The organism is Actinocorallia longicatena (assembly GCF_039534125.1).
In the GTDB taxonomy this organism is placed as follows: domain Bacteria; phylum Actinomycetota; class Actinomycetes; order Streptosporangiales; family Streptosporangiaceae; genus Actinocorallia; species Actinocorallia longicatena.
This window is the reverse complement of record NZ_BAAAUV010000037.1, coordinates 1-57,671: the sequence shown is the minus strand read 5'-3', so window position 1 is coordinate 57,671 and position 57,671 is coordinate 1. Positions and strand designations below refer to the sequence as shown.

The window sequence follows — 57,671 nt, the reverse complement described above, 5'->3', positions numbered from 1 at the left end:
CGCAGGAGGCGAGGACTTTCTCCAGGCCCGTACCGTCTCCGAGCATCCGCTCCCCGCATCTGCGCTCGGTCACCCCGTCGGTGACCGCGAGCAGGACCTGGCCCGGCAGGAGCTTGCGGTGGGACGCGGTGAAAGTGACCTCGTCCAGGACGCCGAGGAGCGGCTGCGGATGGGTGCCCTCCTCGATCGTCGCGTCGGTGGAGAGGATCAGCGGGAGCGGGTGGCCCGCGCAGATCATCGAGAGGTCTCCGGTCTCGGCGATCTCGCCGTGCAGGAGGGTCAGCAGCCGGCCGCGGTCCCCCTCGTCGATGATCAGCCTGTTCAGGCGCTCCATCACGTCCGCCAGGGCCATGCCCTCGCCGCCCAGGATGCGGAGGGCGTGCCGGGCCAGGCCGGTCACAGCGGCCGCCTCAGGGCCGGTGCCGCACACGTCCCCGATCGCGAAGCGCCAGCGCGCCACCCCGTCCGGGCCGGGCGGGACCTCGAACACGTCGTAGAAGTCGCCGCCGACCTCCGCGCCCTCCCCCGCCGGGTGGTAGGAGACGGCGAACTCGACCCACGGCGGCTGGGGAAGCGGGTCACGGGGCAGGAGGCTACGCTGGAGGGCCAGGCTGGTGGCCTTCTGCAACCCGTACAGGCGGGCGTTGTCGAGGGCCAGAGCTGATCGGCGGGCCAGTTCCTCTGCCAGCTCGTAGTAGTCGATGGGGAACCGGTCAGGGCGGCCGACCGCGATCGCGCCGAGCCTGCGTCCCCTGGCGATCAGCGGGACGGTGCAGGCGATCTCCTCGATCCACGGCTGCGGCGGGCCCTCGGGCGGCGCCCCCTCCTGGACGAGCCGCTCGGTGAGGGCGTCGGCGAGGTCCTCGTCGGTGTGCCAGACGTACACCGGGCGCTCGCCGTCCTCGGTGTAGGCGGCGCACCAGGTCGCCACCCTCGGGACGATCATCTGAGCGGTGAGCGCGAGGATGCCGTTCGGGTCGAGAGTACCCGCGAGGAGCTCGCTGGCTTCGGCGACGAAAGTCATCCACCCACGCCAGGTCCGCTCATTGAATTCGGCGGAAACGGCCACGTCCTTAATCCTGTCCCGTCGCTCGATCAATGACAGACTGCAATGGACTGCACTAGGAGCTCACCCTATGCCTCGTACATATCCTCGTTCCGGATCCGGAGCGAACTCGCGGCTCGACACCACCCCGCGCTACAGCGACGCGGACCTCGAGCCCCTGCTCCAGGCCCTCGCGCGGGTGCGCGATGGCGATTTTCGCGATGGCGGCGGAACCACCCCCGAGGGTGCCGTCGCCGAGGCTCTGCTGATGGTCGATCAGATCCGGGGCAGGGCCAAGCACCAGCATGACGAACTGGCGCGAGTGCGCCGGGAAGTTTCTCGTGAGGGGCATCTCGAAGAACGGCTCGCGCCCGGTCCCGGAGCCGGTTCATGGGCGGGCGGGCTCGACTCCGCGAACGCTCTCATCGACGCGCTGACGGGCCCCGCCCACGCCATGGCACGAGTGATCGACGCGGTCGCCGCCGGCGATCTCTCGCAGAAGGTGGAGCTGCGTTCGGCGGGCCGGCCGCTGCGCGGTGAGCTGCTCCGGATGGCCCGCTCGGTCAACCACATGGTCGACCAGCTCGACGCCTTCACCTCCGAGGTGACCCAGGTGGCCCGGGAGGTCGGCACCGAGGGAAGGCTGGGCGGCCAGGCCCCGCTCAGGGGCATGTCGGGACGCTGGCGCGACGTCACCAGCGCCGTCAACACGATGGCGGGGCGGCTGACGGCCCAGGTCCGCGACATCGCGGTCGTGACGACCGCGGTGGCCAAGGGCGACCTGACGAGGAAGGTCACCGTCGAGGCCGCGGGCGAGCTCCAGGAGCTGAAGCTCACGGTCAACACGATGGTCGACCAGCTGTCGGCCTTCGCCGACGAGGTCACCCGCGTCGCCCGCGAGGTCGGCACCGAGGGAAATCTGGGCGGCCAGGCCAACGTCCGGGGGGTGTCGGGGGTCTGGAAGGACCTCACCGACAACGTCAACGGCATGGCCACCAACCTGACCAGCCAGGTGCGGAACATCGCCCAGGTCGCCACCGCCGTCGCGCGCGGCGACCTGAGCCGCAAGATCACCGTTGACGCCCGGGGCGAGATCCTCGAGCTCAAGGACACCCTGAACACGATGGTCGACCAGCTGTCGGCCTTCGCCGACGAGGTCACCCGCGTGGCACGCGAGGTCGGCACCGAGGGCAACCTCGGCGGCCAGGCCCAGGTCCGGGGCGTCTCGGGCGTGTGGAAGGACCTGACCGACAACGTCAACAGCATGGCCACCAACCTGACCTACCAGGTGCGGAACATCGCCCAGGTGACCAAGGCCGTGGCTTACGGCGACCTGTCGAAGAAGATCACGGTCAACGCCCAGGGCGAGATCCTCGAGCTCAAGGACACGGTCAACACGATGGTCGACCAGCTGTCGGCCTTCGCCGACGAGGTCACCCGCGTCGCCCGCGAGGTCGGCACCGAGGGCAACCTCGGCGGCCAGGCCAACGTCCGGGGGGTGTCGGGGGTCTGGAAGGACCTCACCGACAACGTCAACAGCATGGCCACCAACCTGACCAGCCAGGTGCGGAACATCGCCCAGGTCGCCACCGCCGTCGCGCAGGGCGACCTGACCAAGAAGATCGACGTGGACGCCCGGGGCGAGATCCTCGAGCTGAAGCTGACGCTGAACACGATGGTCGACCAGCTCTCCGCCTTCGCCGACGAGGTCACCCGCGTGGCACGCGACGTCGGCACCGAGGGGCGGCTGGGCGGCCAGGCCCAGGTCAGGGGCGTGTCCGGGGTGTGGAAGGACCTGACCGACAACGTCAACGGCATGGCCACCAACCTGACCTACCAGGTCCGGAACATCGCCCAGGTCACCACGGCCGTCGCGCACGGCGACCTCACCCGCAAGATCGACGTCGACGCCCGCGGCGAGATCCTCGAGCTGAAGACCACGATCAACACGATGGTCGACACGCTCTCCTCCTTCGCCTCCGAGGTGACCCGCGTCGCCCGCGAGGTCGGCAGCGAGGGCAGGCTGGGCGGGCAGGCCGAGGTGGCCGGCGTCTCCGGCACCTGGAAGCGGCTGACGGAGTCGGTGAACGACCTGGCCTCCAACCTGACCACCCAGGTCCGCGCCATCGCCGAGGTCGCCTCCGGCGTGGCCAGCGGCGACCTCACGCGGTCGATCACGGTCGAGGCCCGCGGCGAGGTCGCCGAGCTCAAGGACAACGTCAACCTGATGGTGTCCAACCTGCGCGAGACGACCAGGACCAACAAGGAACAGGACTGGCTCAAGACCAACCTGGCCCGCATCGGCGGCCTCATGCAGGGCCACCGCGACCTCCTCCAGGTCGCCCAGCTGATCATGAACGAGCTGACGCCGACCGTCTCGGCCCAGTACGGCGCGCTGTACCTGGCCGAGCAGACCGGCGGCTCCCCCGAGCTGGTGCTCACCGCCGGATTCGGCGTCCCCCTGGACGCCACGGGCGAGGTCAGGTTCACCCTCGGCGAGGGCATCGTCGGCCAGACCGCGGTGGAGCGGCGGACGATCATCATCCAGCAGGCCCCCGCGGACTACATCCGGATCAAGTCCGGTCTCGGCGAGGCCGCCCCGTCGAGCGTGATCGTGATGCCGATCGTCTTCGAGGACCAGGTCCTGGGCGCGATCGAGCTGGCCTCGTTCGGCGGGTTCACCCCGGTGCACCTGGACTTCTTCGACCAGTTCACCGAGACGATGGGCGTCACGATCAACGCCATCATCGCCAACACCAGGACCGAGTCGCTGCTGTCGGAGTCCCAGCGCCTCACCCAGGAGCTCCAGGAACGCTCCGATGAGCTCCAGCGGCAGCAGGCCGAGCTGCGCAGGTCCAACACCGAGCTCGAGGAGAAGGCGGCACTGCTGGCCAAGCAGAACCGCGCGATCGAGATCCAGAACTTCCAGATCGAGCAGGCCAGGCGGACCCTGGAGGAGCGGGCCGAGCAGCTCGCGGTCTCCTCGCGGTACAAGTCGGAGTTCCTGGCGAACATGTCGCACGAGCTGCGGACGCCGCTGAACAGCCTGCTGGTCCTCGCCAAGCTGCTGTCGGAGAACAACGACGGCAACCTGACGTCCAAGCAGGTCGAGTTCGCCAAGACGATCTACGACTCGGGCACCGACCTCCTCCAGCTGATCAACGACATCCTGGACCTGGCGAAGGTCGAGGCGGGGAAGATGGACGTGCATCCGCAGCCGCTGGAGCTGGCGAAGCTCGTCGAGTACGTGGACGCCACGTTCCGGCCGCTGGCCCTCGACAAGGGCCTGGACTTCGACGTGCGGATCGAGCCGGGCGTCCCGGCGATGCTGTTCGCCGACGAGCAGCGCCTCCAGCAGGTCCTGCGCAACCTCCTGTCGAACGCCGTGAAGTTCACCGCGGACGGCGAGGTGCGGCTCAGCATCGGCAAGGGCTCCCTCGACGAGGTCACCTCGCCGGCCCTGCTGACCACCGGCGCGGTCGTGGCGTTCCGGGTCACCGACACCGGCATCGGGATCAGCGAGGACAAGCTCCAGGTCATCTTCGAGGCGTTCCAGCAGGCCGACGGCACGACCAGCCGCCGCTACGGCGGCACCGGGCTCGGCCTGTCGATCAGCCGGAACATCGCCTACCTGCTGAACGGCGAGATCCACGCGGAGAGCCGGGTCGGGCACGGCTCGGAGTTCACGCTGTACCTGCCCGTCGAGTACGCGGGCGCCGTGGGAGAGGTCTTCCACACGCCGGAGGTGATGCCGCCCGTGATCGAGATCCCCGGCACGCCGCCGGTCGCCGCGCTCGGCGGGTTCATCGACGACGCCCCGGCCGACTACCTCGATCTGGTGCTGTCGGGCCGCAAGGTGCTCATCGTCGACGACGACGTGCGGAACGTGTTCGCCCTGACCAGTGTCCTGGAGGGCTACGGCATGGACGTGCTGTACGCCGAGGACGGGCAGGCGGGCATCGATCTGCTCCAGCGCAATCCCGACGTCTGCCTGGTGCTCATGGACGTGATGATGCCGGGGCTCGACGGGTACGCGACCACGGAGGCGATCCGCGGGATGCCGCAGTTCGCGGATCTTCCGATCATCATCATCACCGCGAAGGTGATGAAGGGCGACCGCGAGGACAGCCTGGCCTCGGGCGCCTCCGACTACGTGCCGAAGCCCGTGGACGTGGATCATCTGCTCAGCGTCATGAGGACCTGGCTGCAGCGCTCGGAGGCGAACTGAAGTGGGCGACAAGGCCAAGATCCTGCTGGTCGACGACCGGGAGGAGAACCTGATCGCGCTCGAGGCGATCCTGAGCTCCCTCGATCAGGAGCTCGTGCGGGCGCGCTCGGGCGAGCAGGCGCTGAAGGCGCTGCTCACCGACGAGTACGCGGTGATCCTGCTCGACGTGGTCATGCCGGGCATGGACGGTTTCGAGACGGCCCGCGACATCAAGCGGCGCAAGAAGACCCGTGACGTGCCGATCATCTTCCTGACCGCGGTGAACAGCGATCCCGACTACGCCTTCCGCGGGTACGCGGCCGGGGCCGTCGACTTCATCGCCAAGCCGTTCGACCCGTGGGTGCTGCGCGCGAAGGTGTCGGTCTTCGTCGAGCTGCACAACAAGAACCGGCAGCTCCGCCAGCAGGCGGCCCTGCTCCGCGAGCAGGCCGCCCTGCTCAGGGGCCGTTTGGGCGATTCGGACGAAGGGCCCTGAAAGGGTGTGACAGGATCGAACCGTGATCGTGGAACGCCAGATCGAGCTCCTCTTCCGCCAGGACAGCCAGGACGCCGAGACCCATACCAACCTTTCGGCCGTCCGGCGGGACGTCCGCTGCCTGTGGGTGGCGGGTGACGAGACGGCGACCATCGAGCGGCTGACCGAGGTGACGGCCGCCGACGGGACCGTCACCGGCTACGCCGACCAGGCGACCTTCGCGCTGGCCGACTTCGTGGAGCTGCCCGCGGGCCCCGACGAGGAGGCCGACATCGAGGGGCTGGCCAGCGAGGGCGGCTGGCTGTGGGCCATCGGCTCGCACAGCCTCAAGCGCAAGCGGATCAAGGACGACCAGAGCGACGCCAAGGCGCGCAAGCGGCTGGCCACGGTCGTCCGGGAGGAGAACCGGTACATCCTGGTCCGGCTGCCGCTGGAGACCGGCCCCGACGGGCTGCCGGTGCCGGTGCGCAGGGCCGCCGACGGCAGGACCGCCGCGATCCTGGGCGGGCGCGGCGACTCGATCACCGACCTGCTCGAGCACGATCCCCACGTCGGGCCGTTCCTGAAGATCCCCTCCAAGGACAACGGGGTCGACGTCGAGGGCGTCGCGGTCCACGGTGAGCGGCTGTACGTGGGGTTCCGCGGTCCCGTGCTGCGCGGCTGGGCCGTCCTGGTCGAGGTGTGGCCGGAGACCGACCCGCACGACGACGGTCGGCTGACGCTGCGGCGGCTGAACGGGCTCAGGTACCACACGCACTTCCTGGACCTCGACGGCCTCGGAATCCGTGACCTGTGCCCCGAAGGCGACGACCTGCTGATCCTCGCCGGTCCGTCCATGGCGCTCAGCGGGCCCGTCCGGCTCTACCGCTGGCGCGACGCCGCGGTCCGCGAGCTGCCCGGCATCGTCCGGGAACCCGAGCACGTGGCCGATCTTCCGCACGGCGACGGCGAGGATCACGCCGAGGGCGTCGCGGTCATCGGCGACGGTGAGCTCCTGGTGGTGTTCGACAGTCCCGCGAAGTCGCGGCACACCGCCGCGGGCGGAATGCTCGCCGATGTTTTCGTGCTTCCGGTGAAGTAACACGAGTGATCACGGCACGTTCCGGGAACCTCACCTGGGGTGAGCATCGGGGCGCTGTTCGCCACCGGCGCGGGTACGGGCCTCCTCGCGGGGGCGACGACCTGCGCCGCCCTCCACACCGGTCTCCTCGCGGGCGTGACCCGCGAGGCCCGTCATCCGGTCCGGCCCGTCGCCTCGTTCCTGGGCGCGAAGCTGGCCTCCCACACCGCGCTCGGCGCCGCCCTGGGGCTGCTCGGCGACGCGGTCAGGCCGGGTCCCTCGCTGCGGTCGGTGCTGCTGCTGGTCTCGGCGCTGGTCCTGGCGTTCTTCGCGCTCGATCTGCTCGGTGTGCCGCTGCGGCGCCGCCGCCGGAGCTCGTGCGGGTGCGACGCCGCCTGCGCCGCATGCGGTGACGCCGCGCACGGCGCTCACGAGGGGCGGCTGCGGCGGCTCGTCCGGGGCAGGGGCGCGGCGGTCATGGGGGCGGCGACCGTCCTGGTGCCGTGCGGCCTGACCCTCTCGGCCGAGCTCCTCGCGGTCGGTTCGGGTTCCGCGCTCGCCGGCGCGGTCGTGATGGCCGCGTTCGTGCTCGGCACCGCTCCCCTGTCGGGCCTGCTGGGGCTCGGGGCGGGCCTGATGCGCGGGCGGCTGGGCCGCGTCCTGGGCACCGCGCTGCTGGTCGTGGCGGTGTGGACGGCGCTCGGCGGGCTGCGGCTGGGCGGCTGGCTGCCCGAGCAGACGGCCGCGGCGGCGATCGACCCCCGGTATGTGGCGACGGGCGCCGACGGGGTCCAGGTCGTCACCGTCCACGCGACCGACCGCGGGTACCGGCCGGCGCTGCTCGGCGCCCGGGCGGGGGTCCCGACCGTGCTGGTGGTCCGCACGGCGGGAACGACCGGTTGCACACGCGCCTTCGAGATCCCGAAGCTGCGCGTCGAGAGGCTGCTGCCCGAGACCGGTGAGGTCCGTGTCGACCTCGGGACGCGTGCGGCCGGACGGCTGCGTTTCGTCTGTTCGGCCGGGCACTATCCCGGTTCGATCACCTTCCAGAAGGAACCCGCCCGGTAGGGAAACCGGCCCTCGGGAGTGTGGACGATGACACAAAGTCCCGTGGGCGTGTGCCACTAGCTTGGGGTCATGGCCGTCCTTGAGTTCCAGTTCCGTCCCGGTGTCTTCCGCGCCGTCCAGTTCGACGGTGCCAACCTGGAGGAGGTGACGTCCCTGATCGGCGCCGACTCCGTCACGTCGCACACACCGGACGGGCTCCAGGTGCGGGTCAGCGGCGGCGAGGCGATCGCCGTGCGGGTCGGCTGGTGGATCAGTGTCAGGGACGGCGATGTCTTTGTGTCATCGTCCGGCACCAGAGAGCGGTCCTGGGTGCCCGCCTAGATCTTCGCTTCGCGGAGGAGGGCGGCGGAGCGCTCTGGGGGGACGTCGTTGACGAAGGCGCCCATCGCCGACTCCGAGCCCGCCAGGTACTTCAGCTTGCCGGGGGCCCTGCGGACGCTGAACAGCCTCAGGTGGAGGCGGAAGGTGTCGCGCGCCCGGTTGACGGGGGCCTGGAACCAGCCGGAGATGTAGGGCATCTGGACGTCGAAGACGGCGTCCAGCCTGCGCAGGACCTCGGGGTAAAGGGCCGCGAAGGCGTCTCGCTCGTCGTCGGTGAGGGCGGGCAGGTCGGGCACTCCCCGGTGCGGGTGGAGATGCACTTCGAACGGCCAGCGGGCGGCTTCGGGGACGAAGGCCGTCCAGTGGTCGTTGGCGGCGACCACCCGCTCTGCCGAGCGCTCCCGCTCCAGCCGGTCGGCGAAGGCGTCCGGGTTCTTCTCCAGCGCGGCCAGGACGCGCTCGGTATGCGGCGGGACGAACGGGTAGCCGTAGATCTGGCCGTGCGGATGGTGCAGGGTGACCCCGATCTCCTCGCCCCGGTTCTCGAACGGGAACACCTGTTCGATGCCCGGGAGCTTCGAGAAGGCCTCGGTGCGGTCGGCCCAGGCGTCGACGACCAGGCGGACCTCCGCGGTGGAGAGCCTGGAGAAGCTCGAGTCGTGGTCGGAGGTGAAGCAGACCACCTCGCAGCGCCCCTCCCCCGCCCGCGACCGCGGTCCCGGCTCGATGTGGCCGACGCGGTCGCTGAAGGAGGGGTAGCGGTTCTCGAAGACCGCGACCCGGTAGGGGCCGGGGATCTCCGAGAGGAAGGTCTCCGTGGACGGGCACAGGGGGCACTCGTCCGCGGGAGGCAGGAACGCGCGGGACTGGCGGTGGGCGGCGACGGCCACCCACTCGCCGGCCAGCTCGTCGTAGCGCAGCTCCGAGGCCGGCGGCGGCTCGGGCAGATCACGCCTGTCCTTGAGGACCCTTCCGGGGTCGCCCGGCAGATCGAAGTAGATCAGCTCGCGGCCGTCGGCCAGTTCGATCGCGGTGCGCCTCATTCTCCGATCATGCCAAACGGCTGATGGCCGCCGTGATCCGGGCGAGGGTGACCTCCCGCCCGATGACCTCGAGGGACTCGAAGAGCGGAAGCCCCACGGTGCGTCCCGTAGTGGCGACCCGGACGGGCGCCTGGGCCTTGCCGAGCTTCAGGCCGAACCGCAGGCCGACCTCCTCGAGGCGGGTCTTCAGCTCCTCGGCGTTCCACGGGGCGTCGGCGTAGGCCTCGGCCGCGGCCTTCAGGAGGTCGGCGGCGGGCTCCTTCATGGCCTTGTTCCAGGCGGCCTCGTCGGTGACGGGCTCGGCGAGGAAGGCGAAGTCGACCAGCTCGCCGATCTCCGACAGGACGGCCAGCCGGGTCTGTGCCAGCGGAGCGAGCTCGGCGAAGACCTTGCGGTCCCAGGACGGGTCGAGGAACGGCTCGCACGCGGCGGTGAACTCCTCCGGAGACAGGGCCCGCATGTACTCGCCGTTGATCGCGCGGAGCTTCTTGACGTCGAAGAAGGCGGGCGAGGTGTTGACGTTCTCCAGCCGGAACTCCTGCGCCATGTCGGACCAGGGCAGGATCTCGCGGTCGTCGGCGGGAGCCCAGCCCAGCAGCATCAGGTAGTTGACCATGGCGTCGGCCAGGTAGCCCTCGGCCCGGTAGTCCTCGAGGGCGACCTTGTCGCGGCGCTTGGACAGCTTCTGGCGCTTCTCGTTGACGATCACCGGGATGTGGGCCCAGACCGGTGGGGTGGTGCCGAGGGCGTCCCACAGGAGCTGCTGCTTGGGGGTGTTGGACAGGTGCTCGTCGCCGCGGACGACATGGGTGATCCGCATCTCGATGTCGTCGACGACGTTGGCCAGCACGAACAGCGGGGAGCCGTCGGAGCGGGCGATCGCGAAGTCCTCCATGGCGGAGTTCGGGAACTCGACGGTGCCCTTGACCAGGTCCTCGACGACGGTGCCGCCCTCGTCGGGGGTGCGGAAGCGGACGACGCCCTCGGCCAGGCCCCGGTCGCGGCAGAAGCCGTCGTAGCCGCGGTTGGAGTCGCCGGTGCGGGCGATGACCTCGTCGCGGGTGCAGGCGCAGTGGTAGGCGCGGCCGTCCGCCTGGAGCCGGGCGACCGCGGCGCGGTGCTGAGGCTCCTGGTGCGACTGGTACAGCGGGCCCTCGAAGACCGGGGAGCCGGTGTCGATCCCGATCCAGGCGAGGGCGGAGATGATCCCCTCGGTCCACTCGGGGCGGTTGCGGTTGGCGTCGGTGTCTTCGATCCGCAGGACGAACGTGCCGCCGCTCCGCTCGGCGATGGCCCAGTTGAACAGGGCGGAACGGGCGCCGCCGACATGGAACATGCCGGTCGGGGAGGGGGCGAAGCGTACGCGGATCGAAGAAGACATGAACCCAAGCCTAGAGGTCGGGAGAGCCGGGAGCGTCATCGATCGCTTCACGGGGCATGTAACACTACAAACAGGAGAACTTGCGGAAATAGACCTCTTTTGCCGTAATATCTTCATTGATCTACCGTCGGTTGGGGAGGGATTTACATGCGGGGATTCGCCCGGGTGCTGTTCGACGAGTCACACCGTGAGGCCTGGAGCATCAGGCCCGAGCACGCGCGCGCCATGAATCCGGGCAACCCGGCCGACGCGGGCTACACCGAGGCGGCCGAGCTGCTGCGCCGGTCGGGGCACGTGATCGAGCCCCATATCGACGGACCGCTGACCGAGGCCGCGCTCAGGGACCGTGACGTCCTGGTCATCGCCCACCCCGCCGACGACCGCTGGGAGCGCACCACCGGCATCGGCAGCCCTGTCTTCGCCCCCGCCGAGCTGGACGCGATCGAGGCGTTCGTCCGCGAGGGCGGCGGCCTGATCGTCATGGCCGAGTGCGAGCAGGACAAGTACGGCACCAACCTCACCGAGCTGCTGGACCGGTTCGGGATCGGCGTCCGGAACGTCACGGTGCAGGATCCGCGCAACTGCCACAAGGGCGTCGCCCACTGGGTCCTCGGCGAGGCGCAGGAGCTCAGCGGGACCGACGATCTCCTGGCCGGGATCAGCACGGCCTGCTTCTACCGGACGGGCACGCTGACCGTCCCGGCCGGCGGGCAGGTGCTCATGCGCACCTCCGCCACCGCCGACCCCGCGGGGGACCCGCTCGCGGCGGCCGTCCGGTTCGGTGAGGGCAGGGTCGCGGTGTTCGCCGACTCCGACCTGTTCGGCGACGACTCCCTGCACGACCACCAGCAGGCCGCCCTGTGGACCAACATCGTCACCTGGGCCGCGGGCGTCCCCGCCGCCGGTTCGGCGCGGGCCGGCTCCGCCGCCGGACGCCACCCGGTCTGGACCGCGCTGAAGACCGCGGTCGAGGAGCTGCGCCCGTTCCAGGAGAAGGACGGTTCCGTCCCCGCCGAGCACCACGCCTCCGCCCAGGAGATCGTCGGCCGGATCACGGCCGCCGTCGAGCAGCTGGCCCCGCTGTTCCCGCACGACGCCGCCTACCTGGAGGCCTGCGTCACCGACCTGCGCCGCTGGACGGCCGGCGGCCTGGGCGTCCCGGACTTCCTCGACTCGCTGCTGGCCTTCCAGCCGCAGCTGCGGCGGGAGGACGGGCTGGAGCACCTCGTGGTCTTCCCGATGTACACCCAGAACGGCAACCCGAACCGCAACGTCGAGGCCGTCCTGTGCCGGGTCGTGTGGCCCGACTGGCTGGCCGCGCTCGAGGCCGAGCGGTACGACAACCCGATGTTCGTGCCGATCGCCTTCACCGACTTCACCGCCGGGTACGACACCAACTCCGCGGTGCTGTTCCCCGAGACGATCGCCGTCCGCGAGGTGCCGCCGAAGTTCACCTGGGGCGGGATCTTCTGCGACCGGGAGGCCGCCCGGTTCCGCCGGGTCTCCCGCGCCGCCGCCGACACCCTGCGCCTGCCCCTGCCCCCGGACGCCGCCAGGCTGCTGGACTCCCAGGAGCTCGCCCAGGACACGTTCGTGCTGTGGGACCTGATCCACGACCGCACCCACAGCCACGGCGACCTGCCGTTCGACCCATTCATGATCAAGCAGCGGATGCCGTTCTGGCTGTACTCCCTCGAGGAGCTGCGCTGCGACCTGACGACCTTCCGCGAGGCCACCCGGCTGACCGACGCCCCGCACGCCAAGCTCGTGCAGTACGCGATCCTGTTCGACCGGCTCTTCCGCTTCCCGATCACCGGTGCGCGGGTCCGCAACTACGACGGCCTCGGCGGTCAGCTGCTGTTCGCCTACCTGCACAAGCACCATGTCGTGCGGTGGACCGACAACCGCCTGTCGATCGACTGGGTGCGGCTGCCCGAGGTCGTCATCGCCCTGTGCGAGGAGGTCGAGACCCTCTACCGCGACGGCATCGACCGGCCGAAGCTCACCCACTGGCTGGCCGCCTACGACCTCGTCGCCCACTACGTGCAGCCGCATCCGGCGTCGTCCTGGGCCAAGGGCGTCCAGGCGCTGCCGATCACCGAGCCGCCCAGGGCCTGGGTGGACGCGGTGCTCCCCGACGAGTTCCCCCTGAGCATGTTCTACGAGGCCCTCGCCAAGCGGCTGGGCGACGTGATCGACTCCACGAAGGGAATCCGGGCGGCATGAAGACCATCGTCGTGGCGGGAGCGGGCGGAGCGGCCGGGCCTCCCGCCGTCCTGAAGCTGGCCGAGGCCGGGTACCGGGTGATCGCGGTCGACCGGATCCCGCTCGAACGGGCCCATCCGAACATCGTGCCGTCCCAGGTCGACCTGCTCGACTTCGAGGCCGTGCGCAAGTGGGCCGCGGAGCTCGGGCCGGTCGACGGCCTCGTGCACCTGGTCGGCGGCTGGCGCGGCGGGAAGACCTTCGCCGACACCCGGCTGGAGGACTGGGACTTCCTGCACGACCTGCTGATCAGGACGCTCCAGCACACCACCCTCGGCCTGGAGTTCAACGACGGTGCCCGGGTGGCGATCGTCTCCCAGTCCGGGGCGCGCAGGCCCAGCCAGGGCAACGCCGCCTACGCGACCGCCAAGGCGGCCTCCGAGGCCTGGACGCTCGCCCTCGCCGACTCCTTCAAGGGCTCCGAACGGGCCGCCACGATCCTGGTGGTCAAGGCCCTGGCCACGGGCGAGACCCGCAAGCCCGGCTGGACCCACGTCGACGACCTGGCCGGGGACATCGTGAAACTGTGGGAACGGCCCGCCCCCGAACTGAACGGAAAGCGTCTTGAGCTCTCTGCATGACCCCGCCTCCCGGGGCTTCGCCAGCGACAACTACGCCGGGATCCACCCGGAGGTCCTGACCGCCATCGCCGACGCCAACGGCGGGCACCAGACCGCCTACGGTGCCGACGTCTACACGGCGCGCCTCCAGGAGGTCTTCCGGGCCCACTTCGGCGAGCAGGCCCAGGCCTTTCCCGTGTTCAACGGCACCGGGGCCAACGTGGTGTCGCTCCAGGCCGTGCTGAGCCGCTGGTCGGCGGTGGTCGCCGCCGAGAGCGCCCACATCAACGTCGACGAGGGCGGCGCGCCCGAGAAGATGGCCGGAATCAAGATCCACACTGTGCCGACGCCCGACGGCAAGCTCACCCCCGAGCTGATCGACCGCCAGGCGTGGGGCTGGGGCGACGAGCACCGGGCGCAGCCGAACGCGGTCTCGATCACCCAGTCGACCGAGCTGGGCACGGTCTACACCGCCGAGGAGATCAGGGCGATCACCGCGCACGCCCACGAGCGCGGCATGCTGGTCCATGTCGACGGGTCCCGGCTGGCCAACGCGGCCGCCTCCCTCGACCTGCCACTGCGGGCCTTCACGACCGACGCCGGGGTGGACCTGCTGTCGTTCGGGGGCACCAAGAACGGGCTGATGCTGGGCGAGGCCGTCGTCGTGCTCAACCCCGACCTCGCGCCGTCGATCACCTATCTGCGCAAGACCTCCATGCAGCTCGCCTCGAAGATGCGGTTCGTCTCCGCCCAGTTCGTCGCCCTGCTGGAGGGGGACCTGTGGCTGCGGAACGCCCGGCACGCCAACGCGATGGCCGCCCGGCTGGCCGGGGCCGTCCGGGAGCATGTCGAGATCGTCCGGCCGGTCCAGGCGAACGCGGTGTTCGCGGTGCTGCCCAAGGACGTCACCGAGCGGCTGCAGAAACGGTTCCGGTTCTACACCTGGGACGAGCGCACCGGCGAGGTCCGCTGGATGGCGGCCTTCGACACCACCGAGGCCGACATCGACGCCTTCGCCCGAGCGGTCGCTGAGGAGATGCCGGTTCGGTAGGTTCCCTCCCATGCGTAACGGTTCGCGGGACCCCGGGAGCAATGCGTCCGGTTCACGGGTGCTCGTCGCCGAGGACGACCCCAAGCAGGCCCGGCTCATCCGCCTCTACCTCGAGCAGGACGGCCACAGCGTGCTGCTCGTGGGCGACGGGCGGACGGCGCTGGCCGAGGCCCGCGCCCACACCCCCGACCTCGTCCTGCTCGATGTGATGATGCCGGGCCTGGACGGCCTCCAGGTCTGCCGTACCCTCCGCGCGGAGTCCGCGGTGCCGATTCTCGTGCTGACCGCGCGTTCCACCGAGGATGACCAACTCAGGGGCCTCGACTTCGGCGCCGACGACTACCTGACCAAGCCCTACAGCCCGCGGGTCCTGACGGCCAGGGTCCGGGCGCTGCTGCGCCGGTCCGCCGGGCGGGGCCCGTCCCTCGTCAGGAAGGTCGGGACCCTGGAGATCGATCCGCACTCCTACGAGGTGAAGGTCTCGGGCCGGCCGGTCGAGCTGACCACCAAGGAGTTCGGGGTGCTCCAGGCGCTGGCGGCCGAGCCCGGCCGGGTGCTGTCCCGCGCCCAGATCCTCGAACGCGCGTTCGGATTCGATCACTACATCCTCGACCGGACCGTGGACGCCCACATCATGAACCTGCGGCGCAAGCTGGAGGACGATCCGGCGTCCCCCGCGATCGTCCAGACCGTCTACGGGCGCGGATACCGGCTCGGCGGCGGCTGAGCCGTGTTCCGCCGCTTCCAGGCCCGCGTCTTCCTCATGATCGCGGTCGTGGCGCTCGCCGCGACCGGGGCGACCGCGTGGCTGACGGTCAGGACCACCAGGGCCGAGCTGTCGTCCTCGGGGGCCGAGGAGCGCCGCACCACCCGGACGATCTACGACACGCTCCGCTCCTACGGGGCCGACCACGGCACCTGGGAGGGGGTCGCGGAGACCGTGGAACGGCTCGGCCGGGACACCGGGCAGCGGATCCGGCTGGTCGTCTCCCAGGACGGGACCGTGATCGCCGACACCGACACGATGGAGGGGCGGACGGCGCGGGCGGTGCCGAACAAGCCCGCGGTGGCGATCGACGTCAGGCCGCTGCCCGTCCTGGACGGCACGGCGCTGCTGCTCGGCAAGGTCGGCCTGTCCGACCAGATCCGGCAGTATCGCGACGGGGTGCGCTTCGCGGCCTGCCTGACCCGGCACGACGTCCCGGTCCGGCTGGCGGCCGGGACCTTCGTCGCCGCGTCCGACGCCCCCGGCAAGACCGTCAAGGAGTGCCTGGTCCGGGGGCTGAGCTCGCCGGGCGAGCTGGACAGGGACAAGCAGGCGGTGGCCGGCTGCGAAGACGACCCCTGCATGCGCGACGCCTACACCCGCCGTATCTCCGAGTTCGCCCCCGCCGCGCTCCAGCTGCAGACCGGCTGGCTGCGCAGTGACCAGGGCCCGCCTGAGGTGTCGCCGAAGCGGACGCTGGCCGCCGCCGGTGTGGTGGCGCTGCTGGCGATCGCCGCGACCGTCCTGCTGTGCCGGCGGGTCCTGGGCCAGCTCGACGCCCTCAGCCACGCCTCCCGCAAGCTCGCCGGGGGCGACCTGTCGGAGCGGGTGCCCGTGCGGGGCGACGACGAGGTGGCCGACCTCGCCCGCTCCTTCAACCAGATGGCCGACTCGCTCCAGCACAGCGAGGAGCGCCAGCGGCGGATGATCAGCGATATCGCGCACGAGCTGCGCACCCCGCTGGCCAACATCCGCGGCTATGTCGAGGCCGTCCAGGACGGGCTGCTCGAACCCGACGCCGAGCTGTTCGCCTCCCTGCACGAGGAGGCCCTCCTCCAGCAGCGGCTGATCGACGACCTCCAGGAGCTGGCGCTCGCCGAGTCGGGATCGCTGGTCTACCACCGCGACAGGCTCGACCCCGCAGAGCTTCTGACCACCTGCCACGCCTCCCACCGGGCGGTCGCCGAGGCCGGATCCGTCCGGCTGGTGCTGGACCCCGGAGATCCGCCGCCGGTGGACGCCGACCCCGACCGGCTGCGGCAGGTCGTCGGGAACCTCATCACCAACGCCGTCCGGGCGGCCGCCTCGACGGTCGTGCTCCAAGCCTCCGCCGACGGCGATCTGGCGCTGATCACGGTCACCGACGACGGGCACGGCATCTCCCCCGGCGACCTTCCGCACATGTTCGACCGCTTCTGGCGGGCCGACGAGTCCCGGGCCAGGACCACCGGCGGACGCGGCCTCGGCCTGGCCATCTCCCGCGAGATCGTCCTCGCCCACGGCGGCGAGATCACCGTGACCAGCGTGCTGGGCGAGGGGACGTGCTTCGCCGTCCGGCTGCCGTCGGCACGGGCCGCCGCCACCGCGGAGCGCTGAAGGCCGCCCCGCCGTGCGAGGGGATATCATCTCGCGCGGCGCGAAGGACCGGTTCACCAGCGGCATCCGGGAGGACGCAATGCTCGCCCACGAACTGCACGGACCGGAGGACGGCGCCCGCGTCGTGCTGCTCGGCGGGATCGGGATGCCGCGCCTGGTCTGGCACATGACCCAGCTCCCCGCCCTGCTGGCCGCCGGCCACCGGGTCGCTCTGGTCGATCTGCGGGGCAGCGGCGACTCCCCCGCGACCGAGGACCGCTGTGCCGTGTCCGATCTGGCCGCCGAGGTCGTCGAGGTGCTCGACGGGCTCGGCTGGGAGCGGGCCGCGTTCGTGGGCGTGTCGCTCGGCGGGCTCGTGTCGGAGGAACTGGCCGCCACCCGTCCCGAGCGGGTCTCGGCGGCCGTGCTGATCGCGTCGGCGGGGCCGGTCACCGTCTACGTCCGGGCCTGGGCCGAGGCGATCGCCGGGCTGCTGGAGGCCAACGCGGGCGGGCTCGGCCGGTTCTTCGTCGCGGAGAACCTCGCCTACGCGCTGCCCGCCAAGCGGCTCCAGGAGGACGACGCGGCCGTCCAGGGGTGGGTCGACCTGCTGACCTCGCTCGACTGGGACTCGGCCGGGCCGCGCGGGCAGTACCGGGCGTGGATCGCCTGGTCGCTCGCCGCCGCGCATCCCGCCCGCTGGCCGTCGATCCGGGTGCCGGTGCTGGTCTGCTCGCTGGAGCACGATCTGCTGTTCCCGCCCGCCGGGGGCAGGAAGGCGGCCGCGGCGATCCCTGGGGCGCGCTTCGCGGAGATCCCCGGCCATGCCCACAACGGGGTGATCGAGGCGACCCCCCTCCTCGATCCGCCGATCATGGAGTTCCTCGGCTCGGTGCTCTGACCGTTCCTCCTCTCTCGTTCAGGCGCCCAGCCTGATGGGGGCCATGAAGGCGTTGCGGGCACCGTCGGCGAGGAGACCGGGCGGGCCGGTGAACTCCAGGGTGAGGTCGGTGGAGCCGGTGGCCTCGGCGAGGAGCACGGCCTCCGCCTCGATCTCCGCGCGGCGGGACGGCTCGCCGAACGGGGCGACCCGGACCGTGAGCGCGTCCTTGACGTGCTCGAACTCCCAGACGCCCGCCGCACGGCCGTCGACGAGGACGGCCGAGGTGCCGTTGCCGGACTTGTCATAGACGCGCGGATGGTCGGCGGCGTCGACCAGGCGCGGGGCTCTGGCCAGGCGCTCGTAACCCATCATCAGGGCGTCCCAGTAGGGCAGGAGCCGGACGCCCTTGGGAGGCGCGGCCGCCGCGAGGGCGTCGAGGTCCTCGGTGAGGACGAGCGCGGGCACGTCCGCCACGGTGATCTCGGTGACGTCGAGAGCGGCCAGCGCCGCCCTGGTGTCGCGGACGGTCCACCCCGCCCACCACTTGAGATCGGCGGCGGTGGCCGGGCCGAACGACCACAGGTAGCGGCGGGCGAGTTCGGCCCTGGCCTCGGCGGGATCGCACGCGGCCAGGGCCGCGCCCGTCCAGGACGGCCAGGCGGCGTAGGAGTAGGAGTCGCTGCGCCAGCCGCCGCGGACCTCCGCCCGGACGACCCTGCACTGGCGGCCCATCAGGGCGACCACGTAGTTCAGGTACTTCGGCGCGTCGGCGCCGAGGTGCCCGCGGAGTTCGGTGACGCTCGCGGTCGGCACCCCGGCGAGGACCTCCAGGACCCGTGCCGACCAGTGCTCGTAGAGCGGGCCGTCGATCCCCATGGCCTTGAGGATCCGCGCCTCCGCCCTGCCGTCGCCCGCGTTGGTGGCCGACAGGATCACCGGCAGGTCCTCGACCGGCAGCACGAACGCCATCTCGTGCATGGAGCGGACCCGGACGAGCGACCGCTTCCCGTACAGCTCCCGGTCGAGGTCTTCCAGCCTGAACCCGGCGACCCTCGCGGCGTAGGACAGGTAGCAGGTCGGCGCGGACCCGAACACGCCCACGGCCGCGCTCGTGGCCTCGCCGACGGAGCCCAGCCGCGGACCCGTCAGGCCCTGCCGGGAGAGGACGAGGCCGCGCACCCGGGCCAGGCTGAAGTCGGTCACCCGCCCACGGTAGCGACGGGTGCCGACAGAACCGGGCAGGCGCCGGAGGACAATGACCGGATGAGGGAAAGAGCGGCGGCACAGCTCCTCGACCGGCCCGCGACCGGGGACGTGGCCGAGGTCGTCCGGCATCTGCTGTGCGTGCAGGCGCAGGACGTCGCGGCCCATCCGCTGGCCTTCCGGGCCCGGATGCGCGGCGTCACGGCGGACCAGGTCGCCGAGGTCCGGCGGGACCGGACGGTCGTGCGGTTCTGGGGTCCGCGCGGCACCCTGCACCTGGCCGCCGCCGAGGATCTTTCGTGGCTGCATCCGCTGCTGCGGCCCTCCCCCGCCGGCTCGCTGCGCAGGCTGCGCGAGCTCGGCGCGGAGACCTCGGAGGAGGCCGCCGTCGCCGCGGTCGGGCACGCGCTGGAGGGGGCGGGGCCGCTCGGCAAGGCCGAGCTGGGCGAGCTCCTCGGCCTCGAAGGCCAGGCGATCCTGCACTACACGGCGCTCGCGGCGCGGGCGGGACTGGTCGTGCTCGGGCCCGACCGGGGCGGGAAGGCCACCTATGTCCACGCCGCCGACTGGCTCGGCGCCCCGCTGCCGGTCGTGGTCGACGAGGACCGGGCGCTGCGCGAGCTGGCCGTGCGCTTCCGGCGCGCGCAGGGCCCCGCGGAGCCCGGGGACCTGGCCGCCTGGTCGGGGCTGTCCCTGGCGAAGGCGCGCCGGGCCTGGCGTTCCCTGCCCGACCCGGACGGCGCCGCGGTGCCGGGCGGGCCCTTCGTCCGGCTCGTGCCCGCCTTCGACGAGTACCTGATGGGCCGGCGGGACCAGGGCCTGACGGCCGCGCAACGGCGGGCGGTGCGTCCCGGCGGCGGCGTCATCCGCGCCGCCGTCATCGTCGACGGCAGGATCGCGGGCACCTGGAGCGGCGGTGAGGCCGTCCTGTTCGCGGCCGAGGAACGCGAGCAGGAGCTCGCCGCCGAGTTCGCCGACGTCGCGCGCTTCCGCGCCGGCCGGTAATCCGATCGCCTCCCCACCGCCCCGTGGGTAGGGTCACGTGCCCATGAGCGATGTGACGGGACGCTGGCGGGAACTCAACCGGGCCTGCTGGGACGAGCGGGTGCCGATCCATGTCGGCGGCGACTTCTACGACCTCGACGGCTTCCGGAACGACCCCGACGTGCTCCGCCCGTTCGAGCGGGAGGAGGTCGGCGACGTCACCGGCAGGACCCTGGTCCACCTGCAGTGCCACTTCGGCCTCGACACCCTGTCGTGGGCGACCCGCGGGGCGTCCGTCACCGGCCTGGACTTCTCCGAACCGGCCATCGCCGCCGCGACGCGGATCGCCCGTGAGACCGGGATCGACGCCCGCTTCGTGGCCGCCGACGTCTACGACGCGGCCGAGGCGCTCGGCACCACCTACGACATCGTCTACACCGGCCTGGGCGCCCTCAACTGGCTGCCCGACCTGACCCGCTGGGCCGAGACCGCGGCCGGGCTCGTCGCCCCCGGCGGCTTCCTCTACCTGGCCGAGTTCCATCCCTTCACCCACGTCTTCGACGACGAGACGGGCAGCAGGCGCGAGAACGACTACTTCAAGGGCGGGCCGACCGTCTGGGACGAGCCGGGCACCTACGCCGACCTGACCGCCGAGACCCGGCACAACGTCACGGTCGAATGGGACCACACCCTCGGCGACGTCGTCTCCGCGATCACCGCGACGGGCCTGCGCCTGGAGTTCCTGCACGAGCACGATTACACGCTGTTCCCGCGCTACCGCACCCTCGAACGCGGCCCGGGCGGGATCTACACCCAGCGAGGACCGCGCGTTCCGATGATGTACAGCCTGCGCGCCGTCCGCTGAGGCCAGGGCCTGTCTCGAAGTCAACTGCCCTCAGGCGCCGCCCTGGGCGTCGAGCCATTCCCTGGCGATGGCGACGTGGTCGGCGGTGAGGCCGAAGACCGGGTCGATCGGGACGAGCAGATGGGGGCCGAGGCCGCTCTCACGGGCCAGGGCCTCGGCGACGTCGGGCTCGTCCTCGAACCAGACGAAGGGACGCTCCCCGGCCCAGCGGGCGACCCGGTCGGCCTTCCACTCCCCCAGCGAGAACGAGCCGTCGGCGGGCCTCCGCGGAATCGGCACGTGGGGCAGGGACGGCAGCCCGACCCGGGGTCCGATCCAGCCGTTGGCGTGCCCGCACCAGTAGCTCGCCCACAGCAGCTCCGACCCGGTCGCCTCGACGAGGTCGAGGAGCATCGCGCCGTGCGCGCCGTTCAGCCAGAGCCTGTAGGTGACCGCCTCGGGGGTGGCGGTGAACCGCCGGTATCCCTTTCCGCGCTTCAGCGGATTGAGCACACCGTCGACATCGAGCAGGACCGCGGGAGGCTCCATGGTCGGGACGCTACCACCGGCTCTGGGCCGTGTCTTACGGATCTTGTCCGTGGCGAGCGGCGGTCAGGTGCGTGCCTGGGCGTCGCGCAGGAGGACCGAAGATCCGTGAGACACGGCCTAGCCGATGGAGCGTCCGGCCTCGGACCAGTAGGGGGCGCGGAGTTCCTTCTTGAGGACCTTGCCTCCGGGGTTGCGGGGAAGGGCGTCGGCGAAGGCGATGCGGCGGGGGCGCTTGAACCCGGCCAGGTGTTCCCGGCCGTGCTGGAGCAGGGTCTCCTCGGTGAGGGCGGGGTCGCGGCGGACCACGACGGCCAGGACGGTCTCACCCCATCGCTCGTCGGGGACACCGATCACGGCGACGTCCGCGACGCCGGGATGGACGGCGAGCGCCTCCTCGATCTCGACGGGGAAGACGTTCTCGCCGCCGCTGACGATCATGTCGTTGAGCCGGTCGGTGAGGAACAGGTAGCCGTCCTCGTCGAGGTGGCCCGCGTCGCCGGTTCGCAGCCAGCCGTCCGGGGTGAGCAGCCGGGCGGTCTCGGCGGGCCGGTTCCAGTACCCGGAGGTGTTCTGGGTGGTCCGCACCCAGACCTCGCCGGTCTCGCCCGTGCCGAGCCCCTCCCCGGTCGCGGGGTCGGCGATGCGGAGCTCGACCCACGGATAGGGCCGCCCCGCCGAGCGCATCAGCCGGGGGTCCTCGTGGTCGGCCGGATCGAGCTGGACGATCGTCCCCGTCGTCTCGGTCATGCCGTAGGACTGGAACATGGGCGCCCGGAAGGTCTCGATGACCCGCTTCAGCAACTCGGTGGTGATCGGCGACGCGCCGTAACCGATGGCGCGGACCGTCGAGTAGTTCCGGCGTTCCGGGAGGTCGCACATGGCCCGCAGCACCGAGGGGACGATGAAGGCATTGGTCACCCCGTGCTCGACCATCGTGTCGGCCAGCTCGGCCGGGCGGATGTCGCGGACCAGGACGAGCCTGCCGCCCGGGTAGAGGCCGGTCAGCGCGTAGCCGGTGCCGCCGACGTGGAACAGCGGCATCGGCACCAGATTGACGGAGCCGCCGTCCATCAGCCACAGCTCCGAGCGCCGCACCCCGACGGAGAAGTTCCTGTTGGTCAGCGGCACCCCCTTGGGCGTCCCGGTGGTGCCCGAGGTGTAGAGCTGGGCGACCACGGCGTCGGGACCGCCGACGAAGCCGGGATCGTCCGCGGGGTGCGCCGCGATCCACGCCTCGAACTCCGGGCCGGTGACGACGGTGCGTCCGGGCAGGTCGAGACCGGCCAGCTCATGGTCGACGACGGTCAGCCCGGCGCCCGCGTCCGCCAGCACCGCGGCGATCTCGGCAGGGGTCAGCCGCCAGTTGACCGGGGCGATCACCGCGCCGATCTTGGCCGCGCCGAAGAGCACGTCGAAGAACTCGGGGGCGTTCTTCCCGACGTAACCGACCCTCGCACCCGCGCCGAGACCGGCCGCCAGCAGCGCCCTTCCGACCCTGCTGGAGCGGGCGTCGAGCTCGCCGTAGACGATGGTCCTGCCGTCGCCGACGATCACGGGTGAGCCCGGCCGGTCCCGGCCGAAGCGCCGGACGATCTCCACAACCCGGTAGTCCATGGACCGCATTGTGCCGAAACCACCAGACCGGACCGCAATCGGCCATACCAAACCCGTCGCCCGACCGACCAAAACGGGGTCCGTGACGCAGAATGATCATGAAGATCGGAGGACCTTGACACATACCGTGTTCCGGGCGCTGACGACCCGGCACCTCGATGACCTGCTGGTGAGAGCCGGACTCGACGAGGCGGATCGGGTCAGGGCGGCGGCCGTCGCCGCGGTTTTCCCGTTCCGCACCAACGCTTACGTGGTCGATTCCCTCATCGACTGGGCGGCCGCCCCCGACGATCCCCTGTTCCGTCTCAACTTCCCTCAGCCGGGCATGCTCGCCCCGGCCGACCTCGCCCGGATGGAAGGCCTGATCCGGAGCGAGGCCCCCGCCCGCGAGATGCGGGCGGCCGCCAACGAGATCCGGCGCCGGCACAACCCGCACCCCTCGGGACAGCTCGACCGGAACCAGCCCACCCTCGACGGAGTCCCGCTCGAAGGGCTCCAGCACAAGTACGCCGAGACCGTCCTGGTCTTTCCCAGCCAGGGCCAGACCTGTCACGCCTACTGCACCTACTGCTTCCGCTGGCCGCAGTTCGTCGGCGAGCCCGAGCTGAAGATCGCGACCGGCGACCAGGCGGCCATGAGCGCCTACCTGCGCGCCCATCCGGAGGTGACGAGCGTCCTCATCACCGGCGGCGACGCCCTCATCATGCGCACGGACGTCCTGCGCAGGTACGTCGAGCCGCTCCTGGAGATCGATCACATCGAGTCGATCCGTCTCGGCACCAAGGCCCTCGCCTACTGGCCCTTCCGCTTCACCACCGACCCCGACGCCGACGCCCTGCTCGCCCTGTTCGACCAGGTGATCGCGTCCGGCCGCCATCTGGCGGTCATGGCGCACTACAGCCATCCGGTCGAGCTCGACCCCGAACCGGCCAGGGAGGCGCTGCGGCGCGTCCGCTCGACCGGTGCCGTCATCCGGGCCCAGGGGCCGCTGATCCGCGGCGTCAACGACGAGCCCGCCGTCTGGTCCCGGCTGTGGCGGGAGTCGACCCGGCTCGGGGTCGTCCCGTACTACATGTTCGTCGAGCGGGACACGGGACCACAGGACCACTTCGGTGTCCCGCTCGCCCGTGCCGTCGACATCTTCCAGGAGGCGTTCGCGTCGGTGTCGGGCCTGGCCAGGACGGTCCGCGGCCCCGTCATGTCCGCCGATCCCGGTAAGGCCGTCGTCGACGGCACCGCCGAGATCGCGGGCGAGAAGGTCTTCGTCCTGCGGATGCTCCAGGCCCGCGACCCGTCACTGGTCGGACGGCCGTTCTTCGCCCGGTACGACCCGGACGCGACCTGGCTGTCCGATCTGCGCCCGGCCTACGGCACGGATCTCCTGCCCACCTAGTCACGGGAACCTGCGCAGCCAGCGGGTGCCGTAGGGCTCGAGGTCGAAAGCCGTCTCGTCGGTGAGGAGCGTCTCGGCGTTCTGGAGGAGGTCGACGAGGCGGCCGTCCAGGCCGTCCAGGGCGGGGGTGACCGTGACCGGGCGGTCGGCGAAATTGTGCAGGATCACGAGCGGCCCGTCGTCATCGTCGTCGTAGCGGTAGGCGAGGACGGCCGGGTCGCCGGAGTCGACGAGCGAGAAGGCGCCCCACGCCATCTCCGGGTTCTGCCGGTACCGCTCGGCGAGCATGCCCGTCCACGACAGCAGCGAGTCCGGATCGCCGCGCTGGGCGCTCACCGAGACGTGCTCGGGCGCGTAGTCGCCGGACGGCATCGGGATGTGCGGTTCGGCCGTGGAGAAGCCGCCGAACTCGTCCGGCCGCCACTGCATCGGGGTGCGGACCGCCATCCGGCTCGGCAGGTCGAGGTTCTCGCCCATGCCGATCTCCTCGCCGTAGAACAGGACGGGGGTCCCGGGGAGGGAGAACAGCATGCTGTAGGTCAGCTTCATCCGGCGGAGATCGCCGTCGAGCATCGGCGGGAGGCGGCGGCGCAGCCCGCGGCCGAACACCTGCATGTCCTCGTCGGGTCCGAACGCGGCGAAGACCTCGTTCCGCTCGTCCTCGGTGAGCTTGTCGAGGGTGAGCTCGTCGTGGTTGCGGACGAAGGTCGCCCACCGGGCGTCGCGCGGCGGCTCGGGGCGCTCCTTCAGCGCCTCGGCGAGGGGCGCGGCCTCGCCTCTGGCCATCGACAGGTACATGCGCTGCATGCCGATGAAGTCGAAGGCCATGGTCAGCTCGGGCCTGCCGTCGCCGAAGAACTCCATCATGTCGGGGTAGGGGATGTTGACCTCGCCGAGCAGCACCGAGTCGCCGTCGCGACGGCCGAGGAAGGCGCGCAGATCGGCCAGGTACTCGTGCGGACGGGGAAGACGCTGCTTCTCCTGCTCGCCGATGGTCTCCAGCATGAACGGGACGGCGTCGACCCGGAAGCCGGACAGGCCCAGCTCCATCCAGAAGCCGAGGATCCTGGCGATCTCGTCGCGGACCGCGGGGTTGGAGATGTTCAGGTCGGGCTGAAACCGGTAGAAGCGGTGCAGGAAGTACTGGCCGGTGCCCTCGTCGAGCTCCCAGACGCTGTTCTCCTGGTCGGGGAAGGCGATGTCCTTCGGGCCGTCCGCGGGGGGCTCGTCGACCCACACATACCAGTCGCGGTACTGGGAGTCCCTGGACGACCGGGCATCCTGGAACCAGGGGTGCTGGTCGGAGGTGTGGTTGACGACCAGGTCGGCGATCACCCGGATGCCGCGGTCGCGGGCGGTGCGCAGGAACTCCACCAGGTCGCCGAGCGTGCCGAGGCGCGGGTCGACGGCGTAGTAGTCGCTGATGTCGTAGCCGTCGTCCCTGCGCGGCGAGGGGAAGAACGGCATCAGCCAGATGCACGTCACCCCGAGGCGCTCGAGGTAGTCGACCTGCTGGGTCAGGCCCTTGAAGTCGCCGATCCCGTCCCCGTCGCCGTCCTTGTAGCACTCGACGTCGAGGCAGTAGATCACTGCGCTCTTCCACCACAGATCGGCCGTCCACGACATGTCCATGGCCGCCCCGCTACCCCGAATCGGCGCGGCCTATCGTGGAACCATGGCCACGTGGGAAGACGTCCAGCGGATCGCCCTCGCGATGCCCGGCACGACCGAGCGCGCGGGGCACGGAGACCAGCCGACCTGGCGGGTCGGGGACAAGGGGTTCGCCTGGGAGCGTCCGCTGCGCAAGACCGATCTGGCCGCGCTCGGCGACACCGCGCCGACCGGGCCGATCCTCGGCGTGCGCGTCCAGGACGAGGGCGTGAAGAGCGCCCTGATCGCCGATGACCCCGACGTCTACTTCACGATCCCGCACTTCGACGGCTATCCGGCCGTGCTGCTGCGGCTGGAGCGGATCGGGGTCGAGGAGCTCACCGAGCTGATGACCGAGGCCTGGCTGACCCGGGCGCCGAAACGGCTGGCCAAGGAGTTCCTCGGCGGGTAGCCGCGGTTCTTTACCTTCGGAAAAGGGTGAACCGGGTTCCCCTTGGGCATCTCTTGAACCAGAGAAGCTCCCCGCGGGGTTCTCAGCGCAGCCCCCTGGTGCTGAGGATCCCCGCGGGGAGCTCGTCATTACCGGACGGTAGTCTCGGGGCCATGCGGATCGCCTCGGATGTCGTCGACTACGAAGTTCTGGCCTCCTGGATGGACTCCCAGGGACTGCCCGGCGGGGAGATCGAGGACGTCGAGCAGCTCGGCGGGGGCACCCAGAACGTCCTGCTGAAGTTCCGGCGCGGCGGCACCGAGTTCGTGCTGCGGCGCGGGCCGAAGCATCTGCGGGCCAAGACCAACGAGGTGCTCCGCCGCGAGGCCAGGGTGCTCTCGGCCCTCGACGGCACCGATGTGCCCGCGCCGCGGATCATCGCGGCGTGCCCGGACGAGACCGTCATGCACGGGGCGGTCTTCTACCTGATGACGCCGGTGGACGGCTTCAACGCGACCACCGGGCTGCCCGCGTTGCACGCCGGCGACGCCTCGATCAGGCACCGGATGGGGCTCGAGGCGGCGATCTCCCTCGCCCGGCTGGGCGCGGTCGACCACGAGGCGGTCGGGCTCGACGGCTACGGGCGTCCCGAGGGCTTCCTCGAACGGCAGGTACCGCGCTGGACGAGCGAGCTGGAGGGCTACTCCAAGCTCGACGGCTACGACGGACCCGAGATCCCCGGGCTGGACGACGTGGCGGCGTGGCTGGAGTCGCACCGGCCGGCGGACTGGCGTCCGGGGATCATGCACGGGGACTACCACCTGGCGAACCTGATGTTCTCCCCCTCCGGGCCCGAGGTCGCGGCGATCGTGGACTGGGAGATGTCGACCATCGGCGATCCGCTGCTCGACCTCGGCTGGCTGCTGGCCACCTGGCCGGACGCCGACAGCGTCGACATCGCCGGGCCCGTCGGGCAGGCGGGCGGCCTGCCCGAACCGGCCGAGCTGATCGCCGCCTACGCCGCCAACAGCACCAGGAACCTCGACGCGATCGACTGGTACGCCGTGCTGGCCTGCTTCAAGCTCGGCATCGTGCTGGAGGGCACCCACGCCCGGGCCGCCGCGGGCAAGGCGCCCCGGGAGGTCGGCGACCTGCTGCACACGATCACCCTCGGCCTGTTCGCCAGGGCGGAGAAGTTCATCAGCGGCGGAGCGGCTTGACCCGCAGCTCCTCCCGGCTGTCGGCGATGAGCTGCTCGAGACGGCGCTCCCTGGTCTCGGGCCGCTTCGCACCGGTCACCCAGTGGACGGCGGCCTTGCGGTAGGAGGGGGCCTGCGCGGAGAACCACTCCCAGGCCACGGCCTCCTTCTCGAACAGCGCCTGCTGCTCGGGCGCGAGGGCGGACTCTCCCCGCTGTTCGTGGGAGTAGGGGGCGGGGGCGTCCTTGTCGCGGCGTTCGAAGGCCGCCACTCCCGCCGGGTGCATCAGGCCCTGGGCGGTGAGGTCGGCGATCTTCTGGATGTTGACCAGGCTCCAGTTGCTGCGCGGCTTCCTGGGCGTGAACCGGATCGTCCAGGCGTCGTCGCCGAGGCTGTTGCCGCGACCGTCGATCCAGCCGAAGCACAGGGCCTGGTCGACCGCCTGGGACCAGGTGAGGCCGGATCTGCCCGTGTGGGACTTCCAGAGGCCCACCTGGCACTCGGCCGCGTCGGCGTGGTGCTCCTCCAGCCAGGAGCGGAACGCGTCGGTGCTCGTGAAGAAGATCGGCTCCATGGAGCGGTGCCTCCGGCTGGTCGGGATCAGTGCGACTGTCACCCCCATTGAACAGGGCGGGTACGACGATTCCGAGGACGGCCGGCGGGCTCCTCCGGGTTCCCCGAGCGGGCGGCCGGCTCGGGGAACCCGGAGGGAGGGGCTCAGGCCTGCTTGATGACCTGGGTGCCCGCGAACTTGTCGTGGACGCCCTGGTAACGGCCGCTCTGGCCGTCGAGGAACGGGGAGAGCGCCACACCCAGGGTGACCAGGGCGCCGAGGGCCGACAGGAACAGCAGCACGCCGCCGAACAGGTAGAAGACCTGGCCGCCGTACAGGACGCCGGTGCGCTGCAGGATCGTCTGCTGGTCGAGCGGCGCCCCGTTCACGCGGACGATCTTCAGCTTCATGACCTTCTTGCCGATGGTCCGGCCGTCCTGGCTGGTCAGGCAGAAGTACTCGTAGCCGACGTACAGGCCGAGCAGCAGGATGCCGCTGACGAAGTAGGTCAGGAACCAGCTGCCGGAGGTCTCCAGCGTCCGCAGGTCGAGGGTGGGCGCGAAGATCGCCCGGACGACCGCGTTGATGACGATCGCGGGGATGAGCATGATCGCGCCGTCGATGAGGCGGGCGAGGAAGCGGTCGAGCATGATGTGGTTGCCCGAGCCCGCGGCGGGCGGCGGGTACTGGCCCTGCGGGGCGCCGTGCTGGGCGTACTGCCCCGGCGGCGGGTACTGGCCCTGCTGGAAGCCGGGCTGGCCGGGCTGCTGCGGGTAGCCCTGCTGCGGGGGCTGGCCCTGCTGGTAGCCGGGCTGCTGGGGCTGGCCGTAGTTCGGGGGCTCCGACGGCTGGCCCTGAGGCGGGTAGGACACGGGGGTCTCCTGGGATCGGCGAAATCTACTGTTGTCGTAACTATGACTCAATTGGGCCTGTTTCGGTTCGGTCTCGGCGGTGGTGTACGGGAGACGTCCGGGCGACCATGTGGCCATGCGATGGGGATTGCTGGGCGGATGCGGCGGGATCGTGGGCGGCGCCGTCGTCGGGGGGCTGATGGCCTACCAGGGTCTCGGCGGGGTGTTCTGGCTGTTCGTCGTGTACTCGGGGCTGACCGGAGTCGCCCTGGGATTCCTCGGGCGGCACCGGCCGGGCGGGGTCGTCGCGCTGGGCCTGCTGCTGGGCCTGCTCGGCTGGCTGGCCTGGACGCTCACCCTGGATCCGCTCCGGCGCGGTGAGACACCGACCTGGACGGCCGCCGCGGCGGCCGCCGAGTACCCCCGGCTCGTCGGGGACCTGCTGGCGGGGGCTATGGCGGGCGTCCTGTTCCCGCTGCTCGCCCGGTTCCTGCCCGAACGCGCGGAGCCGGAGCCCGCGGTCGCGGCGAGGATCGTCATCATCGGCGGTGGGTTCGGCGGGGTCGCCGCCGCGCAGCGGTTCGAGAAGCTCCGGGCGCGCGGGCGGGCCGTCGACGTCACCCTGGTCAGCGACTCCAACTTCCTGCTGTTCACGCCGATGCTCGCCGAGGTGGCCGGCGGGGCGCTCGAGGCCCAGCACATCAGCGCCCCGGTGCGCGCCTGCGCCCCGCACACCCGGTTCCGGCGCGGCGAGGTCACCCGGATCGACATCACCGAACGGGCCGTCGTGCTGCGGACGGGCGGCCTGCGGGACGAGCGGGTCCCCTTCGACCATCTCGTCGTGGCCACCGGCGTCGTTCCCGCGTTCTTCGGGCTGCCGGGCGTCGAGGAACGGGGGTTCACGCTCAAGACCCTCGGCGACGCGGCACGGCTGCGCGCCCACGTCCTCGGGCTGCTGGAACTGGCCGAGCAGGAGAGCGATCCGCGGGAGCGGGCCCGGCAGCTGTCGTTCGTCGTGGCGGGCGGCGGGTTCGCGGGGGCCGAGGCGGTGGCGGAGCTGTTCGACCTCGTTCACGGGGTCCTGCGGCACTATCCGGGCATCGATCCCGAGGAGCCCGCCTTCATGCTCGTCCACTCCGGGCAGCGGATCCTGCCGGAGCTGTCGGACCGGCTCGGCGATTACGCGCGGGAACGGCTGGAGGCGCGCGGCATCGGCTTCCGGTTCGGCGTCCGGGTCGCGGAGGTGGCCGAGAGCGCGGTCTGGCTGAACGACCGCACGTCGATCCCGGCCCGGACCCTGGTGTGGACGGCCGGCAACCGACCGGGGCCGCTCCTGTCGGGACGGAAGCTGACCACCGACGCGGCCCTGCGGGTCGAGGGGGTCGACGGCATCTGGGCGGTCGGTGACTGCGCGGAGATCCCCGATCCCGAGGGCAGGCCCTATCCGCCGACGGCCCAGCACGCGCTGCGCGAGGGCGCGCAGGTCGCCGACAACGTCGTCGCCGTTCTCGAGGGGCGTGCGCCGAAGCCCTTCGTGTTCCGGACGATCGGGATCCTCTGCCTGCTCGGGCACCGGACCGCGGCGGCGGAGATCAAGGGGCGGAGGTTCTCGGGCCTCGCGGCCTGGTTCCTGTGGCGCGGCATCTATCTGGCGAAACTGCCGGGAGCGGAGAAAAGGTTGCGGGTGCTGTCGGACTGGGTCATCGACCTGGCCTTTCCCCGGGACATCACGGTGAGCCGCGATGCGTGAGAACGAGCCCACGAGGGACGATCTGGTCGGCGGGGCATGGCGGGGCGCGGTCGCGGGTGTCGCGGGCGGGCTGGTGTTCGGGGCCTGCATGGCCTCCTACGGATCCCTGCCGACGGTCGCCTCGATCGTCCGGGTCTCCTCGCCCTACGCCGGGTTCGCCGTCCATCTGGTCATCGCCGCGGTCATCGGCACCGGGTTCGGGATCCTGGCCGGCCGGGTGCGCGGAGGTGAGCTGCTGTTCTGGGGCGTCATGTACGGCGGGTTCTGGTGGTTCCTCGGGCCGCAGACCCTGCTGCCGCTGCTCACCGGGGAGCCCGTCACCTGGGATCTGGCCGCGGCACAGCGGCTGTTGCCGAGCCTGTACGGCCACCTCGCCTACGGCGCGGTGACGGCCCTGGCGTTCGCGCTGCTCGGCAGGGGGAGACCGGACATCGGGCTGCGGCCTGTGCTGCGGGGCCTCGTGGCGGGGCCCGCGGCGGCGCTCGTCCTGCTTCCGGCGTCGAACCTGCTGGTGGCGGGCATCGTGGCCGGCATCGGATATCCGCTGCTGTTCTCCGGGCGCCGGGAGGGCACGGGGCCGGCGCTGATCAGGGGGACCGTGTACGGGTTCGTGGTGTGGGTGGCCGCCGGGCTCACCGCTCCCCCGCTGCTGCGCGGCGACGACCTCGACTGGTCCGCGGCCGCGACCCGGACGGCGGTGGGGTCACTGCCGGGGTACCTGCTGCTCGGCGCGGGGACGGCCCTGGTCTTCAGCTGGCTCGGGCTGCTGTCGCGGCTGCTGTTCGTCGATGACGTCCGGCGCCTTCACGACGAGGGGGCGGGGGCGCACGGGCTGCACGCGACCGGCTTCGGGATCCTGGCCGGGCTGCTCGGCGGCTCGGTGTTCGCGCTGGTGTGGTGGAGGTCGGGCGGCCTCGTCCAGGTGGCCGGGCTGGTCGGCGGGCACGGGCCGGTGCTCGGGTTGATCGTCCATCTCGTGATCGCCCAGCTGATCGGGGTGTCGTACGCGCTGCTGTTCCGGCGGCGGGCCTTCGACCTGGCGTCCGGGATCGGGTGGGGGGTCTCCTACGGGTTCCTGTGGTGGGTGCTCGGCGCGCTGACCCTGCTGCCCGCGCTGCTCGGGCTGCCGCTGCGGTGGAACGCCGCGGCGATCTCGACGGCGTTCCCCTCACTCGTCGGGCATCTGGCCTACGGGGCGGTGCTCGGTGCGATCCACCAGTACCTGGAGAACCGGGTGAATCCGTGGTGGGTGACGCGCGGGGAGGCCGAGACCGCCCGGGTCGTCGCCCGGCGGGAGCAGGCGCTCGGCTCGGCTCCCGCGCTCTGGATGGTGACGGTCCTGATCGCGGTGGCCGTCCCGGTGTTCACCGCGGGCGGCTGAGGCCCTCGGCAGGGAACCCCCTGCTCCAGGGGCCGTCCAGGGCGGGTCGAGGGTGTCGTCCGCGGGTCGGGGGAGTTGTCCACAGCCCCGGGCGCGGGCGGGCCGCGGTTCTGCCACGATATTCCGCATGGAGACGACCGAGGTCATGGAGGAGAGGCTTCCGCCCGCCGACTGGCGGCCGCGGAAGGCCTCGCCCGGTGCCGACGCGCTGTGGCTGTTCATCTCGATCGCCGCCGTGCTGGTGCTGGCGCGGATCTGGGTCGCGCCGCACGCGTCGGCTCCGGCGCTCCAGGCCTGGGCGACCATCTTCATCGCGATCTGCGTGCAGGCCCTGCCGTTCCTCGTGTTCGGGGTGGCGCTGTCGGCGGCGATCACCTCGTTCGTTCCGGCGAGGGTGTGGACCCGGGTGCTGCCCCGGCATCCGGCGGCGGCCGTCCCGGTGGCGGGGGTGTGCGGGGCGGTCCTGCCCGGCTGCGAGTGCGCCTCGGTGCCGGTCGCGGGCGGGCTGATGGCCAAGGGCGTCGCGCCGTCGGCGGCGCTGACCTTCCTGCTGGCCGCTCCGGCGATCAACCCGATCGTCATGGTGTCGACCGCGGTCGCCTTTCCCCGCGATCCCGGTCTGGTCGCAGGGCGGTTCGCCGCGTCGCTGACGGTGGCGGTGCTCGCCGGATGGCTGTGGCTGCGGTTCGGGCGGACCGATCTGATCAGGATCCCCCAGGGTCCCCCGCCGGGCGCCGGGAGGTGGGACTCCTTCCGGCAGGCGATGCGGCACGACCTCATGCACGCGGGCGGCTTCCTGGTCGTGGGCGGGGTCGCCGCGGCGACCATCAACGTCGTGGTGCCCGCCTCGTGGGTCGACTCCGTCGCCGGGATCCCCCTGGTCTCGGTGCTGATCCTCGCGGTGCTGGCCGTGCTGATGTCGATCTGCTCGGAGGCCGACGCGTTCGTGGCGGCCAGCCTCACCCAGTTCTCCCCGACCGCCAAGCTCGCCTTCCTCGTGGTCGGGCCGATGGTCGACCTCAAGCTGATCGCGCTGCAGAGCGGGATCTTCGGGCGGCGGTTCGCCGTCCGGTTCATTCCGCTCACCTTCGCGCTGGCCGTCGTCGTCAGCCTCGCCTACGGAAAGGCCTTCCTGTGACGCGCGCGGCCCAGAACCTGCTGCTCCTCCTGCTCGGCGGCGCGGTCCTGTGGATCACCCTCGGGACGGGCGAGTTCACGAACTACGTCAAGCCGGGGCTCGAGCTGCCGCTCGTCGGGTCGGCGCTCCTGCTCATCGTCCTCGGCCTGGCGGGGATGCGTCGCGACTGGAACGACGACGCGGACGAGCACCCGCACGGCCGCTCGGTGACGGAGGCACAGGCGCAGGCACCGGCGCAGCAGGAGCGTTCCGGTGCTCCGGGCGTGCCGCCCGCCGTCCGCGCCGGGGTCGAGGACGGCCCGGTCCCGGCGGTCACGGGCACGGCTCCGGAGGCGCTCACCGTCCCCGGCGGGCGGGAGCAAGGAACGCACGGGAGCGGGAAGGCCGAAGAAGGAGAAGGAGAAGAAGACGGGGGGCACGGGCACGCGCACGGGGGGCCTCGGGTGGCGTGGCTGCTGTGCCTGCCGGTGCTCGGCATCTTCGCGATCGCACCGCCGGAGCTCGGGGCGTTCACGGCGGACCGCAACTCCTCGGTCACGCGGGCCGTCGCGGCTCCTCCGTCGATCGACCAGGCGCTGCCGGCGGGGACCGGGCCGCTCGCCATGAGCGTCGCGGAGTTCGTCGGGCGGTCCTTCGAGGCGCAGATCGGCGGCGATCCGACTCTCGAGGGCAGGACCGTGAAGCTGATCGGGTTCGTGGCGCCGCGCAAGCAGGGCCACTGGTACCTCACCCGCCTCCAGATGAGCTGCTGTGCCGCCGACGCGATCGCGGTCCAGGTCATCGTGCTGGGCGCGGCCGAGCCGAAGAAGGGAGCCTGGGTCGAGGTGACCGGCGTCTGGAAGGCGCCGCCGGCGAAGGAATCCGGTAGCGGAGTGCATTACCTCAATGCCACGGGAGTGACCCCGGCGGCCAAGCCGGCCCACCCATATGAATAGATCTTTAGGCATGGCCGAAAGCCGGTACCTAACGGGCATTTGTTGGCTTATCGTCAGAGGGAAAACCCCTGAGGAGTGCCATGACACTGGTGTTGGTCGTCGCATGCCTGGCAGTAGCCGGCGCTGAGCTCTACCTGGCCTTCGGCCGTAGCAGACGCGACGCCACCACCCTCACCAAGCTCGAGGAACGCAACTCCGAGCTCGAGTCGCGGCTCGCCGAGGCGCTGACCCGCCTGGACGCGCTGGCCGCCGACCTGTCGACCCGCCCTGACACGACGGCGATCACCCGTCTGACCCGCAAGCTCGACTCGACCGTCGAGGAGCTCGGCACCCGTCTCGACGGCGCCCGCCGCACCCAGGAGGAGTTCGCGGAGCGCCACGACACCACCGCCGACGACTTCCGCCGCACCCAGGACGCCCTCGCCGCCCGTCTCGACGCCGCGGCCTACGACCTCCGCCATGTCGAGGACACGCTCGGCGACCGGCTGTCCCAGCTCGACGAGCACGACAGGGCGCTCGCGACACGGCTCCACCACCTCGAGCACGACAAGACGACGGCCGAGCACCTGGACGTCCTCGACCGGAACGACGCCGCGCTCGCCACGCGCCTGCACCACGCCGAGCACGAGGGTGCCGCCGCCGCGGACCGCCTCGACGCCCTCGCCGAGGCGCTCGAGACCGGACAGGCGAAGATCATGGAGCGCCTGGTCCAGCTCGACCAGAACGACGCCCGCCTCGCGGGCCGCGTCCAGCGCGTCGAACTGGATTCCACGGCCCTCCTGGCACGGGTCGACGCCGTGGACGGCACCGACCGCCACGCGCGCGTCGAGGAGCTCGGCCGCGAGAACGCCGAGCTCACCGAGCGACTGCGGCGCATCGAGCTGGACGGCATGCGGGTCGCGACGCGTGTCGACGGCCTGGGCGTGGCCGAGGTCGCCTCGCGGGTCGAGGAGCTCAGCCGGGAGAGCTTCGAGCTCACCGCGCGCCTGCGCCAGATCGAGCGTGAGGGCGCCGAGATCACGGCACGGATCGACGAGCTCGCCGAGGACGAGGCGGGCCGTACCGAGCTGCTCGATCTGCGCACCCGCACCGACCAGGCGCTGGAGCGCCTGGAAGAGCTCGACGCGGAGCGCGACCGCGACCTGGAGCGCTACCGCGATCTCGCCCAGGCCCTGGACACCGTCGAGGACCTTCTGGCCGGCCAGCGCGCCGAGACCGAGCCGACGACCGTCAAGGGCGGCCTGTCCGGTGACACGGCCGACGTCCACGAGATCCTCACCAAGACCTACGACGACTTCGTCGACACGATGGACCTCCGGGTCCGCATGCAGGTCCCGTCGGGTTCCTCCCCCTGGCAGACCCAGTACTACCTGGCCGGCAAGAACCCCGCGCGCCTTCGCCGCGACTTCGCCTCGCTCCTGAACTCCCTGCACACCGGCGCCACCGACCCCCGCACCGAGTCCCTGCACCGCCTGGCGACCGCCATGACCCAGGCCGACCAGGCCTACGCTCAGATCGGCCCCCTGGCACTCATCCGCCTGGGCGACACCCTCCTGTGCGGAGTCCTCACCGTGGCCGAGAACCGCCGCTTCGACGTCGACCGCTACCTCTCCGACCCCTCCGCCACCGCCGCCCGCCTCCGTCTCCTCCCCGACACCCGCTTCCGCGACCTCACCACCTGGCCCCAGACCGCCTGACCCGCCCGCCGGGCCCCGTCCCCTCGGCCAAGCCGGCCAGCCGCACCGCGACACGACCGAGACGCTCCCGCACCCGAGCACGATTCCGGCACTCGCCGAGCCGGACCCCGTCCCGAGGCCACCTGCTTCTGCGGGCCTGCGTCCTCTTCCGACTGTGCGAGCGCGCCTGTTCCTCGCCTCGCTCTGGGCGCCGGCTTCGCGGCGGGGGCGGTCGGGGTGGGGAGGACGGGTCAGCGGGTGCGGAGGGCCGCCAGGGCTTTGTCGGCGTGGGTGTTCATGCGGACCTCGGACTTGACGATCTCGAGGATGGTGCGGTCGGTGTCGATGACGAAGGTGACGCGCTTGGTGGGGACCAGGGCCAGGCCTCGCTTGACGCCGAAGGCCGAGCGGACGACGCCCTCGGGGTCGGCCAGGAGGGGGTAGCCGAGGGAGTACTTGCCGGAGAACTCGGCCTGCTTCTCGACCGAGTCGCCGGAGATACCGACCGGCTGGGCTCCCAGGGCCTTGAACTCGCCGACGATGTCCCGGAAGTGACAGGCCTCGGCGGTGCAGCCCGGGGTCATGGCCGCAGGGTAGAAGAACAGCACCACAGGGCCGTCCGCCAGCAGTTCGCTCAGCTTGCGGACCTGGCCGCTCTCGTCCGGGAGCGCGAAGTCCTCGACAACATCACCGATTTTCATGGGGGCCAACCTACCTCCCGGGCTGTTCGTCCCCTACCGGGCCCCCGCCGCTGCGGGCCAGGAGTTCCCATTCGGCCAGCTGGGTCTGGGGAGCTCCGTTGTTGCCGGTGATCTGGAGGCGGTAGTGGGTGTAGGGGGCGGGGTGGTCGATGGTGAAGGGGCGGGTCTGGAGGCGGTGGGGGAAGGTGGTGGAGGTGCGGGAGTCGAGAGTGGTCCAGGTCGTGCCGTCGTCGGAGGCCTGGAGGCGCCAGGAACTCGGGTCGGTGGCAGGTTGGTCGGCCGCGGAGGTCAGGGTGTACTGCTCCACGCGGGCCGGGGCCGGTAGCCGGGTCTCCACCGTGGCGGTGTCGAGGAAGGCCATCCACTGGGTGCGGGAGGTGTCGTCGGTCAGCGCGCCGACGCCCTGGGACGGGGCGTTCTGGCCGGTGGCGGTGAGGGTTCCGGCGCCGGTGACGTCGGCCAGGGGGCTCGGCACGTCGTCCTCGCCGGTGATCGACGGTGGGGCGTCGTCGGGGTTCGTTCCCCAGGCCGAGGGGTTCGGCCCCATCGTGAAGGTCAGTCTTCCGCCGGCCGTGATGTCGGCGTGGGTCAGGAAGGTCCGGGAGTAGGGCGCCCCGTTCAGGCGGGCGCTCTGGATATAGCGGTTCGTGTCGCTGACGCCCCGGGCCTCGACCGTGAAGCTCCTGCCGTTCTCCAGCGTGAGGACGGCCTTCGGGTGCAGCGGGGCGCCGATCGCGTACTCCGTCCCGCCGGGACGGGCGGGGTAGAAGCCGAGGGCGCTGAAGACGTACCAGGCCGACATCTGGCCGTTGTCCTCGTCGCCCGGGTAGCCGTTCCCCGTCCCCTCACCCGCGTCGTACAGGGTCGTCAGGACCGTTCTGACGAGGTCTTGTGCCTTGGCGGGCTGACCGGCGTAGTCGTACATGTAGATCATGTGGTGGACCGGCTCGTTGGAGTGGGCGTACTGGCCGAGCCCGAGGTCGGAGGCGCCGCGCATCTCCGGCGTCACCTTCCCGGAGGTTCCCGGGCGGTGGTCGCGGTCCGCCGCGAACAGCGCGTCGAGCTTGGCGGCGAGGCCGGACCGGCCGCCGTAGAGCGCGGCGAGCCCCTGGGGGTCCTGCGGCGCCGCCAGGGCGTAGTGCCAGGCGTTGCCCTCGGTGAACTCCGACGTCCAGGCGGCGGGGTCGAACGCGGCGCCGGGGGCGGGCCGGGCGCCCGAGGAGAGCCGTCCGCGGAAGAACCCGTCCGAGGAGGAGAAGAGGTTCACGTAGGACAGGCTCCGGTCGCGGAAGTAGGCAGCGTCCTCCTCGTGGCCGAGGGCGTGTGCCATCTGGGCGACGGCGAAGTCGTTGGCGGCGTCCTCCAGCGTCCAGGACGCCGATTCGGGCAGCAGGTCCGCCGGGACGTAGCGCTTGAAAGCCGATACCTCCAGGCCCTTGCGCCCCTTGTCGCCCGAGCCGGACGCGACGGTGGCGTTCTTCACCATCGCCGCGTAGGCCGCCTCGGGGTCGAAGCCGCGCACCCCCTTCAGGTAGGCGTCGGCCAGGGCGGTGTCCTGGTGGGTGCCGACCATGAGGTCGCGGTAGCCGGGGCCCGACCAGCGGGGCGTCCAGCCGCCCTCGGCTGCGGCGTTGACGAAGCCGCCGAGCATCTCGCCGCTCCTGTCCGGGGTGAGCAGCGTGTAGAGCGGCCAGACGGCGCGGGCGGTGTCCCAGAAGCCGTTGTTCACGTACATCCGGCCGTCGTGGACCGTGCCGTCGTAGGGGCTGAGGTACCGGCTCCTCCCCTCGACGGGTTCCGACCGCTCGTTCGGATACAGGTAGGCCCGGTACAGGTTGGAGTAGAAGACGACGAGGCGGTCGCGCGGTGCGCCCTCGATCCGGATCCGGCCGAGCACCTCATCCCAGCGCGCGGCGGCCTCCGCCCGCACCCGGTCGAAGGTCCGGCCGCCGACCTCCAGCCCGAGGTTCGCGGTGGCCTGGTCGACGCTGATGAAGGAGGTCGCCAGCCTGAGGACGACCCGCTCGCCGGCCCCGGTCGCGAACCGCACCCAGGCGCTCGTGCCCGGGCCCGTGCCGGTCCCCGACGCCTCGATGGCCTTGTCCACGGTGGCGGAGAAGTAGAGGATCTGGCCGCCGTGGTCGACCCGGCCGGTGATCGTGCGCGCCGGCGCGTCGACCTCGATCGCGCCGCTCGCCCAGTCGACGGTGTCGAACAGCAGGACGGAGTCCGCGGCGGCGGGGTAGGTGAAGCGCATCACGCCCGCGTGGTCGGACGGGGCCATCTCGGCGGTGATGCCGTAGGTGCCGAGCTCGGTCTTGTAGTAGTCGGCGCGCGCGACCTCGTCGGCATGGTCGAACACCGACCGGCGGGCGCGCGGCGAGGTCTTCGCCCCGCCGGTCATCGGCATCACCTGGAGCTGGGCGTAGTCGCCGACCCAGGGGCTGGCCTGGTGGCTGACCGCGAAGCCCTGGACGGTCTTCGCCGCGTAGGTGTACATCCAGCTGCCCGAGTTCCCCTGCGTGACGGGCGTCCAGAAGTTGAAGCCGTTCGGGACGGCGGCCGCCGGGAAGGTGTTGCCGCGCGAGTATGAACGGTCGGAGTTCGAGCCCCTGCGGGTGTCGACCAGCTCCGACGGGCGGGCGGGCGCCCCTCCGGCCTGGACGGCGAGGTCGTCGAGGTGGCCGGTGCCCGCGAGATGGCCGACGAGGATCCGCGAGACGGTCTTCCCCGCGGCCCGTTCGCCGACGGCCGTCCGCACGAGGTTCCACCGGCCCGGCCTCAGGGCGGCCGACTGGTCGGCGGGGTGCAGCCGGACGCCGTTCCGGTCGGTGGCGCCGGTGCCGCTGAGCAGGGTCCCGTCGGTGAACTCCAGATCGACGGCGGCACCCGCGCCGGCGAGATCCGGACGGACCCAGTACTCCAGGACGGTCTCGGCCGTGACCGCGAGGTCGACGTCGAAGACCGGGGCCGTCCCGGACGGCCCGGAGTAACGCAGCGCGCCGATGCCGGAGTGGGCGGGCCCCGCACCCGGCTCCAGGCCCTCGCCGGGGGACGGCCGCGGGTCGGACGCCTCGAAGCCCGCGGAGAAGTCACGGACCCCGGCCTCGGAGTCGAGCACGGGCACGGCCGCCACCAGGCCGCCCGCCAGCGCCGTCGCCGCGAGCCAGGCCCCGGGGCGGGATCGTCTCCACCTGCTCATGACGCGGCCGTCTGCTCCGGGACCGTCCCGGTCAGCCGGAGATCGCGGGAGGAGGAGCCTACTCTGATCGTCCGCTGCCCCGGCGGGGTGGTCCAGGCGCCGTCCGCCCAGTGCTGGAAGGCGCGGGCGGGCAGGACGACGGTGGCCCGCCGGGTCTGACCGGCCTTCAGCGGGATCCGCCGGAAGCCGCTCAGGGCGCGGGGCGGCCCGCCGGACGCGGGCGACCCGTCCACGTACACCTGGGCGATCTCGGCTCCGTCCCGGCCGCCGGTGTTGGTCACGTCGAAGGCGACGGTCACGTTCCCCGCTCCGTCGGGCGGCGTCACGGTGAGCCCCGTGTAGGCGTAGGTCGTGTAGGACAGGCCGTGGCCGAACGGGAACAGCGGCTCGACGCCGTGCCGGTCGTACCAGCGGTAGCCGACGTCGACGCCCTCGTCGTAGTGGACGGCGTCGGTGCCGGGGAAGCGCGCCTTCCCGTGCGCGGGCACGTCGGCCAGTGACTTGGGGAAGGTGACGGGCAGCCTGCCGGTGAAGTCCTCGTCGCCGAACAGCAGGGAGGCGAGGGCGTTGCCGAACTCCTGGCCGGGATACCAGGCCTCGACGACGGCGGGGACCGACTCCAGCCAGGGCATGGTCACGGCGGAACCGCTGGTGATGACGACGACCGTCCGGGGGTTGACGGCCGCGACCGCCGCGACCAGCCGGTTCTCCCGCTCCGGGAGGTCGATGTTCCCCAGGTCGCGGCTCTCGGTCTCGGGCAGCGCGGCGACCACCACGGCGACGTCGGCGTCCTCGGCCGCGGCGACGGCCTCGGCGTGCAGGTCCTGGCCGGGCAGCCGCCAGCCGAGGGTGAGGTTCGAGCCCCCCGCGAGCTGGCCGTAGTCGATCCGGATCGGCACGGGACGCCCGGCGGTGAGCCTGATCGTGCCGGTCGTGGTCGCGGTGGACCGCGGTCCCGAGCGGTCGATCACCCGGGCTCCGCCGATCGTCAGGCGGCCGCCGTCGTCGCTGGTCAGGGAGAAGGTGTAGGTGCCGGTGGCGGGCGGCGTCAGGGTGCCGGTCCAGCGCGCCGACCAGTTCTCGCGGGGCATCCCGCCGACGGGCGGGCCGCCGTTCCAGGCAAAGTCGACCTCCGGATCGACCCGGGAGGCCACCGGGGCTCCGGTGCGCCCGGCACGGGGGAAGAACTCGGCGGTCAGGCCGCTGCCCGCGCCGCCGGCCGGGGTGAGCCGGTCGGACGGGACGACCGGGAGGGCTCCGTCGGCCCGGGGCGTTCCGGGACTGTAGCCGACCGTGACACCGGCTCCCGCCCTGGCCTTGATCCCGGCGTAGGGCGTGACGACCCCCGCGCCGATGACCCCGGCGCTGCCGCCGCCCGAGGTCAGCGCGCCGGGTCCGGCGCCCGCGCCGAGGACGGCGATCGAGCGGGCGGCGCCGGTCAGCGGCAGCAGGCCGGTGTTCTTGAGCAGCACGCTGCCCTGAGCCGCCACCCGGCGGGCCACCGCCACGTGCTCGGGCCTCGTGACGACGGAGGTGGTCGTCCCGGTCATCGCGCGGTCGAACAGCCCGGCACGGAACATCGCGGTGAGGATCCGCCGGACCTTGTCGTCGATGACGGCCACCGGCACCCGGCCGTCGGCGACCGCGGCGGTCAGGGCGGCCCCGAAGTAGCGGTCGTCGGGCATCTCCATGTCCAGGCCGCCGAGCGCGGACGGGACGGTCGAGTAGGTCGCGCCCCAGTCGGAGGTCACGAATCCGGAGAAGCCGAAATCGGTCTTGAGCAGGCCGTTCTGCAGCGGGCCGTTCTCGCAGGCGGGCGCGCCGTTGACCCGGTTGTAGGAGCACATCACCGAGCCGACCCCGGCGCGGACGGCCGCCTCGAACGCCGGGCTGTAGATCTCTCGCCGCGCCCGTTCGGAGACGACCGCGTCGCCCGCGGGCTTCCTGCGGTGGGTCTCCTGGTTGTAGACCATGAAGTGCTTGATCTGGGCCATCGGCCCCTGGCTCTGGATCCCCTCGATGTCGGCGACGCCCATCTCGGCCGCGAGATGGGGGTCCTCGCCGAACGACTCGAACGCCCGGCCCCACCGGGGATCGCGCACGATGTTGACGGTCGGGCCGAGCTCGACGTTGGCGCCCTTGCCCCACTGCTCGGCGCCGAGCACCCGGCCGTAGTCGCGCATCAGTCCGGTGTCCCAGGTGGCCGCGGCAGCGACCGGCGCCGCGAGCTGCGTCACCCCCGTCAGCCCCTGGCCGACGCCCGCCGGTCCGTCCTGGAGATGGAGCGGCGGGATCCCCAGGCGCGCGTTGCCGTCGACGCAGCCGACGTATCCGCATTCGGCGCCGCCGTGCAGCATCGTGAGCTTCTCCGGCAGGGTCATGGCGGCGAGGAGCGCCGCGGCCCTGGCCTCGGGCGCGCGCCCGGCGTTCTCCCACGGACGGCCCCGCGGCTCCCCGCGCGTCCCGGGGACCCCCGGCAGCACGGCCACGAGCAGCGCGACGACGGCCACCCTCCCCCACGAGCGGTAGCTACGCACCCGGCCGCCCGAGCACGGGACAGGGAGGAGTACTCATCTGATGCGCCCTTCGAAGAACGGGAAGCGCCGCCGGACGACGGCCGAGAGCGCCCGGGAGGGGCTCCGCTTCCACCGGAAAAGGAGAGGGCGCCCCGAGGCTAGAAGATGTCCGATATGCAGGTCAATAGCCCACAAAGCACTACAAAGGCATGAGCGTCGGGCTCCCGCCCCGTGAGGAGCGCAGAGCCTGGCGCCTAAGGTTGGGGTGTGAAAGCTACTGAAGTGGTGGTCCGGAAGGCTCAGGGTCCGGGCGGGGTGGCGCGGACCGGGGTCGTCCTGGCCCGGAACGCCGGGGTGCTGCGGGTCCGGTGGGACGATGACGGCACCGAGGAGGACGCGAGGATCGGCGGGTCCACGACCTTCGCTCCGGCCGGATCGCTGCGGCACCAGTCGCTGGTCGATCCGGGACCGCTGGCCGAGCGGCTCGAGACCGAGCCCCTCGAGGTGGTGCTGCAGCTTTTGCGGGAGGCGCGGACGCCCATGCGGACGCCCGTCATCAAGGACCAGCTCAAGGTGCTCGGGCTGAGCCAGGAGGCGGTGGACCGGGCGTGGCGGAAGGTCCAGTCGAGGCTTACGGGCATCGAGGAGGTCAGGATCCGCACGTCGGGCTACCGGTGGATCGGGCCGGTGGAGCCGCGTCCGGCCGTCCCGGAGACCGTCGAGGTCGCCGCGACCGGCCCGCGCGGCCCCGTGGACGAGGCGGAGGCGATCGCCGAGGCGCTGCGGTCGGCGGACGGACCCGAGGCGAAAGCCTGGTCCGAGGCGCTCAGCTGGTACGCCTCCCTGCTCAGCGGCGACGAAGAGGCGAACCGGGCCAAGGAGCAGTTCACCCGGCGCTTCTCCCTCGACCCCTGGAACCTCTGAACGAGACCCCGTCACCGAATTGACTCGAAGTGCTACAGAGAGTTAAATAGCCTCTGAGAATCTCAGTTTGGGGCACGGATGCGGATCGAAGAACGCCGGGCCCGGCTGGTCACCCGATTCGGCCGGCTGGACCTGGAGAAGCACGGGCGGCTGGACCACGCGGACGCGGCGTCGGCCGCCCGGAGGCTGAGCGAGGGCGTCGGCCGCACCGCGGGCTGCCGCGAGGAGCGCCTTCTCGAGGCGGCCCTCCGCCAGGTGTGGGACGCCGTCTGCGACGGGCGGTTCGAGCCCGTGGACTCCGCGCGGTTCGCCTGGTCGGTCGACCGCTACGGCAGGGCGGTGGCGGTCGCCGTCCAGGCCGCGGCCGACGCGACGTTCGACCTCGCCGACCTCGACGGCCACGGCCGGCTGAACCTCAGGGAGTACGCCGCCCTCTGCTTCGCGTGCGGCGTGCCCGACTTCGAGATCATCGACGGGTTCGAGCGGATGGCCCCCGACGGCCTGCTGGCGCGGGACCGTTTCAGGGAGGCCACCCTGCGTTACTGGCTCGGCTACGACTCCTGACCCGGACGCTTTCCCCACGTGTCAAGAGGTACGCTTTTCACGATCAATGCCTTAAACGGCATATCCATGGCAACGGATAAATGCTCAATCTATCTTCGCCCTTATGGCTGACGGGTTGGACGGGGTCGAAAACGGGTCAGAAGCCGCATTTCTACTAGGTGTGGTGCGTGAAGCGGGAACGGCGATCCGCGCCGCCAACTGCCCGCAGCAGGTCCTGGAGGAGGTCCTGGCGGCCGCGGGAAAGGTCCTGGGAACGGTCGGCGGGGCACTTCTGCTGCTCGACGCCCGCGAGGAGTTCCTGTTCCTCGCCGGAGCGCACGGACTTCCGGAGGAATTCCCCCTGCCCAGCCGGGCCATCGACCTCGAAGAGGATCTGACCGTCACCTATTCCGTCCGCAAGGACGAAGCGGTGTGGCTGGACAGCTTCGCCGAAAGACGTTCCCGCTATCCCCTTCAGCACAGCGCGCACGGCCGGGACGTCGTCTCGGGAACGCTTCCGCTGCGCTCCGGGGCGGCGATCGTGGGCGTCCTGTGGGCCACCAGGACCGAGGAGCGGGCTTTCACCGGGACCGAGCGGGCGGTCCTGGAGTGCCTGGCCGATCTGGCGGCCGAGGCGCTCTGCATCCTGACCGGCCGCCGCACCGCCCCCTGGGAGTCCGGCGACGGCCCGAGCCCCTTTGTGGAGGACAGTGTGCTGGAGGCGGGCACCGCCGAGCTCGCCGAGTTCACCTGGGACCTGTCCACGGACGTCATCCGCGGCGACGAGGCCCTGTCGCGGCTGCACGGGATCGCCCACCGGCCCGAGGGCCATCCGGTCGAGGACCTGGTCGCCGCGATCCTGCCCGCCGACCTGCCCCACGTCGCCGCGACCATGGCGAGGATCAGGACCGAATGCGAGGACTACCAGGTCCCCTACCGGGTCCTGGCCGGCGGCCGGATCCGCCATCTGGAGACCAGGGGACGCGTCGCCGGCACGACCGCCGGCGGAGAGCCCGCCGCGATGCGCGGGGTCGTCGCGGACGTGACCGCCGCCCACGCCCGCCGGGCCCAGGCCGAGCAGACCCTGAACGAGTACGTGTCCCAGACCCGGCAGCTCCGCGAGCTGGCGGCGGCGCTGGCGGGGGCCGGGCGGATCGACGACCTCGTCCGGGCGGCGCGCGGCGCCCTGTCCATGTTCGGCGCCGACGGCCTGCTCATCACCGAGCGGTACGGCGACCGGATGCACGTCGCGGGCTCGCACGGCCTGGACGAGTCCGAGCTGCACAACGTCCGGGACTTCCCGATCACCACGGTCGCTCCGCTCTCCGACGCGCTGGTGCGGCGCGTCCCGGTGTTCATGAACGACCTGGACGAGCTGCTCGCCGTCTACCCTCATCTCACGGACCACGCCGAGCGCCTCACCCGCGCCGCCTGGACGGCCCTCCCCCTTCCCACCTCCTCCGGGCCGCAGGCCGCCTGCATGATCGTCTTCCCGCACACCTATTCCTTCACGCCCGGGCGTCGTGCGCTGCTGGGGATCGTCGCCCAGCTCCTCGCGCAGGCCCTCGACCGGGCCCGCGTCTACCAGGCCGAACACGATCTCGCCGTCGCCCTCCAGCGCGACATGCTGCCGACCTCGCTGCACCAGCCCACCGGGACCACGGTCGCGGCGATCTACCGTCCGGCCACGGCAGGTCTCCAGGTCGGCGGCGACTGGTACGACGCCCTGCCCACCCCGAGCGGCGAGCTGGCCCTGATCGTCGGTGACGTCCAGGGGCACGGGGTGCAGGCCGCCGCCTTCATGGGACGGATCAGGACCGCGATCCTCGCCTACACCCACGAGGGCCACACCCCGGCGACCGTGCTGGCCCGCACGAACCAGCTCCTGGTGCAGCTCGCCGCGGAGCACCCCGCCGACACGGCCCTGTTCGCGACTTGCAGCTACGGCCGGCTGAACCCGCGCACCGGACGGCTCACCCTGGTCCGGGCCGGGCATCCGCCGCCCCTGATCCACTCACCGGGCGGTGCGGTCCGCGCCCTCAACAGCCCCGGCGGCCTGCCGCTCGGCCTGTTCCCCGGCCAGTCCTACCCCACCCACCGCACGACGCTGCCCCCGGGCGGCCTGCTCCTCCAGTACACCGACGGCCTCATCGAGAATCCCGGCACCGACCTCGACGACGGCCTCCAGCAGCTCGCGACCGCCCTCACCCAGGCGCCGCCCGAACTGCCCGGAGCCCTCGAGCACATCCTCGAGACCTGCGCCCCCGACCTGCACCGCGACGACATCACCGCGCTTCTCACCCGGCACGACCCCGTCTAGGGTCTGATTCAAGGCGGGGTCTCAGGAGCGGAGAGGTTCGATGACGCGGATGTAGTCGACCAGCCGGACGCCGACCTCGAAGGCCAGGTCGGGGCCGGAGTCCTCCGGGTCGGGCCAGGTCTCCGAGACGCGGCGCCAGAGCCGGTGGCCGAGGAAGTCCCCGGCCACGGGCTCGTCGCCGAGTTCGGCGCGCCACGCGCGTTCGTGGCCTCTCAGCCGGGCCAGGACGGCGTCGTTCTCCTCGGCTTTCGCGTACTCGGCATGGAAGCCGACCTCGAGGGCGAAGACCCGGGCCCCGGGGACTCCGTCGGGCCGGATGAGCTGGGCCTCGTAGTGCTCCCTGGCCGCCTCGCCGAACCACACCTTGATCCCGTTGTGCCTGACCTTGATCCGGGGTTCGCCGAGATCCCGCGGAACCGCGCCGCGCACCACGTCGCACACCTGCTCGAAGAATTCCCCGTCCACGCCCCGAGTCTGCCCCATCGGCCCGGTGGCCGGCACGGTCACCGGGCCGAGGACCGTCCCGGTCGGCGATCCCGGCCTGTTCCGGATGGTCCCGCCGGGTCGTCCGTCCCGGCGGGGCGGGCTGTCCGCCCCGCCGGGACGCTTCGTCGGTGCCGTCGCTCAGCCGGGGCTCAGGACAGCTTGGCGATCAGGGCGTCGGTGTCGCGGGCGAGGATCCGCCGCACCTCGGCGTCCGGGACCTGCTTGGTGTCGACGACCTCTTCCTTGAACCGGTTGAGCGCCTTGAGGATCTTGGGCTTCTTGCCGTCGGCCTCGGCGTCGCGGAGCTTGAAGAGCCTGTCCTGCAGCTTGTCCGCGGCCTTCTGGGTGAGCCGGTCCGCCGCGGCGAACCGGTCGACCAGGGCGCCGAGGTCCCCGCTGGAGGTGGTGACCGTGAAGCCGACGGACTGGACGGTCTCGTTGCCGGCGGCGTCGGCCGCGGTGACCTTCACCGTGTGGACGCCGAGGTCCAGCTCGTGGAGCGGGCGCAGCAGCCCGGACTGGTAGGCCTTCCCGTCGAGCGTGCCGGCCAGGCTCTTGACCCCCGACGTGGTGTCGGCGGCCTCCCAGATGATGCGCAGCTCCTCGCCGTCGCCGTAGGTTCCGCCGTCGGCGACGCCCGAGACCAGGAGCGTCGGCGCGGTCGCGTCGATCTTGATCGTGGCGGCCTTCTGGGTCTCGGTGTTGCCCGCCTTGTCGGTGGAGCGGTAGGCGAGGGTGTGGCTTCCGTCGCCGGTGACGTTCACCGGCCCGGTGTAGGGCGTCCAGGCTCCGGAGTCGAGGGAGTACTCGGTTCCGGCGATCCCGGAGGTCGCGTCGGCGGCCTCGAGGGTGACCGGCACGGCCCCCTTGCTCCAGCCGTCGTCGCCGGGTGCCGCGAACGCCGCCGTGGTGAGCGGTGCGGTGGCGTCCCTCTTGACCTCGGCGGTGCCGGTGGCGGTCCTCCCGTTCCTGTCGGTGGCCCGGTAGAGGACGGTGTGGCCGCCGTCGGCGCTCAGGCTGACGGGGTCGGTGTAGACGGCCCAGTCGCCGCCGTCGACACTGACCTCGATCTTGGCGACTCCGGCGGGGGCCTCGGCCGTCACGGTGAGCACGGTGCTGGAGACGTACCAGCCGCCGGTCCCGTCCGGTGCGGCCGGAAGGGTCGTGGCCGCCACGGACGGCCCCTGCTGAGCGGTGCCGCACTCGCCCGGCGCGGCGCCGGTCGCGTAGCGGATGCCGCCGACCAGGAGCTCGCGGAACCTGGCGTCGCCGTAGGACTCGACGGTGTGGCCGAGCCCGGTGTAGAACGACCGTCCCTGCTCCATGGTGTGGCACCAGGTGATGGGGTGGTCGCCCATGTCGCCGCCGGTGTAGCTGGTCTCGTCGAGCGACTGGAGCACGTGGACGCCGGCTCGCGGGTTGGCCTGGAAGTTGTACCACTCGTCGGTCCTGGTCCAGGTCGGGTCCAGGTGCTCGGTGGCGGGGTGGGTGCGGTCCTCGTTGACGACGACCGCGGACTGGATCGCCGGATGGCCCTTGAAGTAGGCGCCGACGAGCTCCTTGTAGTAGGGCCAGGAGTACTCGGCGTCGGAGGCGGCGTGGATGCCGACGTAACCGCCGCCGCCGTCCACGTAGGACTGGAGGGCCGCCTGCTGGTCGTCGTTCAGGATGTCTCCGGTGGTGCTGACGAAGACGACGGCCTTGTACCTGGCGAGGCCCGCTGTGGTGAAGGCTCCGGCGTCCTCGGTGGCGGTGACGTTGTAGCCGCCGTCCTTCGCCAGGTCCTTGATCGCCGCGATGCCCGCCGGGATGGCGTCGTGCCGGAAGCCGGCGGTCTTGGAGAAGACCAGGATCGGGTCGCCCGTGGGCGGCTCCTCCCCCTTGGTGAGGGTGAAGGTGTCGACGTCGAAAAGGAAGCCGGTGCCGGGTCCCTTGAACACCAGGAACAGCGGGCCGCTCGCGGTGCCCGTCAGGGCGGTCGAGACGTCCATGAAGGTCTCGAAGCCGCCGGTCACCGGGACGGTCAGGGTGCCCAGGAGCGTCCCGGTCGCCGAGCCCGAGCGGACCTCGATCGTGCCGCCGGCCCCGCCGGAGGAGACCCGGGCGCCGAAGGACCTCGCGTTCGCGGTGTCGATGCCGGCGTAACCGGTCCAGTCGCCGTCGTTGATGTACCCGACGGTGTGACCGCCGCCGGCCTCGGCCTTGTCCGCGAGCTGCACCCCCGAGTTCGACGTGAACGACTCCGCCTCGACCGCGGTGGACCGGGTGAGGGTGAAGGTGTCGACGTCGAACAGGTAGCCGTCGCCCTGGCCCTTGAACACCAGGAACAGCGGACCGCTCGCGGTGCCGGACAGGGCGGTGGAGACGTCCTGGAAGGTCTCCCAGCTCCCCGTCACCGGAACGGTCAGGGTGCCCAGGAGCATCCCCGTCGCCGAGCCCGAGCGGATCTCGATCGTGCCGCCCGCCCCGCCGGAGGAGACCCGCGCGGAGAAGGCGGTGGCGCCGAGGGTGTCGATGCCGGAGTAGCCGGTCCAGTCGCCGTTGTTGATGTACCCGACGGTGTGACCGCCGCTGGCCTCGGCCTTGTCGGCGAGCTGCACCCCCGAGTTCGACGTGAACGACTCGGCCTCGACCGACGTCGAGGGGTTCTCGCCGGTGTCGAAGGTGAAGGCGTCCAGGTCGTAGAGGTTGCCCTGGCCGGACGGGCCCTTGAAGACCAGGAACAGGGTCGTGGTACCGGCGGGGGCGCCGGACAGCGGGACGGTGAGATCGGTGAAGGTGTTCCAGTCGTCGGTGATCGGGACCGTCGCCGAGCCGAGGAGCGGGCCGTCGGCGGTGCCCGTCCTGACCTCGAGGGTGCCGCCCGCGCCGGCGGAGGCGACCCGGGCGACCATCTTCCGCGCGTCGCCGAGCGAGTAGCGGGGGAAGGAGATCCAGTCGCCGTTGTCGATGTAACCGGCGGTCTTGCCGCCCTCGGCGTTGCCGTGCCCGGCGAGCTCGACGCCCTTCATGGCGCCGTAGTGCTCGGCCTGGCGGTGCCGCGGCTGGAGGAAGTGCTGCTCGTGGCCCACGAGGCCGCCCGAATCGGTGTAGGAGGCGTCGAAGACCCCGAAGATGTTGGCGGCGGCGTCGTGCTCGCCGTCGCGCGGGACGGCGATGGTGCCGGTGCAGCCGTTCCGCGAGGTGATCTGGTGCTGGTGGCTGTCGTGCCCGAGCAGGTAGGTGAGGGTGACCTTGGAGCAGTCGATGGTGCCGTCCTCGGGGTCGGTGGCCCGGATCTCGAAGGGCACGGTGTCGCCGAAGGAGAACAGCCGGCCGTCCTCGGGGGTCACGAGCGTCACGGCCGGGGCGGTGTTGCCCGAGGTGACGATGACGTCGGCGCTGCCCGTCGCGCCCTCGGGGTCGGTGACGGTGAGGGTCGCGGTGAAGGTTCCCTCGTCGGTGTAGGTGTGGGCAGGGTTCGGGTCGGCGGAGGTCGCGCCGTCACCGAACGTCCAGGCGTAGGTGAGGGCGCCGCCCTCGGGGTCCCTGCTGCCGGCCGAGGAGAACGTCACGGCCAGCGGTGACGGGCCCGACGTCCTGTCGGCCGCGGCCTTGGCGACCGGGCTGCGGTTGCTGCCGCCGAGATACTCGACGCGGTAGAGGCCCTGGTCGTCGGAGCCGGTGCCGTAGTCGAGGACGTAGAGGGCGCCGTCGGGGCCGAACGCCATGTCCATGACCTGGGTGCCGGTCCACGGGAACGCGCTGATCTGGCCGGGGTGGCCGTCGTCCAGGACCTCGATCGCCTTGATCCAGCGGCGTCCCAGCTCTCCGGCGAAGTAGCGGCCGTCGAGGTAGGCGGGGAACTTGACGGTGGACTCGAGGCCGGCGTCGTACCGGTAGACGGGGCCGCCCATGGGCGATTCGGAGCCGCCGCCGAACTCCGGCGGGGTGCCCTCGTCGCCGCCGTACTTGATCCAGGCGGCCTTCGCGGGCGGCAGCGTGGTCAGGCCGGTGTTGCGGAAGGAGTTGTTGACGGGGGCCGCGCAGTCGTACGTGGCGGCGGAGGGTCCGCTGGGGAAGGTGTACTCGTTGTAGGTCTCGGCCGTGGTGTTGGTGCCGGTGCAGTAGGGCCAGCCGTAGTTGCCCGCCTCGGTGATCCGGTTGAACTCCACCTGGCCGCCCGGGCCCCGGTTCGGGTCGGTCGATCCTGCGTCGGGGCCGTAGTCGCCGAGGTAGACGATGCCCGTGGCCTTGTCGACCGACATCCGGAACGGGTTGCGGAACCCCATGCCGTAGATCTCGGGACGCGTCTTGGCCGTGCCGGGGGCGAACAGGTTCCCGTCGGGGATCGTGTAGGTGCCGTCGGCCTCGGGGTGGATGCGCAGGAGCTTGCCGCGCAGGTCGTTGGTGTTGCCCGAGGAACGCTGGGCGTCGAACTGCGGATTGCGGTCCGTGCGCTCGTCCAGCGGCGAGTAGGAGCCGGACTCGAACGGGTTGGTGTCGTCACCGGTCGTCAGGTAGAGGTTCCCCTGGGCGTCGAAGTCGATGTCGCCACCGACATGGCAGCACTGGCCGCGGTCGTTGTCGACCGTCAGCACGACCTTCTCACTCGCCAGGTCCAGCGTGCTGTCGGCCTTCAGGACGAACCGCGACAGGTTCAGATGACCCTTCCAGGCCGAGAAGTCCGTGCCGCTGGCGGGGGCGTCGCCGTCGGGGGTGGTGAGGCGGGGCGAGTAGTACAGCCACACGTACCGGTTGGACGCGAAACCGGGGTCCGCCGCGACTCCCTGGAGCCCCTCCTCGTCGTGGGAGTAGACGCTCAGCTTCCCGGCGACCTTGGTCGTGCCCGCCGGATTGGTGACGCGGACGGTGCCGTCGCGCGAGGTGTGCACGACCGAGCGGTCGGGCAGCACGGCGAGGGACATGGCCTCGCCGAGATCGCCGCCGCCGCTCGCCATGGACACCTGCTGGAAGTCCTCGGCGGGAATGGTGATGTCGGCGTGCTCCGCCGCGGGGTGCGCGGCCGCGGGGAGCCCCGGCAGGGACAGCGCGAGGCCGGTGGTGAGGGTGAGCAGGGCGGCGATCACAGATCGCGCCCTGTGTCGGGGGCGGGGTGACATGGAGTCCTTTCCTGACCGATCGGAGTCAGGCAAGGCGCGCGCCGTCGCGCTTGTTGCCACGAGTGCTCATTCGGTTGTCACTGGAGGGGTGCCGCCTCCAGGTTCCGCGGTGGTGAGCCGGTGAGCGGCTCCTAGGGGGTGGTCGTGATCTTGTGAGGGTCGTCGATGAGGTTCTTGATGACGACCATCGCGGCGCCGCGGGAGGCGGCGCCGAAGCCGAAGGTAGACGCGACGAAGCGGCAGCGGCCGTCGGTGCTCGCGACGCTCAGCCGTTCGAGCTCGGCCTGCGCGTGCGGGAGCAGCCATTCGGCCAGCGCGGAGAAGTAGCCGCCGACGACGATGACGCGGGGGTTGAAGAGGTTGGCCATGATGGCGCCGCCGAGCCCGAGCCAGCGGCCGACCTCGGCGGTGGCCCTCAGCATGCGCGGGTCCCCCTCGCCGAGGCCGCGGGCGATCTGCGCGGACCGCTCCTCGGGGTCGGGGACGGCCGCGCCGTCGAGGCCGTAGGCCTGGGAGGGCATGGCCAGCCGGACCAGCTCGGCGAGGCCGACCTTGGTCTCCCAGCAGCCGCGGCGCCCGCAGCCGCACAGGCCGCCCGCGGGGTCGACGGGCAGATGCCCGACCTCGCCGGCGAAACCGTCGGCTCCCCGGTGCAGCATGCCGCCCACGACGACGCCGCCGCCGACGCCTACCTCGCCGGTCAGGTAGATGAGGTCGGGCGTTCCCGCGGCGACGCCGGACAGGTACTCGGCGAAGGCGGACAGGTTGGCGTCGTTGTCGACGGTGATCCGGATCTCCGGCGATCCGATGGCGGCGGCGAGGTGGTCGGCGAGCGGCACGTCGTGCCAGCCCAGGTTGGGGGCGAGCCGGACGATCCCGCGGCCGACGTCGACGAGACCGGGGATGGCGACGGCGATGCCGACCGGGGCCGCGCCCGCGCGGCGCGTCGCCTCGATGGCCTCGGTGGTCGCGGTGCCGAGCCTGCGCAGCGTCCGGTCGGGGCCCGCGCCCACCGCGTCGAAGGCGAACCGCCGCTCGACCAGCGCCCGGCCGCTCAGGTCGGTGCCGTGGACGGCGATGTAGTCCACGTTGACCTCCAGGCCGAGCGCACCGATGTGGGCGCCGTGCAGGGCCACCCCTCGCCGCGGACGCCCGATGGCCCCCGCGTGCTCGGTTCCGGCCTCGCGGACCAGGCGCCGCTCCAGAAGCTCGGACATGAGGTTGGAGACCGTGGTCCGGTGCAGCCCCGTCGCATCCGCGATCTCGACCCTGGACATCGGGCTCTGCACCCTCAGCTGCCGCAGGACCAGCGAGAGATTGACGAGCCGCATCGCGGCCACGCTGGCGGGAACCTCCGCGGCCGGCTGCTGCCGTCGCCCCTCCGCCACGCCGACCTCCCTGTTTTGTAGTCGCCGTCAACTAAAGAGGTTTGTAACACGACCGTCATCGAGTCGCGAGGCCGCTTCGGATAACGAGTTGGCATCGCCTAAATTCGCGCAGTTCAGGCGAGGTGAACAATTACCGTTATGCGACCGTTACATACATGGGAGCGCTCCCGGACTTGTCGGGCCAAGTCCCGGATGTTTTAGTTCGGCCAGCCATGCGAACTAATCAGGGAGTGGTGTGAAGCACAGTCGGCCCGATGGCCGCACCGAGAATCCGAGGGGCCTCCGCCGATCACCGGCCGGTCCCTCGGACCAGGCGACCGTCCGGCGGGCCAACCTCTCCCTGGTCATGCGGCACGTCAGTGAGCACGGGCCGTGTTCGCGTTCGGCCGTCGCCGCGGCGACCGGGCTCAACAAGACCACGGTGACGAGCCTCGTCGGCGAACTCCAGGAGCGCGGGCTGATCAAGGAGACGGGTCCCCAGCACGCGGGGGCCGTCGGCCGTCCCAGCCTGGCCCTCGTCCTCGACGGCTCCAGGGTCGGGGCCCTGGGCTTCGAGGTCAACGTCGACTACATCGCCGCGTTCGCGACCGATCTCGCCGGCCGGGTCCTGCTCGACCGGCGCGTCGCCTTCGACGCGATGGGGGCGGGCCCGGACAGGTCGGTCGACGAGCTGATCCGCACCATCGAACGCGCCGTGACGGACCTCGGGCAGCGGGGCATCGCCCCCGCCGGGATCGCGGTCGCCGTCCCCGGGTTGATCGACACCGCCGCCGGCACCGTGGTGGTGGCCCCCAACCTGCACTGGCATGACGTCCCCCTGGTCGAAAGGCTCCTGCGCGCGGACATCCCCCCGGACGTCCCCGTCATGGTCGACAACGACGCCAACCTCTCGGCCATGGCCGAATACGCCTCCGGGGTCGCCGCGGGCACGTCCGACCTGGTCTACCTGACCGGTGAGGTCGGCGTCGGCGGCGGCGTCATCGCCGGCGGGTCACTGCTCGGCGGCGCCGACGGCTTCGCCGGAGAGGTCGGCCATGTGAGCGTCGACCCCGACGGCGAGCGGTGCGGCTGCGGCCGGATCGGCTGCTGGGAGACGAAGGTCGGGCTGGCGGCGCTCGTCCGCATGGCGACACCCGAGTACTCCTACGACGCCACCCATCAGATCGTCCACGATCCCGAAGAACGGCTCGCGGAGATCGAGCAGCGCAGATCCGAAGGCGACCCCCGGGTCGAGGCGGCCTTCGCCGAGGTCGGGCGCTGGCTCGGCCGGGGGGCCGCCATCCTGGTCAACCTCTTCAACCCCCGCGTGATCGTCCTCGGCGGGTACTTCGCCCGCCTCTCCGACCACCTCATCCCGCTGGCCGAGGCCGAGCTCGAGCGGCTCGGCATGGACCACGCCGCCCGCCGGTGCGGCTTCGCCGCCTCCGGCCTCGGCTTCGGCGCCGCCTCCCGGGGGGCGGCCGGGGTCGTGGTCGACCGCGTCCTCTCCCATCCCACGTCCATCGCCGCCTCCCCCTCCATCGCCCATTCACCACCCCCCGTGGAAGAAGGAGCACTGCCGTGAAGAAGAAGAAACCCACGCCGTCCTGAGAATTGCGGCCGGATTCTGAGAACGGCCGGTTCACCTCACCGTCAGGCACGCCGTCATCGCGGCGGTGCCGTTCGGCCCCTTTCGCGTCCGCGGCGATCGTGCCGCGGGCGATTCCGCAGCGGAGCGACGCCTTTTCGCCGAACGCGTTCTCGGCGTCCCCTCTTTTTCCGATCTTCCGCCGATCACCAATGATCGTCCCGTCCGCCCGTCCTCGTGTCCGGATCTGCGTCGGCATCGTCCACGCCGTTCTCGGTGCCGCCGCAGCGGTGCCCCGGGCCGGGACGTGCGGACGGGACTCCCTCCCCGGCCGCAGCGACCGTCACAGGAGAGATTTCCGTGCCGCAACCAGCCCCAGAGTCAGTGCCCCTCCTCCGCATGCGAGGAATCATCAAGCAGTTCCCCGGCGTGCGCGCGCTCGACGGCGTCGACCTCGACGTCCGCGCCGGTGAGGTGCACTGCCTGCTCGGCCAGAACGGCGCCGGCAAGTCCACCCTGATCAAGACGCTGGCCGGAGCGCACCAGCCCGACGAGGGCACGATCGAGTTCGAGGGCGCGACGGTCTCCCTCGGCTCTCCCGTCGCCGCGCTGCGCCTGGGCATCGCGACGATCTACCAGGAACTCGACCTGGTCGAGGGCCTGAGCGTGGCGGAGAACATCTACCTGGGGCACGAGCGGTCGCGGTTCGGCTTCACCAGCCCGTCCGGCGCGGAGGGCGCCGCCCATGAGCTGCTCCGCAGGCTCGGCCACCCGGAGATCCGGCCGTCGGCCCTGGCGGGACCGCTCCCCGCGGCCGCCAAGCAGGTCGTGAGCATGGCGCGGGCGCTGTCCTACTCCACCCGGCTCATCATCATGGACGAGCCGTCGGCGGCGCTCGCCCAGGACGAGACCGACAACCTCTTCCGCATCATCCGCGAGCTCACCGCGCAGGGTGTGGCCGTGGTCTACATCTCCCACCGGCTCGAGGAGATCCGCGCCATCGGCGACCGGGTGACGGTCCTCAAGGACGGCCGTACCGTCGCGACGGGGCTCGACGCCAAGACCACCCCCACCGGCCGGTTCGTCTCCCTCATGACGGGCCGCGCCGTGGAGCACGTCTTCCCGCCCCGGCCGTCCCGCGAAGCCTTCGACGACCGCCCCGCCACCCTGAGCGTCAGCGGGCTGACCTCCCCCGGGCACTTCCGCGACGTCTCCTTCGAGATCAGGGCCGGGGAGATCGTCGGCCTGGCCGGGCTCGTCGGCTCCGGGCGTTCGGAGATCCTCGAGGCCGTCTACGGAGCGCGTCACGCCTCGGGCACGGTCGTGCTCGACGGGAGGACCGTCAAGGGCCCACCGAGCAGGACGGTCCGCCTCGGCATGGGGCTCGCCCCGGAGGAGCGCAAGGCCCAGGGCCTGCTCCTCGACCAGAGTCTGCAGAGCAACATCACCCTGTCCTCGCTCGGCCGGTTCAGCCGGCTGGGCTGGCTCGACAGGTCCGCCGCCCGCCGCGAGTCCGAGCGGCTGATCAGGGAGCTGGACATCCGGCCCGCCGACCCGCACCGCACGATCCGCACGCTGTCGGGCGGCAACCAGCAGAAGGCCGTGATCGCCCGATGGCTGATCGACGACCGCAGGCTCCTGCTGCTCGACGAGCCGACCCGCGGTGTCGACATCGGCGCCAGGGCGGAGCTCTACACGGTCATCAGGCGGCTCGCCGACAGCGGCGTCGGCGTCCTGCTGGTCTCCAGCGAGGTCCCCGAGGTCCTCGGGCTGGCCGACCGGGTCTTGGTGATCCGCGAAGGCGAGGTCATCCACCAGGGGCACGCCGGCGACCTCGACGAACACACGATCCTCGACATGATCATGGAAGGAAGCAGAGCGGCATGAACGACACCGCGACCGCCAAGACCCCGAAGAGCCCCTCGCGGGGCACGGCGGCTCCGCTGGGCCTGCTGCGGGCCGTTCCGCACGGCGGGCTCATCGCCGGGCTGCTGATCCTGCTGGTCATCGGCTTGATCAGCTCTCCTGACAACTTCGCCACCTCCTCGAACCTCGTCAGCGTGCTCGCGCTGGCCTCCACCATCGGCGTCATCACGGTGGGGGCGACCTTCGTCATCATCGGCGGCGGCATCGACCTGTCGGTCGGCGCGGCGATGGCCCTCGCCTCGGTGTGGGCGACGACCGTGGCGACCCAGGAGTACGGGCCGGTCGTGATGGCGATCTGCGCGATCGCCGTGGGCACGGGCACCGGTGTCGTCAACGGGCTGCTGATCGCCTACGGAAGGATCGTCCCGTTCATCGCGACGCTGGCGATGCTGGTCGCGGCGCGGGGGCTGGCCCAGCGGATGTCGGACCGCAAGACCCAGCTGGTCTCGGCCGGCAACTCCTCGATCGTCGACCTGTCGACCGACCGGGTGCTCGGCGTCCCGATCCTGGTGTACCTGTTCGCGGCGATCGTCGCCGCGGGATGGATCGTGCTCAACCGGACCACGTTCGGGCGGCGGACCTACGCGGTGGGCGGCAGCCCCGAGGCCGCACGGCTCGCCGGGATCGACGTCCGCAGGCACACCGTGCTGCTCTACGCGCTGTCCGGCTTCTGCTGCGGCATCGCGGCGATCATCATCATGGCCCGGACGACCACCGGCTCCTCCACGCACGGCGACCTCTACGAGCTGGACGCCATCGCGGCCGTCATCATCGGCGGCACCCTGCTCAGCGGCGGCCGGGGCACGCTCATGGGCTCGATCCTCGGCCTGCTGATCCTCACCGTGATCACCAACCTCTTCATCCTCAACGGCCTGGACACCAGCGCACAGCTGATCGCCAAGGGCCTCATCATCCTCGCGGCCGTCCTGCTCCAGCAGCGCACGACCTCGGCCTGAAGCACCGCCCTCCACCCCCGAAAGAGAGATCTCATGTCCTCGAACAGCCCTCTCGCCAGACGCGGTTTCCTGTTCACCGGCGCCGTCGCGGGCGCGGGCGTCCTCGCGGCAGCCTGCACGAGCAACAGCTCCGATGACCCGAAGCCCGTCGCCGCGGCCGCCGCTCCCGGCGGCGACAACGACAAGCCCGGCACCAAGGTCGTCATCG

At 71.6% G+C, this 57,671-nt stretch carries 41 protein-coding genes and 1 pseudogene (1 of these 42 running past the window's edge); 27 read left to right on the top strand and 15 right to left on the bottom strand.

Translation table 11 applies throughout. The features are described 5' to 3' along the window. Positions 1-1,024: the 5' portion of a SpoIIE family protein phosphatase gene (locus ABD785_RS37505; RefSeq protein ID WP_344838516.1), read on the bottom strand. Its footprint begins 113 nt before the window's first position; the window shows 1,024 of its 1,137 coding nt (coding positions 1-1,024); its start codon is at positions 1,022-1,024; its stop codon lies off the left edge, out of view. 112 nt (positions 1,025-1,136) lie between these two features. Here ABD785_RS37505 and ABD785_RS37500 point away from each other — a divergent pair, with 112 nt between their 5' ends. The 5 genes and pseudogenes from ABD785_RS37500 (at position 1,137) to ABD785_RS37480 (ending at position 8,197) form a co-directional block, all read left to right on the top strand. Then, positions 1,137-5,273 carry a hybrid sensor histidine kinase/response regulator gene (locus ABD785_RS37500; protein ID WP_344838513.1) on the top strand — a complete coding sequence of 1,379 codons (4,137 nt, stop codon included), beginning with the start codon at positions 1,137-1,139 and terminating at the stop codon, positions 5,271-5,273. Between the two features lies 1 nt (position 5,274). Then, positions 5,275-5,715: pseudogene (locus tag ABD785_RS37495) on the top strand (response regulator); the annotation flags it as partial. Positions 5,716-5,770: 55 nt separating this feature from the next. Further along, entirely contained in the window at positions 5,771-6,829 is a 1,059-nt protein-coding gene (locus ABD785_RS37490; protein WP_344838510.1) for a DUF3616 domain-containing protein, read from the top strand. A 39-nt stretch (positions 6,830-6,868) separates the two neighbouring features. After that, on the top strand, positions 6,869-7,876 hold the full coding sequence (locus tag ABD785_RS37485; RefSeq protein WP_344838507.1) for an urease accessory protein UreH domain-containing protein: 1,008 nt from the start codon (positions 6,869-6,871) through the stop codon (positions 7,874-7,876). 69 nt (positions 7,877-7,945) lie between these two features. Further along, positions 7,946-8,197 (top strand): hypothetical protein, encoded by a 252-nt coding sequence (locus tag ABD785_RS37480; protein ID WP_344838505.1) that lies wholly within the window; start codon positions 7,946-7,948, stop codon positions 8,195-8,197. On the opposite strand, the gene galT is transcribed toward ABD785_RS37480, so the two are convergent. Next, complete coding sequence (galT, locus tag ABD785_RS37475; RefSeq protein WP_344838502.1) at positions 8,194-9,240, bottom strand: galactose-1-phosphate uridylyltransferase; 1,047 nt, start codon at positions 9,238-9,240, stop codon at positions 8,194-8,196. The genes ABD785_RS37480 and galT overlap by 4 nt on opposite strands. Positions 9,241-9,247: 7 nt before the next feature. Continuing rightward, positions 9,248-10,621 (bottom strand): glutamate--tRNA ligase, encoded by a 1,374-nt coding sequence (gene gltX / locus ABD785_RS37470; RefSeq protein WP_344838499.1) that lies wholly within the window; start codon positions 10,619-10,621, stop codon positions 9,248-9,250. A 147-nt stretch (positions 10,622-10,768) separates the two neighbouring features. Here gltX and ABD785_RS37465 point away from each other — a divergent pair, with 147 nt between their 5' ends. Genes ABD785_RS37465 through ABD785_RS37440 form a run of 6 tightly spaced genes read left to right on the top strand, consistent with a single transcriptional unit; the run spans position 10,769 to position 17,739 of the window. Next, positions 10,769-12,847: a DUF6421 family protein gene (locus ABD785_RS37465; protein WP_344838497.1), complete on the top strand. Its 2,079-nt coding sequence runs from the start codon at positions 10,769-10,771 to the stop codon at positions 12,845-12,847. Next, positions 12,844-13,467 carry an SDR family NAD(P)-dependent oxidoreductase gene (locus ABD785_RS37460; protein WP_344838496.1) on the top strand — a complete coding sequence of 208 codons (624 nt, stop codon included), beginning with the start codon at positions 12,844-12,846 and terminating at the stop codon, positions 13,465-13,467. Before ABD785_RS37465 ends, ABD785_RS37460 begins: the two co-directional genes overlap by 4 nt. Further along, a complete protein-coding gene (locus ABD785_RS37455) occupies positions 13,451-14,497 on the top strand; it encodes a threonine aldolase family protein (protein ID WP_344838492.1) in 1,047 nt (348 codons plus the stop codon). The genes ABD785_RS37460 and ABD785_RS37455 overlap by 17 nt, the downstream gene beginning before the upstream one ends. A 10-nt stretch (positions 14,498-14,507) precedes the next feature. Then, positions 14,508-15,224, top strand: coding sequence for a response regulator transcription factor (locus ABD785_RS37450; protein ID WP_344838489.1), 717 nt, complete (start codon positions 14,508-14,510; stop codon positions 15,222-15,224). A gap of 3 nt (positions 15,225-15,227) precedes the next feature. Continuing rightward, positions 15,228-16,859: a sensor histidine kinase gene (locus ABD785_RS37445; protein WP_344838486.1), complete on the top strand. Its 1,632-nt coding sequence runs from the start codon at positions 15,228-15,230 to the stop codon at positions 16,857-16,859. A gap of 13 nt (positions 16,860-16,872) precedes the next feature. Continuing rightward, positions 16,873-17,739: an alpha/beta fold hydrolase gene (locus ABD785_RS37440; RefSeq protein ID WP_344838483.1), complete on the top strand. Its 867-nt coding sequence runs from the start codon at positions 16,873-16,875 to the stop codon at positions 17,737-17,739. An 18-nt stretch (positions 17,740-17,757) separates the two neighbouring features. On the opposite strand, the gene ABD785_RS37435 is transcribed toward ABD785_RS37440, so the two are convergent. Further along, a complete protein-coding gene (locus ABD785_RS37435; RefSeq protein ID WP_344838480.1) occupies positions 17,758-18,924 on the bottom strand; it encodes a winged helix DNA-binding domain-containing protein in 1,167 nt (388 codons plus the stop codon). A gap of 60 nt (positions 18,925-18,984) precedes the next feature. Here ABD785_RS37435 and ABD785_RS37430 point away from each other — a divergent pair, with 60 nt between their 5' ends. Both ABD785_RS37430 and ABD785_RS37425 read left to right on the top strand, forming a co-directional pair. Next, entirely contained in the window at positions 18,985-19,929 is a 945-nt protein-coding gene (locus ABD785_RS37430; RefSeq protein ID WP_344838478.1) for a DNA glycosylase AlkZ-like family protein, read from the top strand. Positions 19,930-19,972: 43 nt separating this feature from the next. Continuing rightward, positions 19,973-20,773, top strand: coding sequence for a class I SAM-dependent methyltransferase (locus tag ABD785_RS37425; protein WP_344838476.1), 801 nt, complete (start codon positions 19,973-19,975; stop codon positions 20,771-20,773). A gap of 30 nt (positions 20,774-20,803) precedes the next feature. On the opposite strand, the gene ABD785_RS37420 is transcribed toward ABD785_RS37425, so the two are convergent. Beyond that, a complete protein-coding gene (locus tag ABD785_RS37420; RefSeq protein ID WP_344838473.1) occupies positions 20,804-21,301 on the bottom strand; it encodes an HAD domain-containing protein in 498 nt (165 codons plus the stop codon). Positions 21,302-21,418: 117 nt separating this feature from the next. Next, the gene (locus ABD785_RS37415; protein ID WP_344838470.1) at positions 21,419-22,915 is read right to left on the bottom strand and encodes an AMP-binding protein; all 1,497 of its coding nucleotides are present in this window, start codon (positions 22,913-22,915) and stop codon (positions 21,419-21,421) included. Positions 22,916-23,030: 115 nt separating this feature from the next. Here ABD785_RS37415 and ABD785_RS37410 point away from each other — a divergent pair, with 115 nt between their 5' ends. Continuing rightward, entirely contained in the window at positions 23,031-24,308 is a 1,278-nt protein-coding gene (locus tag ABD785_RS37410) for a KamA family radical SAM protein (protein WP_344838468.1), read from the top strand. On the opposite strand, the gene ABD785_RS37405 is transcribed toward ABD785_RS37410, so the two are convergent. Continuing rightward, on the bottom strand, positions 24,309-25,940 hold the full coding sequence (locus ABD785_RS37405) for an alpha-amylase family protein (protein WP_344838464.1): 1,632 nt from the start codon (positions 25,938-25,940) through the stop codon (positions 24,309-24,311). A 43-nt stretch (positions 25,941-25,983) separates the two neighbouring features. Between ABD785_RS37405 and ABD785_RS37400 the strand changes: the two genes are divergently transcribed. Together ABD785_RS37400 and ABD785_RS37395 are read left to right on the top strand one after the other, a co-directional pair. Continuing rightward, positions 25,984-26,370: an MmcQ/YjbR family DNA-binding protein gene (locus ABD785_RS37400; protein WP_344838461.1), complete on the top strand. Its 387-nt coding sequence runs from the start codon at positions 25,984-25,986 to the stop codon at positions 26,368-26,370. Positions 26,371-26,522: 152 nt separating this feature from the next. Continuing rightward, entirely contained in the window at positions 26,523-27,569 is a 1,047-nt protein-coding gene (locus ABD785_RS37395) for a phosphotransferase family protein (RefSeq protein ID WP_344838459.1), read from the top strand. Here the strand turns inward: ABD785_RS37395 and ABD785_RS37390 are convergent. After that, complete coding sequence (locus ABD785_RS37390; protein WP_344838456.1) at positions 27,550-28,164, bottom strand: YdeI/OmpD-associated family protein; 615 nt, start codon at positions 28,162-28,164, stop codon at positions 27,550-27,552. The genes ABD785_RS37395 and ABD785_RS37390 overlap by 20 nt on opposite strands. A gap of 101 nt (positions 28,165-28,265) precedes the next feature. Continuing rightward, on the bottom strand, positions 28,266-28,973 hold the full coding sequence (locus ABD785_RS37385) for an RDD family protein (RefSeq protein WP_344838453.1): 708 nt from the start codon (positions 28,971-28,973) through the stop codon (positions 28,266-28,268). A 115-nt stretch (positions 28,974-29,088) separates the two neighbouring features. Here ABD785_RS37385 and ABD785_RS37380 point away from each other — a divergent pair, with 115 nt between their 5' ends. The 5 genes from ABD785_RS37380 to ABD785_RS37360 all read left to right on the top strand — a co-directional run bounded on the left by ABD785_RS37380 (position 29,089) and on the right by ABD785_RS37360 (position 35,853). Next, positions 29,089-30,702: an NAD(P)/FAD-dependent oxidoreductase gene (locus tag ABD785_RS37380; RefSeq protein ID WP_344838449.1), complete on the top strand. Its 1,614-nt coding sequence runs from the start codon at positions 29,089-29,091 to the stop codon at positions 30,700-30,702. After that, complete coding sequence (locus tag ABD785_RS37375) at positions 30,695-32,083, top strand: hypothetical protein (protein ID WP_344838446.1); 1,389 nt, start codon at positions 30,695-30,697, stop codon at positions 32,081-32,083. Before ABD785_RS37380 ends, ABD785_RS37375 begins: the two co-directional genes overlap by 8 nt. Positions 32,084-32,210: 127 nt before the next feature. Then, the gene (locus tag ABD785_RS37370) at positions 32,211-33,221 is read left to right on the top strand and encodes a permease (protein WP_344838443.1); all 1,011 of its coding nucleotides are present in this window, start codon (positions 32,211-32,213) and stop codon (positions 33,219-33,221) included. After that, positions 33,218-34,156 carry a TIGR03943 family putative permease subunit gene (locus ABD785_RS37365; RefSeq protein WP_344838441.1) on the top strand — a complete coding sequence of 313 codons (939 nt, stop codon included), beginning with the start codon at positions 33,218-33,220 and terminating at the stop codon, positions 34,154-34,156. Before ABD785_RS37370 ends, ABD785_RS37365 begins: the two co-directional genes overlap by 4 nt. Positions 34,157-34,236: 80 nt before the next feature. After that, positions 34,237-35,853: a coiled-coil domain-containing protein gene (locus tag ABD785_RS37360; RefSeq protein ID WP_344838438.1), complete on the top strand. Its 1,617-nt coding sequence runs from the start codon at positions 34,237-34,239 to the stop codon at positions 35,851-35,853. Between the two features lie 230 nt (positions 35,854-36,083). On the opposite strand, the gene ABD785_RS37355 is transcribed toward ABD785_RS37360, so the two are convergent. The 3 genes from ABD785_RS37355 to ABD785_RS37345 are packed head-to-tail and all read right to left on the bottom strand — an operon-like array spanning position 36,084 to position 42,272. Beyond that, positions 36,084-36,533 (bottom strand): peroxiredoxin, encoded by a 450-nt coding sequence (locus ABD785_RS37355; protein WP_344838436.1) that lies wholly within the window; start codon positions 36,531-36,533, stop codon positions 36,084-36,086. Between the two features lie 10 nt (positions 36,534-36,543). Continuing rightward, positions 36,544-39,735, bottom strand: a complete 3,192-nt coding sequence (locus ABD785_RS37350) for a GH92 family glycosyl hydrolase (protein ID WP_344838433.1) — start codon at positions 39,733-39,735, stop codon at positions 36,544-36,546. Next, complete coding sequence (locus tag ABD785_RS37345) at positions 39,732-42,272, bottom strand: glycoside hydrolase family 3 protein (protein ID WP_344838430.1); 2,541 nt, start codon at positions 42,270-42,272, stop codon at positions 39,732-39,734. Before ABD785_RS37345 ends, ABD785_RS37350 begins: the two co-directional genes overlap by 4 nt. Positions 42,273-42,518: 246 nt before the next feature. Between ABD785_RS37345 and ABD785_RS37340 the strand changes: the two genes are divergently transcribed. From ABD785_RS37340 to ABD785_RS37330, 3 genes are all read left to right on the top strand, one after another. Next, on the top strand, positions 42,519-43,175 hold the full coding sequence (locus ABD785_RS37340) for a hypothetical protein (protein WP_344838427.1): 657 nt from the start codon (positions 42,519-42,521) through the stop codon (positions 43,173-43,175). Positions 43,176-43,253: 78 nt separating this feature from the next. Beyond that, a complete protein-coding gene (locus tag ABD785_RS37335) occupies positions 43,254-43,739 on the top strand; it encodes an EF-hand domain-containing protein (RefSeq protein WP_344838425.1) in 486 nt (161 codons plus the stop codon). A 163-nt stretch (positions 43,740-43,902) separates the two neighbouring features. Next, on the top strand, positions 43,903-46,038 hold the full coding sequence (locus ABD785_RS37330; protein WP_344838422.1) for a GAF domain-containing SpoIIE family protein phosphatase: 2,136 nt from the start codon (positions 43,903-43,905) through the stop codon (positions 46,036-46,038). A 21-nt stretch (positions 46,039-46,059) separates the two neighbouring features. Here the strand turns inward: ABD785_RS37330 and ABD785_RS37325 are convergent, their stop codons facing one another. The 3 genes from ABD785_RS37325 to ABD785_RS37315 form a co-directional block, all read right to left on the bottom strand. After that, the gene (locus ABD785_RS37325) at positions 46,060-46,503 is read right to left on the bottom strand and encodes a hypothetical protein (protein ID WP_344838420.1); all 444 of its coding nucleotides are present in this window, start codon (positions 46,501-46,503) and stop codon (positions 46,060-46,062) included. 170 nt (positions 46,504-46,673) lie between these two features. Continuing rightward, positions 46,674-51,593: a carbohydrate-binding protein gene (locus tag ABD785_RS37320; RefSeq protein ID WP_344838418.1), complete on the bottom strand. Its 4,920-nt coding sequence runs from the start codon at positions 51,591-51,593 to the stop codon at positions 46,674-46,676. A 164-nt stretch (positions 51,594-51,757) separates the two neighbouring features. Further along, positions 51,758-53,014: an ROK family protein gene (locus ABD785_RS37315; protein WP_344838416.1), complete on the bottom strand. Its 1,257-nt coding sequence runs from the start codon at positions 53,012-53,014 to the stop codon at positions 51,758-51,760. Positions 53,015-53,249: 235 nt separating this feature from the next. On the opposite strand from ABD785_RS37315, the gene ABD785_RS37310 reads away from it, so the two are divergent. The 3 genes from ABD785_RS37310 (at position 53,250) to ABD785_RS37300 (ending at position 57,463) form a co-directional block, all read left to right on the top strand. After that, on the top strand, positions 53,250-54,578 hold the full coding sequence (locus ABD785_RS37310) for an ROK family transcriptional regulator (protein ID WP_344838413.1): 1,329 nt from the start codon (positions 53,250-53,252) through the stop codon (positions 54,576-54,578). Positions 54,579-54,980: 402 nt separating this feature from the next. Next, entirely contained in the window at positions 54,981-56,468 is a 1,488-nt protein-coding gene (locus ABD785_RS37305) for a sugar ABC transporter ATP-binding protein (protein WP_344838410.1), read from the top strand. Next, positions 56,465-57,463 (top strand): ABC transporter permease, encoded by a 999-nt coding sequence (locus ABD785_RS37300; protein ID WP_344838408.1) that lies wholly within the window; start codon positions 56,465-56,467, stop codon positions 57,461-57,463. The genes ABD785_RS37305 and ABD785_RS37300 overlap by 4 nt, the downstream gene beginning before the upstream one ends. The last annotated feature ends 208 nt before the right edge of the window (positions 57,464-57,671 follow it).

Excerpts from the sequence above, each read along its gene's own strand:
- ABD785_RS37355 (WP_344838436.1), bottom strand. The coding sequence starts at position 36,533 with ATGAAAATCGGTGATGTTGTCGAGGACTTCGCGCTCCCGGACGAGAGC.
- ABD785_RS37500 (WP_344838513.1), top strand. The coding sequence starts at position 1,137 with ATGCCTCGTACATATCCTCGTTCCGGATCCGGAGCGAACTCGCGGCTC.
- ABD785_RS37430 (WP_344838478.1), top strand. The coding sequence starts at position 18,985 with ATGAGGGAAAGAGCGGCGGCACAGCTCCTCGACCGGCCCGCGACCGGG.
- ABD785_RS37465 (WP_344838497.1), top strand. The coding sequence starts at position 10,769 with ATGCGGGGATTCGCCCGGGTGCTGTTCGACGAGTCACACCGTGAGGCC.
- ABD785_RS37395 (WP_344838459.1), top strand. The coding sequence starts at position 26,523 with ATGCGGATCGCCTCGGATGTCGTCGACTACGAAGTTCTGGCCTCCTGG.
- ABD785_RS37405 (WP_344838464.1), bottom strand. The coding sequence starts at position 25,940 with ATGGACATGTCGTGGACGGCCGATCTGTGGTGGAAGAGCGCAGTGATC.
- ABD785_RS37450 (WP_344838489.1), top strand. The coding sequence starts at position 14,508 with ATGCGTAACGGTTCGCGGGACCCCGGGAGCAATGCGTCCGGTTCACGG.
- ABD785_RS37375 (WP_344838446.1), top strand. The coding sequence starts at position 30,695 with ATGCGTGAGAACGAGCCCACGAGGGACGATCTGGTCGGCGGGGCATGG.
- ABD785_RS37415 (WP_344838470.1), bottom strand. The coding sequence starts at position 22,915 with ATGGACTACCGGGTTGTGGAGATCGTCCGGCGCTTCGGCCGGGACCGG.
- galT (WP_344838502.1), bottom strand. The coding sequence starts at position 9,240 with ATGAGGCGCACCGCGATCGAACTGGCCGACGGCCGCGAGCTGATCTAC.
- ABD785_RS37380 (WP_344838449.1), top strand. The coding sequence starts at position 29,089 with ATGCGATGGGGATTGCTGGGCGGATGCGGCGGGATCGTGGGCGGCGCC.
- ABD785_RS37305 (WP_344838410.1), top strand. The coding sequence starts at position 54,981 with ATGCGAGGAATCATCAAGCAGTTCCCCGGCGTGCGCGCGCTCGACGGC.
- gltX (WP_344838499.1), bottom strand. The coding sequence starts at position 10,621 with ATGTCTTCTTCGATCCGCGTACGCTTCGCCCCCTCCCCGACCGGCATG.
- ABD785_RS37335 (WP_344838425.1), top strand. The coding sequence starts at position 43,254 with ATGCGGATCGAAGAACGCCGGGCCCGGCTGGTCACCCGATTCGGCCGG.
- ABD785_RS37420 (WP_344838473.1), bottom strand. The coding sequence starts at position 21,301 with ATGGAGCCTCCCGCGGTCCTGCTCGATGTCGACGGTGTGCTCAATCCG.
- ABD785_RS37300 (WP_344838408.1), top strand. The coding sequence starts at position 56,465 with ATGAACGACACCGCGACCGCCAAGACCCCGAAGAGCCCCTCGCGGGGC.
- ABD785_RS37350 (WP_344838433.1), bottom strand. The coding sequence starts at position 39,735 with ATGAGCAGGTGGAGACGATCCCGCCCCGGGGCCTGGCTCGCGGCGACG.
- ABD785_RS37370 (WP_344838443.1), top strand. The coding sequence starts at position 32,211 with ATGGAGACGACCGAGGTCATGGAGGAGAGGCTTCCGCCCGCCGACTGG.
- ABD785_RS37360 (WP_344838438.1), top strand. The coding sequence starts at position 34,237 with ATGACACTGGTGTTGGTCGTCGCATGCCTGGCAGTAGCCGGCGCTGAG.
- ABD785_RS37400 (WP_344838461.1), top strand. The coding sequence starts at position 25,984 with ATGGCCACGTGGGAAGACGTCCAGCGGATCGCCCTCGCGATGCCCGGC.
- ABD785_RS37425 (WP_344838476.1), top strand. The coding sequence starts at position 19,973 with ATGAGCGATGTGACGGGACGCTGGCGGGAACTCAACCGGGCCTGCTGG.
- ABD785_RS37480 (WP_344838505.1), top strand. The coding sequence starts at position 7,946 with ATGGCCGTCCTTGAGTTCCAGTTCCGTCCCGGTGTCTTCCGCGCCGTC.
- ABD785_RS37460 (WP_344838496.1), top strand. The coding sequence starts at position 12,844 with ATGAAGACCATCGTCGTGGCGGGAGCGGGCGGAGCGGCCGGGCCTCCC.